This window comes from Candidatus Flexifilum breve, assembly GCF_016713355.1.
The window spans coordinates 979,916-1,037,586 of sequence record NZ_JADJPI010000037.1 but is presented as its reverse complement, the minus strand read 5'-3'; the positions used below and the strand labels follow the sequence as shown (position 1 = coordinate 1,037,586).

General features: G+C 54.6%; 52 protein-coding genes and 2 pseudogenes (1 of these 54 cut by a window edge). 11 read left to right on the top strand and 43 right to left on the bottom strand.

The features are described 5' to 3' along the window. From IPK17_RS35490 to IPK17_RS35455, 8 genes are all read right to left on the bottom strand, one after another. A protein-coding gene (locus tag IPK17_RS35490; RefSeq protein ID WP_343422448.1) for a hypothetical protein crosses the window boundary here: on the bottom strand, nt 1-19 show its beginning. The gene continues 350 nt to the left of window position 1, outside the view; only the first 19 of its 369 coding nucleotides appear in the window; its start codon is at nt 17-19; its stop codon lies off the left edge, out of view. Nucleotides 20-255: 236 nt separating this feature from the next. Then, nucleotides 256-1,449 carry a ParB/RepB/Spo0J family partition protein gene (locus IPK17_RS35485; protein WP_343422447.1) on the bottom strand — a complete coding sequence of 398 codons (1,194 nt, stop codon included), beginning with the start codon at nt 1,447-1,449 and terminating at the stop codon, nt 256-258. Beyond that, complete coding sequence (locus IPK17_RS35480) at nt 1,449-2,273, bottom strand: ParA family protein (RefSeq protein WP_343422446.1); 825 nt, start codon at nt 2,271-2,273, stop codon at nt 1,449-1,451. The genes IPK17_RS35485 and IPK17_RS35480 overlap by 1 nt, the downstream gene beginning before the upstream one ends. 239 nt (nt 2,274-2,512) lie before the next feature. Then, nucleotides 2,513-3,211: a recombinase zinc ribbon domain-containing protein gene (locus IPK17_RS35475; RefSeq protein ID WP_343422445.1), complete on the bottom strand. Its 699-nt coding sequence runs from the start codon at nt 3,209-3,211 to the stop codon at nt 2,513-2,515. Between the two features lie 51 nt (nt 3,212-3,262). Continuing rightward, a complete protein-coding gene (locus IPK17_RS35470) occupies nt 3,263-4,369 on the bottom strand; it encodes an integrase core domain-containing protein (protein ID WP_343422444.1) in 1,107 nt (368 codons plus the stop codon). Nucleotides 4,370-4,605: 236 nt separating this feature from the next. Further along, nucleotides 4,606-5,082: a glycoside hydrolase family 2 protein gene (locus IPK17_RS35465; RefSeq protein WP_343422443.1), complete on the bottom strand. Its 477-nt coding sequence runs from the start codon at nt 5,080-5,082 to the stop codon at nt 4,606-4,608. Further along, the gene (locus IPK17_RS35460; protein WP_343422442.1) at nt 5,075-7,078 is read right to left on the bottom strand and encodes a glycoside hydrolase family 2 protein; all 2,004 of its coding nucleotides are present in this window, start codon (nt 7,076-7,078) and stop codon (nt 5,075-5,077) included. Before IPK17_RS35460 ends, IPK17_RS35465 begins: the two co-directional genes overlap by 8 nt. Before the next feature lie 26 nt (nt 7,079-7,104). Next, nucleotides 7,105-8,160, bottom strand: coding sequence for a LacI family DNA-binding transcriptional regulator (locus IPK17_RS35455; protein ID WP_343422441.1), 1,056 nt, complete (start codon nt 8,158-8,160; stop codon nt 7,105-7,107). Nucleotides 8,161-8,491: 331 nt separating this feature from the next. On the opposite strand from IPK17_RS35455, the gene IPK17_RS35450 reads away from it, so the two are divergent. The 4 genes from IPK17_RS35450 (at nt 8,492) to IPK17_RS35435 (ending at nt 13,218) form a co-directional block, all read left to right on the top strand. Beyond that, entirely contained in the window at nt 8,492-9,808 is a 1,317-nt protein-coding gene (locus IPK17_RS35450) for an extracellular solute-binding protein (protein ID WP_343422440.1), read from the top strand. A 127-nt stretch (nt 9,809-9,935) separates the two neighbouring features. Then, complete coding sequence (locus tag IPK17_RS35445; protein ID WP_343422439.1) at nt 9,936-10,892, top strand: carbohydrate ABC transporter permease; 957 nt, start codon at nt 9,936-9,938, stop codon at nt 10,890-10,892. After that, entirely contained in the window at nt 10,879-11,757 is an 879-nt protein-coding gene (locus IPK17_RS35440; RefSeq protein WP_343422438.1) for a carbohydrate ABC transporter permease, read from the top strand. Before IPK17_RS35445 ends, IPK17_RS35440 begins: the two co-directional genes overlap by 14 nt. A gap of 3 nt (nt 11,758-11,760) precedes the next feature. Then, a complete protein-coding gene (locus IPK17_RS35435; RefSeq protein WP_343422437.1) occupies nt 11,761-13,218 on the top strand; it encodes a glycoside hydrolase 5 family protein in 1,458 nt (485 codons plus the stop codon). A gap of 86 nt (nt 13,219-13,304) precedes the next feature. Here the strand turns inward: IPK17_RS35435 and IPK17_RS35430 are convergent, their stop codons facing one another. The 13 genes and pseudogenes from IPK17_RS35430 to IPK17_RS35365 form a co-directional block, all read right to left on the bottom strand. Continuing rightward, a complete protein-coding gene (locus tag IPK17_RS35430; RefSeq protein ID WP_343422436.1) occupies nt 13,305-14,399 on the bottom strand; it encodes an integrase core domain-containing protein in 1,095 nt (364 codons plus the stop codon). Between the two features lie 39 nt (nt 14,400-14,438). Next, nucleotides 14,439-14,870 (bottom strand): HNH endonuclease, encoded by a 432-nt coding sequence (locus IPK17_RS35425; protein WP_343422435.1) that lies wholly within the window; start codon nt 14,868-14,870, stop codon nt 14,439-14,441. Between the two features lie 201 nt (nt 14,871-15,071). Next, a complete protein-coding gene (locus IPK17_RS35420; protein ID WP_343422434.1) occupies nt 15,072-15,308 on the bottom strand; it encodes a hypothetical protein in 237 nt (78 codons plus the stop codon). Continuing rightward, a complete protein-coding gene (locus IPK17_RS35415) occupies nt 15,308-15,910 on the bottom strand; it encodes a hypothetical protein (protein WP_343422433.1) in 603 nt (200 codons plus the stop codon). The genes IPK17_RS35420 and IPK17_RS35415 overlap by 1 nt, the downstream gene beginning before the upstream one ends. Beyond that, a complete protein-coding gene (locus IPK17_RS35410; protein WP_343422432.1) occupies nt 15,814-16,359 on the bottom strand; it encodes a hypothetical protein in 546 nt (181 codons plus the stop codon). The genes IPK17_RS35415 and IPK17_RS35410 overlap by 97 nt, the downstream gene beginning before the upstream one ends. 66 nt (nt 16,360-16,425) lie before the next feature. Beyond that, the gene (locus IPK17_RS35405; protein ID WP_343422431.1) at nt 16,426-16,605 is read right to left on the bottom strand and encodes a GH32 C-terminal domain-containing protein; all 180 of its coding nucleotides are present in this window, start codon (nt 16,603-16,605) and stop codon (nt 16,426-16,428) included. Further along, nucleotides 16,589-17,905: a glycoside hydrolase family protein gene (locus IPK17_RS35400; protein WP_343422430.1), complete on the bottom strand. Its 1,317-nt coding sequence runs from the start codon at nt 17,903-17,905 to the stop codon at nt 16,589-16,591. The genes IPK17_RS35405 and IPK17_RS35400 overlap by 17 nt, the downstream gene beginning before the upstream one ends. Then, entirely contained in the window at nt 17,902-19,320 is a 1,419-nt protein-coding gene (locus IPK17_RS35395) for a family 43 glycosylhydrolase (RefSeq protein ID WP_343422429.1), read from the bottom strand. The genes IPK17_RS35400 and IPK17_RS35395 overlap by 4 nt, the downstream gene beginning before the upstream one ends. Nucleotides 19,321-19,345: 25 nt before the next feature. Continuing rightward, the gene (locus IPK17_RS35390; protein ID WP_343422428.1) at nt 19,346-20,350 is read right to left on the bottom strand and encodes an ABC transporter ATP-binding protein; all 1,005 of its coding nucleotides are present in this window, start codon (nt 20,348-20,350) and stop codon (nt 19,346-19,348) included. Then, nucleotides 20,347-21,337 (bottom strand): annotated as a pseudogene (locus IPK17_RS35380) (ABC transporter ATP-binding protein). The gene IPK17_RS35390 and the pseudogene IPK17_RS35380 overlap by 4 nt, the downstream one beginning before the upstream one ends. Nucleotides 21,338-21,351: 14 nt before the next feature. Then, the gene (locus tag IPK17_RS35375; RefSeq protein ID WP_343422425.1) at nt 21,352-22,278 is read right to left on the bottom strand and encodes an ABC transporter permease; all 927 of its coding nucleotides are present in this window, start codon (nt 22,276-22,278) and stop codon (nt 21,352-21,354) included. 5 nt (nt 22,279-22,283) lie between these two features. After that, nucleotides 22,284-23,261, bottom strand: coding sequence for an ABC transporter permease (locus tag IPK17_RS35370; RefSeq protein WP_343422424.1), 978 nt, complete (start codon nt 23,259-23,261; stop codon nt 22,284-22,286). A 69-nt stretch (nt 23,262-23,330) separates the two neighbouring features. After that, nucleotides 23,331-24,905, bottom strand: coding sequence for an ABC transporter substrate-binding protein (locus IPK17_RS35365; protein WP_343422423.1), 1,575 nt, complete (start codon nt 24,903-24,905; stop codon nt 23,331-23,333). 899 nt (nt 24,906-25,804) lie between these two features. Here IPK17_RS35365 and IPK17_RS35360 point away from each other — a divergent pair. Further along, complete coding sequence (locus IPK17_RS35360; protein WP_343422422.1) at nt 25,805-26,698, top strand: GTP-binding protein; 894 nt, start codon at nt 25,805-25,807, stop codon at nt 26,696-26,698. Nucleotides 26,699-27,249: 551 nt separating this feature from the next. Here IPK17_RS35360 and IPK17_RS35355 read toward each other — a convergent pair. The 8 genes from IPK17_RS35355 to IPK17_RS35320 all read right to left on the bottom strand — a co-directional run bounded on the left by IPK17_RS35355 (nt 27,250) and on the right by IPK17_RS35320 (nt 38,176). Next, a complete protein-coding gene (locus IPK17_RS35355) occupies nt 27,250-29,484 on the bottom strand; it encodes a family 78 glycoside hydrolase catalytic domain (protein WP_343422421.1) in 2,235 nt (744 codons plus the stop codon). A gap of 149 nt (nt 29,485-29,633) precedes the next feature. Beyond that, entirely contained in the window at nt 29,634-30,242 is a 609-nt protein-coding gene (locus tag IPK17_RS35350; protein WP_343422420.1) for an alpha-L-rhamnosidase N-terminal domain-containing protein, read from the bottom strand. A 47-nt stretch (nt 30,243-30,289) separates the two neighbouring features. Beyond that, entirely contained in the window at nt 30,290-32,716 is a 2,427-nt protein-coding gene (locus IPK17_RS35345; RefSeq protein ID WP_343422419.1) for a hypothetical protein, read from the bottom strand. 252 nt (nt 32,717-32,968) lie between these two features. Continuing rightward, complete coding sequence (locus IPK17_RS35340) at nt 32,969-35,017, bottom strand: GH116 family glycosyl hydrolase (RefSeq protein ID WP_343422418.1); 2,049 nt, start codon at nt 35,015-35,017, stop codon at nt 32,969-32,971. A gap of 19 nt (nt 35,018-35,036) precedes the next feature. After that, nucleotides 35,037-35,591, bottom strand: a complete 555-nt coding sequence (locus tag IPK17_RS35335) for a GH116 family glycosyl-hydrolase (RefSeq protein WP_343422417.1) — start codon at nt 35,589-35,591, stop codon at nt 35,037-35,039. 103 nt (nt 35,592-35,694) lie between these two features. Continuing rightward, nucleotides 35,695-35,997: a hypothetical protein gene (locus IPK17_RS35330; RefSeq protein ID WP_343422416.1), complete on the bottom strand. Its 303-nt coding sequence runs from the start codon at nt 35,995-35,997 to the stop codon at nt 35,695-35,697. Nucleotides 35,998-36,010: 13 nt separating this feature from the next. Beyond that, nucleotides 36,011-36,754 carry a pectate lyase gene (locus IPK17_RS35325; RefSeq protein WP_343422415.1) on the bottom strand — a complete coding sequence of 248 codons (744 nt, stop codon included), beginning with the start codon at nt 36,752-36,754 and terminating at the stop codon, nt 36,011-36,013. Nucleotides 36,755-36,829: 75 nt separating this feature from the next. Next, the gene (locus IPK17_RS35320; protein WP_343422414.1) at nt 36,830-38,176 is read right to left on the bottom strand and encodes a hypothetical protein; all 1,347 of its coding nucleotides are present in this window, start codon (nt 38,174-38,176) and stop codon (nt 36,830-36,832) included. 256 nt (nt 38,177-38,432) lie between these two features. Here IPK17_RS35320 and IPK17_RS35315 point away from each other — a divergent pair, with 256 nt between their 5' ends. The 4 genes and pseudogenes from IPK17_RS35315 to IPK17_RS35300 all read left to right on the top strand — a co-directional run bounded on the left by IPK17_RS35315 (nt 38,433) and on the right by IPK17_RS35300 (nt 42,517). Next, nucleotides 38,433-39,191 carry an ABC transporter substrate-binding protein gene (locus IPK17_RS35315; protein ID WP_343422413.1) on the top strand — a complete coding sequence of 253 codons (759 nt, stop codon included), beginning with the start codon at nt 38,433-38,435 and terminating at the stop codon, nt 39,189-39,191. Next, nucleotides 39,109-40,350 carry an ABC transporter substrate-binding protein gene (locus tag IPK17_RS35310; protein WP_343422412.1) on the top strand — a complete coding sequence of 414 codons (1,242 nt, stop codon included), beginning with the start codon at nt 39,109-39,111 and terminating at the stop codon, nt 40,348-40,350. The genes IPK17_RS35315 and IPK17_RS35310 overlap by 83 nt, the downstream gene beginning before the upstream one ends. A gap of 59 nt (nt 40,351-40,409) precedes the next feature. Further along, nucleotides 40,410-41,402: an ABC transporter permease gene (locus IPK17_RS35305; RefSeq protein WP_343422411.1), complete on the top strand. Its 993-nt coding sequence runs from the start codon at nt 40,410-40,412 to the stop codon at nt 41,400-41,402. Between the two features lies 1 nt (nt 41,403). Then, nucleotides 41,404-42,517 (top strand): annotated as a pseudogene (locus IPK17_RS35300) (ABC transporter permease). A 74-nt stretch (nt 42,518-42,591) separates the two neighbouring features. On the opposite strand, the gene IPK17_RS35295 reads toward IPK17_RS35300, so the two are convergent. From IPK17_RS35295 to IPK17_RS35250, 10 genes are all read right to left on the bottom strand, one after another. Beyond that, nucleotides 42,592-42,954 (bottom strand): hypothetical protein, encoded by a 363-nt coding sequence (locus tag IPK17_RS35295; RefSeq protein WP_343422410.1) that lies wholly within the window; start codon nt 42,952-42,954, stop codon nt 42,592-42,594. A 4-nt stretch (nt 42,955-42,958) separates the two neighbouring features. Beyond that, on the bottom strand, nt 42,959-43,990 hold the full coding sequence (locus IPK17_RS35290; protein WP_343422409.1) for an ABC transporter ATP-binding protein: 1,032 nt from the start codon (nt 43,988-43,990) through the stop codon (nt 42,959-42,961). Continuing rightward, complete coding sequence (locus IPK17_RS35285) at nt 43,983-44,717, bottom strand: ABC transporter ATP-binding protein (protein ID WP_343422602.1); 735 nt, start codon at nt 44,715-44,717, stop codon at nt 43,983-43,985. Before IPK17_RS35285 ends, IPK17_RS35290 begins: the two co-directional genes overlap by 8 nt. Nucleotides 44,718-44,775: 58 nt before the next feature. Then, a complete protein-coding gene (locus tag IPK17_RS35280) occupies nt 44,776-45,003 on the bottom strand; it encodes an ATP-binding cassette domain-containing protein (RefSeq protein ID WP_343422408.1) in 228 nt (75 codons plus the stop codon). Between the two features lie 484 nt (nt 45,004-45,487). Beyond that, nucleotides 45,488-45,709 (bottom strand): hypothetical protein, encoded by a 222-nt coding sequence (locus IPK17_RS35275; protein ID WP_343422407.1) that lies wholly within the window; start codon nt 45,707-45,709, stop codon nt 45,488-45,490. Nucleotides 45,710-45,764: 55 nt separating this feature from the next. Further along, entirely contained in the window at nt 45,765-47,858 is a 2,094-nt protein-coding gene (locus IPK17_RS35270) for a toprim domain-containing protein (RefSeq protein ID WP_343422406.1), read from the bottom strand. Nucleotides 47,859-48,093: 235 nt separating this feature from the next. Next, nucleotides 48,094-48,519: a hypothetical protein gene (locus IPK17_RS35265; RefSeq protein WP_343422405.1), complete on the bottom strand. Its 426-nt coding sequence runs from the start codon at nt 48,517-48,519 to the stop codon at nt 48,094-48,096. A 38-nt stretch (nt 48,520-48,557) separates the two neighbouring features. Next, nucleotides 48,558-49,289, bottom strand: coding sequence for a hypothetical protein (locus tag IPK17_RS35260; protein WP_343422404.1), 732 nt, complete (start codon nt 49,287-49,289; stop codon nt 48,558-48,560). Beyond that, nucleotides 49,289-50,113, bottom strand: a complete 825-nt coding sequence (locus IPK17_RS35255) for a ParA family protein (protein WP_343422403.1) — start codon at nt 50,111-50,113, stop codon at nt 49,289-49,291. Before IPK17_RS35255 ends, IPK17_RS35260 begins: the two co-directional genes overlap by 1 nt. A gap of 165 nt (nt 50,114-50,278) precedes the next feature. After that, nucleotides 50,279-51,103 carry a hypothetical protein gene (locus tag IPK17_RS35250; RefSeq protein WP_343422402.1) on the bottom strand — a complete coding sequence of 275 codons (825 nt, stop codon included), beginning with the start codon at nt 51,101-51,103 and terminating at the stop codon, nt 50,279-50,281. Between the two features lie 112 nt (nt 51,104-51,215). On the opposite strand from IPK17_RS35250, the gene IPK17_RS35245 reads away from it, so the two are divergent. Continuing rightward, on the top strand, nt 51,216-51,929 hold the full coding sequence (locus IPK17_RS35245; protein ID WP_343422401.1) for a TetR/AcrR family transcriptional regulator: 714 nt from the start codon (nt 51,216-51,218) through the stop codon (nt 51,927-51,929). An 11-nt stretch (nt 51,930-51,940) separates the two neighbouring features. Beyond that, nucleotides 51,941-53,506, top strand: a complete 1,566-nt coding sequence (locus IPK17_RS35240; RefSeq protein ID WP_343422400.1) for an alpha-L-arabinofuranosidase family protein — start codon at nt 51,941-51,943, stop codon at nt 53,504-53,506. Here IPK17_RS35240 and IPK17_RS35235 read toward each other — a convergent pair. From IPK17_RS35235 to IPK17_RS35220, 4 genes are all read right to left on the bottom strand, one after another. Beyond that, nucleotides 53,445-54,816 (bottom strand): IS3 family transposase gene (locus IPK17_RS35235; protein ID WP_502749753.1). Its coding sequence is split into 2 segments (ribosomal slippage): nt 53,445-54,473 and nt 54,475-54,816, totalling 1,371 coding nucleotides; the frame shifts between segments, so codons are not numbered across the junction. The genes IPK17_RS35240 and IPK17_RS35235 overlap by 62 nt on opposite strands. Nucleotides 54,817-54,851: 35 nt before the next feature. Further along, complete coding sequence (locus tag IPK17_RS35230; protein ID WP_343422399.1) at nt 54,852-55,142, bottom strand: hypothetical protein; 291 nt, start codon at nt 55,140-55,142, stop codon at nt 54,852-54,854. Nucleotides 55,143-55,506: 364 nt separating this feature from the next. Further along, nucleotides 55,507-56,361, bottom strand: coding sequence for an SMI1/KNR4 family protein (locus IPK17_RS35225; protein WP_343422398.1), 855 nt, complete (start codon nt 56,359-56,361; stop codon nt 55,507-55,509). Nucleotides 56,362-56,748: 387 nt separating this feature from the next. After that, nucleotides 56,749-57,351, bottom strand: coding sequence for a hypothetical protein (locus IPK17_RS35220; RefSeq protein WP_343422397.1), 603 nt, complete (start codon nt 57,349-57,351; stop codon nt 56,749-56,751). Nucleotides 57,352-57,671 lie beyond the last annotated feature (320 nt).

The following is a 57,671-nucleotide window of genomic DNA, read 5'->3' as shown; positions in this document are numbered from 1 at the left end:
GCTCCAGATCAATACTCATGGTTCTCTGTCTCCAGGCAACGTTGAAATGAACTCGTGTCAAAAAACACAGTTGAAAACGGCTCTTCAGTTGCATGCAGGGACAGGCTGTGATACATTGTGAGTGTCTAGGTCACATGTATATCACCGTCTGTCGCCCACATGCTGTCTTGCAGTGGGCCTTTTCTTTTCTAGGGCGGTGCACGACTCAGAATATTCATCATCAATCCTCCAATTTGTTCACCCGGGTGAACGATTTCAATCAGTCGTCAAGTAACGTTCAGCTTCACTGATAAATTTCCGCATCGCCTGAAGCCTGGCTTGTGCAATCGCAGAGTCTTTCTCCTGCTGCATCAAGGCGCGTGCTAATTCTTGTGGCGTGGTCGTGCTGATCGCGTGTGTCACCTTTGCCAACTTCAGAGCCGCAGGTGAGAACTTCTCAAATTCTTCCTGACTTGCGTCTGGCGCTTCACCTTCACAAAGTTCTTTCACCTGCTTGCTGGTTAGGTTGAAATCGATAATCTGCCGGACAATTTCGGCGTGATACTCGCTGGCGACAGGAATTACGTAGCGAAGTTTCTTCTCTTCGATGTCGTGACGGTCAGCCAGTTCAAGTGCTTCATCGGACAGGCGCAGCAACCCTTTGATATAGCTGAACTGTCCGCGCTTGATCCTACCCATCGCGCTCAAGATCATGTCGGTGTACTCACGTTTCGACCGCAGATCGAGATCGAGCGCTTGACGGTAGAAGTCGTTCCCAATTGCATAAGCTGGGATTTGGTACCCATGCACGGTTAGGAGCAGCAGGGCAGCTTGTCGAGCTAAGGCAACTGCGGTTAACCCGGAGCGAGCTGTGTTTTCTTTCGCCTGCCGGAAAACGGATGACTGCCGTTCGGGGATGATTATGCAGGGGATCATGCCATCGCCAGTATAGTTGGGGATGAAATCGCGGAGTAACCATGTCGCCCAATAGCGGCGCTCGCCCGTCTCAATCCGAAACAGCCTCGTTATACCTTGGGAGACATCCACAACGGTGAGCGGATTCACTTGACCGTCGTCGCGGATGGTCACCGCGAGATTGACCAGATCGTGCAACAGTTGTTCTTCGGGCGACAGGTTAACTGCGGTTTCTTCTTCGTGCTCGTCGTCCGCCTTGGGCAGCAGTTCGAGCACACTGTTGAACGGTCGGCCCCGCTGGCGCGCGGCGATCTGCACAATCTGCACCAGTTCGCGCAGTGCCTGCGTTGGCGTGACGTGGTTGTTGTGGAAACGGAGGTGAATAGCCTCTGGCAATACACGCCGCGGTTGCACCGGATCGGGGCGCACCATTTCCAGCAACAAACGCTCGACGCGGATGCTGTTATCTTGAAATGTCGCCTGACCGTCACCCATTAAATCAGTGGTTACCGAGGCCAGCAGTTCATCGATCCGGTTCGTGTTCCCCTTCCCCATCACGCACCCACCTTTGCCATGTAGCGCACCAGCGAACCAACAACTTGAATATAGGCACGACTAGCGGACGAGCGCGGATTGTAGGTGAAGAGACTCTGGTGGTTATGATGAGCATACGAGACCGCCTCGTTGACCGGGATCACGCCGAGCACCAGCTTGCCCAACACGGGATGCGCATTGATCTCGGATAATAAGTGATTGTGTCCGCGCACCCGGGTATCCATCTTGGTGACCAGCAGACCGCTCACGCGCAGGTTGGGATGCCGCCAGGCATCGCGAATGTCGTTGATCTTCTGGATGACACTGGTCAACCCGACCGTTTCCAGATAGCGCGGTTCAACCGGCACAATGGCATCCGTCGCCGCCAGTAAGCCCATCTCAGTTAGCAAGGAGAAGGAAGGGCGAGTGTCGATGACGACCGCCGCATACTGTCCTGCGATCTTGCTCAGCGGATCGGCGAGGCGATACGGCGCGCCAGCCACACCCATCAACCCCCGCTCCGCGCCTTCGAGCATTGGTGACGCCGGTAGCACATGGAGGTCTTCGTCCCACTGGCTCTGCACGATACAGTTCATAAGCGTCTGCGGCGCAGTCTGCCGATCCGCCATCAGGACGGTGTAGAGGCTGTCGTCCGCGCCATAGTCCTTGCGACCGGTCGTAACCAGCGAGGCATGCCCCTGTGAATCGGTATCAATCAGCAGCACGCGGCAGTTGGACGCATTGGCGCGCTTCAGCACCTGGGTAATGCCGAGCGCGATGTTGGTGGCAGATGTGCTTTTACCCACGCCCCTTTTGTGATTGGTGAAAACGAAACTGCGAGTCATGGCCATGTCCTCTCACACCCCAACCATTGGCAATTTCGCTGTCGCGGGCAAGGACCTCGCGGAGCTGTGGTACAGTGGTGTCCGGAAGTCTTGCTGGCACGGGCAGCGAGCTTCAAGATGACTGGGGGAGGACGGTTCCCTCTCCCACTCACCGTTCAAGCCGAATTACTCTAGGGTTGAGAGGCGCACCAGTTGTGCGTGGTATGGAGACTCAATACGTTGGAGGAAAATCGACCGATTTAGGCCGCAAGAAGGTTCGGATAAGTTCCTGTCTTTCCCGCTTCGCGGATCAGATGCCAGAGAACCGGTAAAGGTTCAACGGCGACGATCTCACCATGACGGATATACACCGTCTTCACCAGACGCTGCAAGATGAGTTTCTTCTCTTGCAGCGTTGCTTTTTTCCAGACCGGACGCAAAGTCGTGATCAACTCCGCGACGGTCGTTAGCTCAGACACACTCACGCCGCCAATCCTTGCCATCGCATCCAACTGCGCGCGCAGCTCTGCACGCTGCTCCAAGTATTCTTCCTGTGAAATATCGGCAAGTCTGAACAGTAACGCGAGATTGTCCAACTGCTTTTGGATTTTTGCCCGCTGGCGTTCGGCACTCATGTCAACAGCCACAGGCATGGCAGCGCGTCTATGTAGCCGTGCCCGCATATCATCCGAAAATTCCCAACTGCACAGCCAATCGCCAATCACAGCCTCCAGTTCCTCCGCACTGGCTGACTTGACCACTTCGCGGCACTGATGCCCTTTTTCCCGTGCTGGGTCACGATAAACAGGATTTCCGCGAAGCACATGTCCGTACAGAGCGGTACCACATTCTAGGCAATACAGCAGCCCGCCGAGCGGGTAAATTCGCCGTGCATTGTGTGGCGTCACGTTATGTTTGGCGGCGCGCCGTGCACGTGCGTTCTGGCAATCATCAAACATTGCTTGGCTAATTAGCGGTTCGTGGGCGTGTAGGGTGCGAAAACCGTATCCTCACGGGAAAGCTAGGCGACACGGCGATAATCGTGGATGAGACCATGCAAAATATCGCGCCGTTCGATCTGCCCTTGAGGAGTTTGAAATCGGCAGCGGGATCGGGGTGCGTTGTTCGATCCCCTGATGCGGGCGACCGCAATTGTAATAGTCAAGATACTCCGTAAGGACGTAGTGGAGGTGCCGCTGATCGAGAACAATAAGCCGGTCAAGGCATTCTTCGCGGACAGAACGGATCCAGCGCTCGGCAAATGCGTTGGCTTTCGGTGCGCGTACCGGTGTTTTGATGACCTCGATCGCTTCGGTTTCGAAAATTGCGTTGAAGACGGGCGTGTACTTGCTATCGCGATCGCGGATCAAGTAGCGTGCCGGATAGCCGGACTCCTCAAGCTGCCAGAGAACGTTTCGTGCTTGCTGGTTGACCCACGCGGAGGTCGGGTGTGCCGTAATGCCTGCGAGATGCACGCGCCGCGTTCCGCCATCAATGAAGAAGAACACATAGAGGGTCTGCAAGCGGAGCGTTTCCACGGTGAAGAAATCGCACGCTAGGAGTTGGTGGCGGTAGTGTTTTAGAAATGTCCGCCATGAGGTTGCTCGACGTTGCCGCTCTGGGGCGGGAGGAATGTTGTGCCGACGCAGGATGTCACGGAGGGTCGTTTCGCCGACCGTCACTCCCAGTTTTTTCAACTCTCCATGTAGTTTACCACCACCCCAACCGTTCTCGCGTACGAGGCGCAAGATCAACGCTTCCACCTCGGCATCGGTTCTTGGACGTCCACCTCGATTTCTCGGTGAGGCGTACGTCCATTTCTTTCGCACCAAATCGCGATGCCAGCGCAATACAGTATCTGGTTGGAACAGCAGCAGGAAGTTGCTGAGCCGTTCTTGTACAGGTTGCGCCGCCTGTTTGAGCTGCGCGACGAGGGCAGCGAACAGCAGTTTCTCGAAGCGCGAGAGAGTCGGTGCACGTTTCTGCCGACGGCGAACAACGGCGAGTTGCTGGCGCAGGAATAGGATTTCGAGGTCTTTCTGATCGAGCGGTTGCCGCACAATGCGTACGATATCGAGTAGGAAGGCAAGGAGTTGATAAAGGGAGTGCCAGAACATGAAGAGCAGTGACCAATTCGAGCGATGAAAGGCGATATCTTACCAGAGGAGATCGGTTTTTGGTCGAGCATACATGAGAACGGATAGGGTTTTCGCACCCTACAGGGTGGATAAGCCGACAAATCCATACCGACTACAATAAGTCCCTTTTCTCGGACTTATGACATGAGTCGGAGAATAATTCTCCCAAGACGCTTCTAGGTAACCAGCCCGGATTCGTGTCTTCGTGGTTACTGTCAGTAAGTATCGGCGAGTGAACGCACAATCAACTGTGCGTCTAAAGCCGCAGGCGTGATGGGCCGCGTTGGTGTAAGTTCCACCGTCCGCGTTTCCCCAGCGCGTAGGTGGAAAAAGTTATCCGTGAACTTAACTTGTCCGTCCTGCGCCGCGCACCACACCCACAACGCGGCTTTCTCGGCGCGGACTTGCAGCGTATAGTGCCCATCATCGTTTGCCTCCAGCGTCGTCGATAGCTGCGGGTCGACGAGTTTGAGGTGTTTGGGCCGCGTGAACAGCACGAGATTCTCGGTGACGATCTCCACGCCGACGCGCAATTTGAGCCAAACCAGGGCATCCCGCACGCCGGCCTGAGCCAGTGCTGCGTGTAGATCTAGCGTATGCACCAGCGCGCTGCCCCGGAGCGGCGTCGTCACCACCACCTCGCCGTCTTCGATGAGATTACCGGCCGCCGTAGTCAGGGCCCATTCAACCAACCCGGTGCGCGTATGACCAAGATCGTTGGTGACGTGAATGTCGACTGTCCCCTGCTCGGGATGTTCGACGCCCGAAATGAGGATCGGCGCGTAGAAGCGTTTGGCCAGATAGTGCAGCGCCTTCCAGCGACCGTGATAATCGAGGGAGGCCCAGCTCGGCGCTTCCCAGCAGTCGTTCAACTGCCAATAGAGCGTGCCCATCGTGCGGGGCATATTGCGCCGCCAGTGCTCGATGCCGTACTGCATGCCGATCCTGCAAAATCTGGCTCAGCCACAGCGCTTCCTCGTAGCCGCGCGGCAGACGAAACCAGTCCAGCAGGTACTGCATAATCGTCGTGTTGCCGATGCCGCTGCGCTGGCGGTATTCCATCACGTAGCTGGTGATATTGCGATCTTCCGGGAGCGTGACACCCTGCATCGTCGCCGGTTCAGGGAAGGATTGAAAGCCAAACTCGCTGATGAAGCGATGCTGCGCCGTGCGATACCATTCAAACGGCTGTTTGCCGTGCCACACTTCCCACAAATGCGCGTCGCCATTGGTCGGGTTATTAGTGTTCCGCCGCTCGCCCTGTGAGCTGTGCGGACTCGAGGGCCAGTAAGCCGTTAGCGGGTCGAACTGCTGCACCGCGTGTGGAATGACTTCATCGTACAGGGCGCTGTAGTCCGTCCAGCTCATGGTTTTGTCGGTCCACGTATCGCCCACCAAGCCGGACTCGATCTCGTTATTGCCACACCACAGCGCGAGACAGGCATGATGCCGCAGCCGCCGCACATTCTCCGCCGCTTCGACGCTCACATTCGCGCGAAAATCAGCGTCAAACCCGGGATGCGTCGCGCAGGCGAACATAAAATCCTGCCACACCGCAACCCCGTACTGATCGCACAGCGCGTAGAAATCGTCGGCTTCGTAATAGCCCCCGCCCCACACGCGCAGCATATTCATATTGGCGTCGACCGCGGAGCGAATCAGATCCTTGTAGCGGTCGTAGGTCATGCGCGCCGGGAAGACATCGGCGGGAATCCAGTTCGCGCCTTTGGCAAAGAACGGCACGCCGTTGATCACAAACTGGAACGACTCGCCCCACTCGTCGGCATGACGATCCAGTGTGAGCGTGCGCAAGCCGATACGCTTTTCGCTGGTATCCTGATAGGAGCGGTCAGCACCGAATAAATCGACGGTGACGGTGTACAGGGGCTGTTCGCCCATCCCGTTGATCCACCATAACTGGGGATCAGTGATGGTGAGGCGCGCTGTCGCGGTCTTCCCGCTGATTGGGACCTCACTGCCAGTCAGCGGCTCGTCACCCGTCCCGGACCACACGTTGATCTTCACGAAGTCACCCGGGGAGCAGCCATCTGCCACGGCAGTAATGGCCAGTTCGACCTGTCCATCCGCGTGCGCTTGCTGAATCTGCACATCGGTGAGGCGCGCGGCATAGCCCACCAGCCGAATATCGCGCCAGATCCCACTGGTCACCACGCGCGGTCCCCAATCCCAACCAAAATTGCAGGGTTCTTTGCGCAGCCAGCCGCCACCATGCACTTTGTCCGGCCCGATCCAAGCGGGCAGCGTGCGCTCTTGGTCGCGTTTCCACAGATAGTGCATCGGCGACGCGAAGTGGATGACGAGGGTATTGTCGCCCACCTGCAGCAGAGATTTGACATCGTATTCCCACGTACGGAACATGTTGTCCGCCGTGCCGAGGCACACATCATTCAGTGTGAGCGTCGTCAGCGTGTCAAGCCCGGCACACACCAGGTGTACACACGGCTGATCGAGTAGTTCCGGCGACATGGTGAACGTGCGGCGATACTGCCAATCGGTCTCGCCAATCCACAGCAGTTCGCCTTCGTGATCGCGATACAGCGGATCGGGAATCGCCCCCGCGCGCAGCAGGTCGAGGTGGACGCACCCCGGCACCTGAGCGGGTAACCACTCGCCAGTCCCAACACGGTTCAGTTCCCAAGCGCCATTCAGTGACAGGTGCTGGATCACGATCACTCCATTTCGTTACATCCGGTTCAAGTGCGCCGTTTCGGTGGCGCGACCGACTGCCGCTGGATCAAATCGATGGGCAGCACCGTCACCAGCGGCGGGGTCTCCGGGTTTTCGACCGCGCTCATGATCTGCCGCACGGCCAACGCGCCCATCTGTTCAGGATGCGTCCGCATCGCCGTCACATGCGGGGTGACGAGCGACGCCATATGCGAATCTTCCCCGATGATCGAAACGTCTTCAGGCACACGCAGTCCGGCTTCATTGAGCGCCCGAATTGCCCCCACAGCGACCAAATCACTCGCACAGAACAAAGCTGTGAACGCAATGCCATTGTCGAGCAAATGCTTGCAGGCGGCGTAGCCATCGTTCACATACAGCGCTCCCGCCCCCGTCAGCAGCAGATCCTCAAAGGGTAGCCCCGCGTCCCGCATCGCCTGCGCATAACCGAGCGCGCGACATTCAATCGAGTAGATCGGCGTGCCGCGCGGGCTGCGCACGGTGTTGCCGATGAAGGCGATCCGCTCATGACCGAGATCAAGCAGGTACTTGATGATCTGATACACGCCTTCGTAGTCGTCAGAAATAACCGCGTTGAGCGTGGTCCCACGCACCCGGCTGTCCACCAGCACAAACTGAATGTGCAAGTCCTCTAAGGCAGCCACGATCTCTGGGTCCCCATCACCGACCAGCAGTACCGACCGCAGCCCCATTTCGTTGAGCGCTGTGCGTAAACGGTCCGGGGAGTCGATCAAATCGCCAATCGCCCGGTACAGGATTTTGATCCCGTGGCGAGTCGCTTCCGCCTCCACGCCGCGCAAAATGCGAATCCAGAAATTCTGCTCGCCAGCATCGACCCCGGCGGTCAGCAGAAAGCCCAGTTCGGAAACAGTGCGGTTTTCCGGCTGCGCTTTGCTCCGCGCCGACTTACTAGCGAAGTAGCCCAGCTCAGTCGCCGCCTTCAGCACACGCTGCCGGTTCTCTTCGGTGACAGCCGGATGATTATTCAAGACACGCGACACCGTACCATGCGATACGTTGGCGGCGCGGGCAATGTCGCGCACGGTGACAGAGGAACCCATAAGTAACTCCTAAAATGAGCACATTCCCTCGACTCTGGACCGATGAGCGCTGAGAACGTTCCTGCACACCAGAGTCGAAATAATAAGTATAGCCAAACCCCGACACCTCACCACCTAGCCTAGCACCAATGGACACAGATGGACAAAAATCATACATCATCCATCACATTTGTCCATTTCTATGTAATCAGAACTGCTTGGTTTCGGCTGCCTTCATTCATTTTCAGCTTTTTCGAGTCTATTGACAGCCAAAATGAATCGTCGTAGATTCAGTCTAATGGATATTTTAGATTTGTCCATTAGACAAATTCCATTTTTCGAGGAGACTCTTATGCAGATCAGTAAACTCCGTTCCCTGTTCATCGTCACCCTGCTCGTTGGTCTGATGCTCGTGCTGGGTGGCACGCTGGTCAGTGCGCAGGCTGCCGTGCAGATTTGGGTTCCGTGGGGTGGGGCCGATGGCGACTACTACGCCGCCGCCGCCGCCGAGTACAGTGCCGCCACTGGCGTTCCGATTGAAGTGACTGTCGTCAGCGGTGCAGGCATCGCAGGCGAAAGCGCGGGCCGGTTGGCGACCGCCGTCAACAGCGGCGAAGCACCGGACGCCGTGATTTACTGGGGTGCGGGCGATATCCCCGGGCTCGTCACCGCGGGCACGATCCAGCCCCTCGCGCAGGAACAGTTGGACGCCGTCGGCATCACCCCCGATATCTTCCTGTCCGAAAACGTGTGGGCCGCTGGTCAGTATGATGGTCAGGTCTACGCCCTGCCCCAGTTGATGTATAACCGTGTTTTCTACTGGAACAAGGATCTTTTCGCCGCCGCTGGACTCGACCCCGAAGTGCCGCCGACGACGCTCGAAGAACTCGACGCGATGGCGCAGCAGTTGACCACGTTTGCCGCCGATGGCAGCATCGACGTGCTCGGCTTCCTGCCGTGGGCAGGTCAGGGCTACCCGGATGTGTGGACGGCGATTTTCGGCGGTTCATTCTGGGATGCCGACGCGCAGGCGATCAACCTCCAGAACCCAGCGCTCACCTCGGTCGTGCAGTGGTATGCCTCGTACGTTGAACAGTACGGCGCGGACGCGCTCACGAATTGGTCGGGCACGGTCGGTGAACTCGGCCAGTCGTCGGGCGGTGAACCTTTCGTCCTCGGCAAGCTGGCGATGGAAATCAACGGCAACTGGCACATCAATTTCGTGCGTCAGTTCAACCCGGAGCTCAACTTCGGCGTCGCGCCCATCCCACAGGCCCCCGGTGGCCAACCCAACGCGACGATGGTCGGCGCGAACATCTGGCTGTTCCCCTATGGCGCGGCGCAGGTTGACGAAGCCCTCAAGTTCATCGCGTGGCTGTATGAGCCGGAACGCGCCGCTGCCAACGCCGACGCGCTCGCGAACATCTCGCACATTGCGGCGGGTGCGGCTGCCCAGACGCTCAACGATGACACCTTCTTCGCCATTTCGATTGACCTCGCGTCCAGCCCCGCGGCTGTGTTCGCCCCGATTTTCCCGAATGGCAACCTGGTCGGCAACGCGCTCAACCCGCAGATCGACCTCGTCAAGCTCGGGCAGGCGACGCCGGAAGATGCGCTGGCTCAAGCGCAAGCCGATCTCGAATTCGCCATTCTGCAAGGTGGCGGCTGATCGGCCTTTAGCAGTGAACAAACAGCTCTAGCGACCGCCTCATCTCGGGTTCCCGCCCGGGTGAGGCGGTTTCATCCACAGAGATGCGTTTATTTCTGAAATAGCTTGTGAACAGGAAGTAATAGAGATGGTTCATGCGACGACTGGTCAGGCTTCACCGGCGCGGTTCTCCCTCCGCTTACTGCCGGAAAACCCCGTAGCGCGGCGGCGGTTGTTCATCGGTCTGGCGTTCATCACGCCGTGGCTGATCGGGTTTCTGGTCTTCATTCTGTACCCCTTCCTCGCCTCGATCTATTTCTCGATGACAGCCTATCATCTGCGGCCCAACGAAGTTCCCGAATGGGTCGGTCTGCAGAACTATCAACTGCTGTTCTCCATGGATCGCAAATTCCCGATCGCCATCATGAACACGGTGATCTACACGCTCATGGCCGCGCCAATCGGCATGATCCTCGCGCTCGGCCTCGCCCTGCTCTACCATCAAAATGTGTTTGGCCGTTCGTTGATGCGCGCGCTGATCTACGTGCCATTGATTGTGCCACCGGTCGCCAGCAGCATCCTCTGGATGTGGATTTTCAACCCGCAGATCGGTCTGCTCAACAGCCTGCTCGCCGTCATAGGCATTCAAGGGCCGGCGTGGCTCAATGATCCAGACTGGGTGAAAGCGGCACTGGTCATCATGGCCCAGTGGGGTGTCGGCGGTAACGTGATTCTGCTGCTGGCCGCGCTTGCCGACGTGCCGCGTCAGCTCTACGAGGCCGCTGAAATCGATGGCGCCGGGACATGGAGTAAATTCCGCAACGTCACGATCCCCATGATCTCGCCAACCCTGCTGTTCATCGGCATCATGAACGTGATCTACAGTCTCCAGTATTTCACCGAAGCCTATATCGTCTCAGGCGGGTCAGGTGGCCCGGCCAACGCCACGCTGTTCTACTCGCTCTACCTGTTCCAGCAAGCGTTTGTGAGCTTCAACATGGGTTACGCCTCGGCGATGGCGTGGATTCTGTTCATCGTGTCGCTGATCGTCACCGTCATCATCTTCCGGGTATCCTCGAATCGAGTGACTTATGACCGCGTCTAATGCCGCGCTCAATGCGCCTCTGAATTTCAGATCGGTTACCACGCGGAAAACCATCACCAAAGGCTGGTGGTTTCTCCTCGCGTGCGTGGTGACCGCCGCGTTTTCGCTGCCGCTCTACTGGTTGGTGATCACGGCGCTCAAGAGCGACGTTGAGGTCTTCCGCAACCCGCCAACGTGGTTCCCCTCGGTCGTCATGTGGCAGAACTTCCCCGACGCCGTTGCGGAAATCCCGTTCGTCAAGTACGTCACCAATTCGATGATTTACGCCACCCTCTCGTGTTTGGGCGCGGCCTTCTCTTCAACGCTCGTCGCGTATGGCTTCTCGAAGGTGCAGTGGCGCGGGCGCAACCTGGTCTTTGGGCTGGTGCTGGCGACGATGTTCCTGCCGGGGCAAGTGACCATGATCCCGACCTATATGGTTTGGCGCACGCTCAACCTGACCGGGACGATGTGGCCGCTCATCATTCCGAGTTTTCTGGGCAACGCCTATTACATCTTCCTCATGCGCCAGTTCATGCGCACCGTACCGGACGAACTGATCGACGCTGCCCGCATCGATGGATGCAGCGAGTTCGGCGTGCTACGGCGCATCATGCTGCCGCTCATCCGCCCCGCATTGGTGTTCGTCGTGCTCCAGCAGTTCCTCGGCGCATGGAAAGATTTCTTCGGCCCGCTGATCTACTTGCAGCGACAGGATCAGTTCACACTCTCGCTCGGTTTGCAGCAATTCCAGAGCGCCCACAACACGGATTACGCCCTGTTGATGGCCTGTTCGGCACTGTTCACGATTCCGCTGCTCGTGCTGTTCTTCTTTGGCCAGCGCTACTTCATCGAAGGCGTGACGCTGACGGGCTTGAAGGGGTAAGTCATGGCCGTTCAGCGCGCACCTGTGATCATCAAACCAAACGAACCCACCTTCGTCACCGCCCGCGACGGCAAACTGTGGCTGGAGGGCAGCGAGTATCGCTTTCTCGGTTTCGCCCTGCCCAACCTGCACCAGAACGAGAATCAGGTGCATCCCGACTATTCCAACCGTTTTCCGGACGAGTTCGAGATCCGCGACCTGCTGCTTTCGCTCGCGCAGATGGGCTGCCGCGTCGCGCGCATCTTCTGTCTGTCGCTCCACGCCGACATCGACGGCGACCTGCCGGTCTACGTGAACGCGGTCGGACAGTACAACGAAGACGCGTTCCGCACACTCGACAAAGTCTTTCAACTGGCCAACGAATACGGCATTCGCCTGATCTTCCCGTTTATCGACTCGCACAGCTTCCCCGGCTGGCGCGGCGTCGACGAATGGGCGGGCTGGAAAGGTCGAACTGGCGCTGAGTTCTGGACCGATCCGCTGTTCAAATCGGAATACCAAGCCCTACTCTACGACGTATTGCATCGGCGCAATGTCTATACCGGCACGCTCTACAAAGATGAACCCGCCGTCCTCGCATGGCAGTTGGGCAACGAGCTTGATAGTTGGGCGCAGGATCGCGGCTTGGATACGCAGGCATGGCTGCCCACGCTCACGACTTGGTCGATTGAGATGGCGCGCTTTCTCAAGAGCATCGACGCGAATCATCTGGTGATGGAAGCGGGCGGCAACCGCGACGCTTTCCTCACCGAACCCGCCATCGACGTGCTCAGCGATCACTATTACGAGTATTGGAGCCGAGTTTTTGGTCGTCCGTATGACTTGCGCGAGCAAAATCAGCGGGCATTGGCCCAAATCGCAGGGCGCAAACCCCTAATCGCCGATGAGTTCGGCATGGGCGAATACGCCAACCTCACCAATCTAATCGAGTCGATACTTGAGAACGGCACTTCGGGGGCGCTGCTGTGGAGTCTGCGCGGACATCGCCGTGATGGTGGCTTCTACTATCACAATGAGAACGGCAGCCACTATAACTCGTACCACTGGCCGGGCTTTCCCCTCGGCAACAGCTACGACGAATCCCCACTGCTCCAGCTCATGCGCCAACAGGCGTTTGCCATCCGCGGGCTGCCAGAGCCACCCGTCGAGCCACCCACTGAAGCCCCTATGTGGACAGCGCCCGCTACTCCGGACGGGTTAAACTGGCGGGGCGTCACCGGAGCGAGCCACTATCGCATTGAACGGGCGGAACAACCTGCTGGCGATTGGCTCGTTGTCGGCGAACAAGTGGTCGACGTAGTCATTCAGGACGTGCAGCCCTACGAAGCGTCGGGCGACGCTGTGCCGCCCGTGCTGTTTCGCGATCGAACAGCACTGCCCGGGATCAGCTATGCCTATCGCATCCGTGCCGAAAACGCCGCCGGCGTCGGCCCGTGGTCGTTCAACTGGTACGTAGGCTAGTGAGTGATTTATGGCGCGTGACCTGCCCTTAGGCCGCATCCCGTTCGGCGCGTGTATGGTGCGAAAACCACATCCGCACGGGAAAACTAGGCGACGCGGCGATAATCGTGGATGAGACCGTGCAAAATATCGCGCCGTTCGATCTGTCCCCGAGGGTTTGAAATCGGCAGCGGGATCGGGGTGCGTTGTTCGATCCCCTGATGCGGGCGGGCACAATTGTAATAGTCAAGATACCCGGTAAGGACGTAGTGGAGGTGCCGCTGATCAAGGATGATGAGCCGGTCAAGGCATTCTTCGCGGACAGAGCGGATCCAACGCTCGGCAAACGCGTTGGCTTTCGGGGCACGTACCGGTGTTTTGATGACGTCGATCCCTTCGGTTTCGAAGATGGCGTTGAAGCCGTGCACATACTTGCTATCACGATCGCGGATCAAGTAGCGTGCCGGATAACCTGACTCCTCAAGCTGCCAGAGAAAATTTCGTGCTTGCTGATTGACCCAAGCGGAGGTCGGGTGTGCCGTGATGCCTGCGAGCTGCACGCGGCGGGTTCCGACTTCCATGAAGAAGAACACGTAGAGGGTCTGCAAGCGGAGCGTTTCAACGGTGAAGAAATCGCACGCGAGGAGTTGGTGACGATAGTGTTTTAGAAATGTACGCCATGAGGTGGCTCGACGTTGCCGTTCTGGGGCGGGAGGAATGCCGTGCCGCCGTAGGATATCACGAAGGGTCGTTTCGCCAATGGTCACCCCCAGCTTTTTCAACTCTCCGTGCAATTTGCCGCCACCCCAACCGTTCTCGCGTGCGAGGCGCAAGATCAACCCTTCCACCTCCGCATCGGTTCTGGGGCGTCCTCCTCGGTTTCTCGCGGAGGAATACGTCCATTTCTTGCGCACGAGGTCACGGTGCCACCGCATCAGGGTGTCTGGTTGGAACAGCAGCAGGAAAGTACTCAGTTGCTCGCGAACGGGCTGCCCCGTCTGTTTGAGACGGGTAACGAGGGTGGCGAACAAGAACTTTTCGACAGGCGAGAGCGACGGTCCCCGTTTCTGACGACGGCGAACAACGGCAAGCTGTTGGCGCAGGAACAGGATTTCGAGATCTTTCTGATCGAGTGGTTGCCGAACAACATGCAGAACGTCGAGCAGAAAGGCTGTGAGCTGGTGAAGCGAATACCAAAACATGGAGTGCGATGACCAAGTTGAGAGATTGGAACGGCTATTTTAACAAACGAAATCCCTTCTTGGTCGAGAGCAGCTGAGACTGAATAGGGTTTTCGCACCATACAGTATGGTCTGGCCGTCGGTCTCAATTCGTGCATGCCACTTGTCATGCTGGTAGGTCACGCCTTTGAAACCGGTCGAATTGTTCTTGAATACGCCCCGATTCCACGAGTTCTGCTGTGGGGTGAGCAGGCGCAAGTTGGCCCGCGTATTGTTCAGCTTGTCCCGGTCAATGTGATCGACTACCAGCGGACGCGTGGGCAGCATGATGTCGCAATGCATAGAAATCAAGAGCTCTTTGCCGGAAACCGTGAAACTGCGTACGGCGTAGCCTTTGGAGCTGAGCCGCCAGCGCCAGAGGTTGAGCCACACAAAGTCGGCATCATCGACCAACGCAAATTGGCCTTTGGTCAGGGGAATAGATTGGGTCATGGGGATTGTTCCTTGAGGGAATTGAGACTTAAATTGCGGAGAACTAAAGGGGATTGAAATACCACGACTACAGAAGTCTGCAATCGGAGTTTCGTTCAGGACTATTCTAGCAGTGGATTAAATGTAAGTCGCCTAGTTCAGGGACTAATTTCTCGAACGAGCTTGCCTATCGTTCGAGAATCTGTTCAAGATGTCGACACCTCACTTGGTGATGATACTCGTAAGCATGTCATACCACTTTTGCAGGTTATGTCGCTGCACAAGTTCCTCTGTCCGTTGAAGATGAAATGAGGCCATGTTGGTATCGCCAAGGCGTTCGTAGAAACGAGATTGGCACAGACGAGCACGAACTTCATGAGAAACAATACCGAGATCGATGGTGCGGATCAGTCCGTCGGAGATTTGCGACTTTACCTCGGATGTCGGGCCATCAATCATTAGCAGCGCATATCCCCAAGGCTCTGCGAGGAAGTGCTGCTAAATGGCACGCCGAATTGTGCCAACCAGCGATCCAAGAAACGCCCCGCCTGAGCAAAATGCTCAGCAGCTTTGGCATAATCCTTGTGACCGACTAGTTCTGCATAGCCCAAGGCTTCTTGTCGTGTCCCCTCAATCCATTCAATGTCGGCAGTCACAGACTCGCACTCTTGGAGAAATCCTGTAATCGTCTCCTGATCTTGCGATGATCCAGAATGACAGGCAATCATTGCCTGAATCGCTCGAATCATGACACTGGCATCCCGAATGCCGATTGCGGATTGGCGTTCGTCACTGGGGGTCGCAGTGTCAAGAATCGTCAGCGCCTGTTTGGTATATTGCAGAGCGCGTTCAATATTGCCAGAGACCATACTGGGGATGGCACACCCATCCCCCATATAGAGAGCTTCCTCAACTGCTCCCAGATAGCCGTCATAGATACCAGTCTGTTGACTGCTGAGACTAGTCAACCGGATCTTGTAGAAACCGTCGATATACCATCCATGCATGGAATAGCGGATGAGTTCCGAAATGCAGGGGATGTCCGCCTTATCAATGCCCATCTCAAAATACGCTCTACAATCATGCTAGATCGACTGAGGAGACGGCGACGCTGATCGACATTGATGCTGGTATCAAAGGCTATCTTCAGCGGACCTGAATAGATATGCCAGTTCGTCCCACGATCCAGCACATAGTTTTCTAGCTGGGCTACGAGGTCTTCAGCAGCAGCTTTGACCTCATGGACGCCGCGTGACAGACGGTCGATGAAAAGAAGCTCGGGCACGCGGTATGGTGCAATTCGTTCACAAGTTGCGACAATTGCAGCAGCAGTCTTGGGCGCAATCTGCGTATGTTTTCCCCTGCGCCAATTACGAGTAGTGCTTTCCGACACGTCGAATCGTTGTGCCATTACCCGATCCGTTTGCAGCAAGCTTGCGCCTGCCTTCAGGTCCTGCGTGTCATAGAGCACCGCCGCTAAAGTGTCGTAGAAACGCCGCGCAAGAGCCATCTTACCACCCTAACTGCTCAAGAAATCCATTTGCTGTCATCATAGCACCCCGTGCAGATGACCAATTCATGCCAATTCATTCATACTTAGCAGATGAAAGACGCGCAGCTCCTCGAAATCAACATCACCGCCAGTTGCCACGAGACGTAATGCGGTCGTATCCAGTTCCCGAGGCAACCGTGCTGCTAACGCATAGCGGTCGTTGACGAACATTTCGACCATATCCTTTTCAATCAGGATGCGCATCTGAATACGGCCTGGTTCCACCGAAACTGGCAGATTCGCATACTGAATGGGAGCAGTCCACAGGGTGCCAATCGAAAGTAGCTGATCGTGCAGATCGATACCTGGCTTCGTAGTGGTCGTTCAAGCGTAAGGCAACAATCCTTGTATCGGTAGAGGGGGTAAAAACAATATCAACATCGACTCGCGCGTCTAAGTCCCCCAGATCAAGCAGGCCATCTCCATCCGACGCACGATAATGGAATCCATCCTCTACTGACCAGCTTCCACTGATAGCGGTCACATGAGTCGTGGCACTGTCAAACAACAGACTACCGCGCACGGCTGCCGCAAACGCGGGTTCAAGCCGCACGCCTAGTTCCCCATTCGGCAATGGGTAGATCTCACGCGGAAATGCGAGATGACCACCCCACGTATAATGACCGTGGGTTTGCTCGGTCGTCAATGGAATCCAGCCGAACAAGAGCCAGCGTTCACCATCAAATCCAACATTCGCCGCCTGCAAATGCTGACCGTCAAGGCTGTCTGTGAGCGCAGCCGTCCAAGGCCCACTCGGAGCGTCACTCATCCAATAGGAAGGTTTACCAACCTCCGTACCCGTGTGGATGCTGGCAAGGAGATACCATTTTTCGTCTATACTGAAAATCTGCGGCACTTCCGGCTCACGCATATTCCCCGTAAAAAACAGATCCCCGCGTCCCTCCCAATGCTCTAGATCAGGCGAAGAGGCGTAACCCACTGCACCATTTGTGGCATCATCATAACCTTTGACTTTGCAGGTCATGACACACCAGTATTGACCCTCCACTTCGTTCCAAAATACGTAGGGATCGCGCTGCTGTGAGTAGCGCGCATACTGAGCGAGGACACGGAAGGAATTCGGCGCAAAACGCCAATCCATCAGGTTGTCGCTCACATGACTGTGCATATTGTTCGCCGTCCAACCGTGATAGGTACGAAAAACTTGATTAATGTCGTCGCGAAATACACCCAAAACAAAATAGGGCGCAATTTCAGGCGACTCGTCAGTAGGTGGTTCGTGGGTGATGGGAACTTGCTGCCAGTGAATCAGATCGGTCGATGTCATCAGCTTGGAATAGAAGCCGGGCGCAAGGTAATACATGTTCCACGTCCCGTCAAAGAAGAATGGGTGAACATCGCCAACGATATGATCTGGATGTATGTAGTGCAGCATCTCTCCATTCCTTAATTGCGTCCCAAGCGGTCTGACAAGTTCTGGCATCATTGAAACCACAGCGCCTACTCCCAGCAGCTTGAGGGCTGCTCTTCGGCTGAGCTTCATTCCGGTACGCCTTTGAGTTCCGTTCGGCTGAATGATGCCGCCCCTTCAGCCACAAAGACCCCAAAATCGCCAGTCCGATGCTCATAACCACGTACGCTCAGAGCGATCTCGTCGTTCACGTAAGCGACAATCACTGTCCCTTCAACAAACATACGCAACTGCACAGGCTTCGCACTGTCGAGCAGCAACGGTCGCTCGATAATCGGCGGCTCATCTCCCGGACGAGGTGAGCGTTCAAACAGAACGCATTGACGCCCCGGTTCGAGGCGCAGCATGTAGTAGTGATCGATTGACTCATCTGAGCGCAGCAAAAGTCCACAGCCGCGCGTATTGTCTGAGAACCGGATGGTTGTTTCGATCAAGCACGAGCCAGGCATGTGTCCCATTCGACACCAAGCAAAGCTGTCGGTTGCTTCGGCGGACGCGTCACCATTATGAAGCGTCCACTCGCCTACTTCTGGCTGAGGGTTGATGGCAATCGTTCGGTTGAAATGCCCGAATAACTCGACTGGAGGACAGACGGTAAGCACGCCATCAGACTGCTGCTGAAGCTCGTGCACCACTAGGTTGCCACCCCAGTTCCAACTCCCCGTATCTTCCTCGTTCGTCCGTGAAGGAATCCACCCGAAGGCAAACCGGCGCATCCCATCTGATGCCGTTTTAGCGGCGTAGAACGCGCGTCCATCGAAGCTATCATTCGTCGGCGCTGTCCACGGCCCTTCCAACGACGTAGACATACGATAGTGCGTGATCATCCGCTCGGAGAAAGTCGAATAGACGAGATACCAGTAATCGCCCATACGGAAGAGATCAGGGCATTCATGCGTGAAATAGAGCCCCGGCTCCCAGAAAGGATCTCGAATTTCCCAATGTATCAGGTCTTTCGAGGCACACAAGACCGTGATCCCACGTCGATTATTCGCGCCGTGTTTGACGCGCGCCGCCAACAGCATCCAATGTTCCTGAGTATCCTCGTTCCAGAAGATAAACGGATCACGCCAGTCATGCAGCTCGTAGCGGTCGGTATCCGCATAGAGAATTGGATTAGCGGGGTCTTTTTCCCAGTGAATCAGGTCTCGACTGGTCGCATGCATGACCGCCTGTTCCGGCTTACCTGCTTTACGAAAATGCGGGTTATGCCCGGTGTAGAAGATGTGAAATAGCCCCTGATGCTCGTAAACACAACCGGTAAAAATGTATAAGTCCTGTTCCAGCTCCGTGCCGCGCGGGATCGCTTCGCCGTGGTCGGTGAAGTGAATGAAATCACGCGTTGACAGGTGAAACCATGGCGTTCCCTCGCCGTGATTCGCTTTGTCACGGTAATCCTTCAGGTAGAACAGGTGATATTCTCCATTCCAATAAAACGGAATGAAGTCTCCCGTCCATCCATCGGTAGGCTTATAGTAGACTGGCATGAATGATTCAACCTTTCCAGTGGGTTCAGCTCGCTGTCGCGCGCTGACCTTCAGGTGTATATAAGTGACAGCGGACAGAATGAGTTGTATCTAGAGTTTGGCTTGTCGGAACAATGCGGCGGCACATGTCCATCACATGTGGGCAGCGATTGGCAAACGGGCAACCAACTCCAACATTCGCTGAGCTAGAGAGTTCGCCTTTGATCGCTGTCGTCGTCGTTTTCAATCCACGTGCCGGATCGGGAACGGCAGAGAGTAGAAGCTGCGTATATGGGTGCTTCGGATTCCGGATCAACTCCTCACTATCAGCCTTCTCCACAATGTATCCTGCATACATCACGACGATTTCTTGGGCAAAGTAACGCGCACTAGCGATATCATGGGTGACGTACAGTACCGCCATGTTGTATTCGGAGCGCAGTTCGTCTAGCAAATTGAGAATGCCGATGCGAATAGACACGTCAAGCATCGACACTGGCTCATCTGCAAGCATGACCTCTGGCTCAACGGCCAGCGCACGAGCGATGGCCACACGCTGGCGCTGGCCACCACTCAATTGATGCGGATATTTCGCGGCGAATTCAGCGGGCGGATTCAGCTTCACTCGGTTGAGCAGTTCGAGCACTTTCTCGTTGAGCTGACGCCGTCCCCGCGCTAGACCATAGATCTTGAGCGGACGGAGCAAATGATGATCGACTCGATGTACAGGATTTAACGAGCTGAACGGATCTTGGAAAATCATCTGTACACGCTTGCGGTAGCGGAGAAGCGCCGATCTGCCCCGCTCATTACGAATACTTTCACCTTTAAACAAGATATCGCCGCCGGAGGGGTCGTGCAGTCTAGCAAGCATGCGCACGATAGTGCTTTTGCCACTACCGCTCTCTCCGACGAGCGCCGTCACGCGACCGCGATAGAGCTGAAGGTCAACGTTTTCGACAGCTCGTACATGCATTTGCGCGAAAGCACTTCCGGAGACAAATACTTTGCTCACGCCACGCAGTTCGAGAATAGGCGTTTCAACGTTCATAAGGCACGCTTTTCTGGGACTAAATGGCACGCTGCACGTTGCGCGTCAGTCACAACCTTAAGCTGTGGACGCACCTGTTCGCACAAGCCAATTTGGGCTAGGTCGCAGCGTGGGTGAAACCGGCATCCGCTAGGCGGCATGACGAGATCGGGAGGAGAGCCGGAAATACCGAGTAAGGGTGAGCGTTCGCCGTACAGAGTTGGGAATGAGCGCATCAATCGCACGGTGTACGGATGTTGAGGAACTTCAAAAATGTGCCGCGATGCGCCAATCTCGACAATTTCACCCGCATACATAACGGCGATTCGGTCAGAGAATTCCCACCAAGAGGGACAAGTCATGGGTGATGAAAAGCACAGAAAAGCCGAACTGCTCGCGTAAATGCTGGATCTCTTCGATAATCTGCCGCTGCACAACTACATCGAGCGCCGTCGTCGGCTCATCCATGATGATGAGTTTTGGGTTGAGCGCAAGCGCAATGGCGATAATTGCGCGTTGCCGCATACCACCGCTCAGTTGATGGGAATAGCTGTCTACCCGCTTGGGGTCAAGTCCGACAGTTTCCAAGAGTTCCATCGCGCGATTGCGAGCTAGGGTTCTCTTGGTCGGACGGTGCGCCTGAATGGCATCGACGATTTGATTGCCGATGGTCATAACCGGATTGAGCGCGTTCATAGCGCTCTGCGAGACAAACGATATTTGTTCCCAGCGCAATGCCTGAAGCGCATAATCGTTGAGGTTGACGACATCACGACCCTCAAACAATATTTGTCCTCCGGTGATATAAGCTGGCGGCTTCAGCAGGCGGATCAGCGCATGAGCTACGGTCGATTTACCGCACCCCGATTCCCCTGCCAGCCCAAGCACTTCACCTGCGCGAATGTCGAAGGAAACACCATCTACAGCCTTTACAACACCGCGACGCGTGCGATATTCAACATGAAGATCGCGCACCGAGAGCAAACTTTCACCCGTAGATGTAGAGATACTTGAACCGACCACTAGCGTTCCTCCTGATCGACGCGCAAGCGCGGATTCGTAATCTCGTCCATCGCGTAGTTCAGCATGGCGAGCGCGAACGCGACCAGGGCGATACATAGACCTGCCGGGACGAATGTCCACCACGCGCCTGTCAACAGACCGCTATTGTTTCCCGCCCAGTACAGAATCGTTCCCCAACTGACCGAGCTGATGTTACCTAATCCAAGAAACTCCAACCCAGCCTGCGCGGCAATTCCGTACGTGATCGACCCGAATAACGCGCCCGCGACGATTGAAGCCATATTGGGGAGGATTTCGACGAACATAACCCGTAGATGGCTATCCCCACTAACGATACACGCAAGCACAAAGTCTTTTTCGCGCACAGACAGCGTTTGTGCGCGGATCACTCGCGCCGTCCACGCCCAACCGGTGAAGGCGAGCGCAAAGATAATCGTCACTTCACCGGGAGGTAGAAAGGCGGCCAGCGCCACCAGTAGCGGCAGCCCCGGTATGATGAGAAACACATTGATCAGCATGGACAGCAAGGTATCAACCCTACCACCGAAATAGCCCGCGGAGATGCCGACAACCGTGGCAAAGAATGAGGTTACCAGTCCAGCCGCGATGCCGACCATCAGGGACCGGCGTGCGCCGTGGACGAGCTGGGTAAAAACATCTTGACCCTGACCTGTTGTGCCCAGTAGATGCTCTGTCGACGGCGCTTGATGCGGCAGCCCAACGAAGTCCAGCGGGCGTCCGGGCGCGATCTGTGGGGCGAAGATCGCCATGAGCCCAAAGACGCTAAGAATAATTAGGCTGATAGCGACCTTGCGATTACGGAGTAGATGCGGCATACGCCGCCGTCTTGACGTTCGTGTTGTGTCGTTTTGGGGCACATTGACCGCGTTTTCCGCCTGTGGAACATGGGGGTCACGAATGCTCATTGCATTTACCTCACCCGAATCCGCGGGTCAAGCCACAGGTAGGCAATGTCTACGATGAAATTGGCAATGAGCACCGCCATCGTAGTCATCAACAGCAGGCCCTGCAGTAGCGGGTAATCGAGATTCTGTACTGCGCTCAGTAGCAGGAAGCCCAAACCCGGATACGAGAACACAATTTCGGTCAAGAGTGCGCCGCTGAGGATGAAACCGATAGAAATACCCAAAGAAGTGACGGCGGGCAGCAATGCATTGCGCGCGGCATAGTTGAACATAATGCGCCGCTGACGCAGCCCTTTCGCTTCAGCGTAAATAACGTAGTCTTCAGACAGCGTCGATACCATGGCGTTACGCATACCAAGCGCCCATCCGCCCACCGAGACGAGCACGATTGTCCCGGCAGGAAGGATCAAATGTCGTATGACACTACCAACGAAGGTCAGATTGAAACCCGGTGAGAGATTATTGGCATAGGCATGTCGCAGTGGGAAGAGATTCAGTTGGAAGCCAAGCACATACAGCGCCACCATCGCCAACCAGAAATAGGGAAACGCACCCACAAAGATCAGCAGCGGCGGCATGACGGAGTCGATCAATCCACCGCGTCGCCACGTCCCGATGATGCCGAGCACATTCCCAACGATAAAACTGATCACCAGCGCTACTGCACCGAGCAGAATTGTCCAGAACAGTCCCATACCGATGACATCCGTCACAGGGCTTGGAAAACGACTAATCGACTTCCCTAAGTCACCTTGCAGAATGTGTCCCAGATATTCAAGATACTGGTTGAAAATGGGTGCATCGCTAAAGCCGAACACGCGCCGCATCGCATCGATTTCCTCCGGGCGAAGCTGGGTCGAGATGCGAGCCATCAAGCGCGCAGCCGGGTCACCGGGCATCAGACGAGGCAAGAAAAAATTGATCGTAATCGATACCCAGATGGCGACAGCATAGAAGCCAACTCGCCTAAGAATAAAACTCATCCCTTGCCTCCAAATCCCGATTTAAGTGCGGTCTCCGCCGGGAGCACGCTCCCGGCGGAGCAGATGATTTTACTGCGAATCGACGGGACGGACGGTCGTCATGACCATGACAGCCGTATTCGCTCGACTGGCAAGGGTTGCATACGGATTGTCTGCACTGGGGAAATCGGTGTAGCGTAGGGTGCTGAATTCACCCCATTCCGGCGATCCGAACAGAGGGGCAACAGGCACGACATCAACGTAAATCTGTTCAATCTGCTGCATGATGTCCATCTGTTCCTTCGGATCAGACGTTGCCGTGAACTGATTGAGCAGATCCGTGGCCTCTTCACTACAACCACGGTGATAATTCTCATTCGTGATTTCGCCAATTGGCATGGTGTGATCGCACGAGAGGACACTGCGATAGTAGTTGTACGGTGTCGGACCAAAGCCACTCCACGAGTGAGCCATCTGGAAATCGCCGCGCTGCTTGCGTTCGATCACCAAACCCCAATCCTGGCCGTTAACGCGCACATCCATCCCGATATCACGTAGGTTCTGCGCAATGACCTGTGACGACGAAACCCAGTCGGTCGATGCGCTACCGACGATGATCTCGAACGACATCGGCGTGCCATCCTCCATCACACGAATACCATCGCTGCCCATCGCGTACCCCGCCTCATCCAGCAGCTGATTCGCTAGTTCAACGTTACGCGTTGTCCACGTATTGGCGGCGACAAAGTCCGCATCTTTCCAGATCGAGAATGCATCGCTCAAACCCGTCCCATCGATGGGCGTGGTGTAGCCCTGCATCGCAATACTGACAACCTGATTCCGATCAATGGCGAGGCTGACTGCGCGACGGACGACAGGATCATCAAAGGGCTTAACTTCGTTGTTCATCAGAAGTTGAGCGGTGAAGGTGGTTGCCGGGAACCAGTAGTTGTAGTGTTCGGGATCACGGTCAATGTAAGTCGTCTGAATTTGCGGGATGAAGATGTCCGCCCAATCGACTTCGCCATTGATGGTAGCCAGAGTCACCTGATCATTGGTTGGGAACGCAGGCCAGCGCAGACCATCGATATAGGGCTTCTCTTCCTGCCAGTAATTCAGGTTGCGGTGCAGTTCATAGACCTGATCTTGGAATACAGCCACTTCAGTAAACGGACCAGTGCCGACTGGTTCTTCGTTCGTCCAATTGGCGGGATCTTCGACGTCCGTCCAGATATGCTCAGGAACAATCACCTGCTGACCAACTTCGTAGATTGCTGGCGAGAAGGGTTCACTCAACTGGAAAACGGCGGTCGTCGCATCAAGCGCTTCCACGCTCGTCAGATAGGGATAGACGCCTTCTCCGAACATTTCGCGTTGTAGAGCAAAAGTGAATGCAACGTCTGCCGCGCTGAATGGTTCACCATCCGACCACACTACGCCTTCGCGTACGTCAAAGGTCAAGGTCAGCCCATCGTCGCTCCATTCGTAACCTGTCGCGAGCCACGGCACAATATCGCCATTGATTGGATTCCAGATGATGAGTCGTTCATAGATGGCTGTTGTCGTGCCATTGAGCGCGTTCGGGGAGAAGGGGTTGAAATTTCGCGTGTACGTCGTGTTACCTTCACGCCCGATAGTCAGAATGTTGAGGTCATCCTGCGCCAATACAGATAGTCCGGACAAACCGACAAGAAGCAGGAGGAGCACGAAAAGGTACAAGCGACGAAATTGTTTACTGTGCAAATTCATTGTCTCTATCTCCATGTATATTTTGGTTCAAACGACGCTATAGGGTATTGTTTGCACCTACGTTGCGCACTCGGCATCTGCTCCCATGTTGGCCTGTACAACACGTAAGCGTTATGTCGATACGCTCCAAAACTCAGGATAATCGAAACTGCTGGGGGGGTAGTACAGTGGGGTAACTGTCCGTTTGGATTGCGAGATGCGGGAGTTGGTCGCAACCAATCAGACAGACTTAAAAAAATCAGAAGCTTGAAATATCGCATGTTCAACTGTAATGGCCGTGAGCCGATTTTTTTGCCGTAGAAAGAGGGGCACTCCAAGACTTGCCTCACAGCCTCACGGGCTGTACCCGGCTGGAATTCTGTGATCCGCCATGCGGGTTCTATAGCTGTCTTCCCCGCTCACGGGAAAAAGGGCTTTCTGACACTCTCAGAAAGCCCTTTTTTCTCTCAGCCGATGTTCGAATCCTGTCTTCCTCTTTGGTCAAAAGGTCTATTTTGGTGTAGTAATGAAGACACTACCACAATAGGATGAGCAGGATTCGCACGTGTGTGAGAAGATTGGAGTTCATCTCTCCTCGCAAACACTAGACGTAAGATTGCGAGCAGATAACTTAAGAGAAACCTGAGCATAAGGTTCCCAGAAACGAGAGGTTGAGCAGTTTATTCGAGTGAACGAGAACATATCAATAGAGCGTGTCGAATTTTTCAATACTAGGGAATGAGCATGAAGCCCAACAGGCGTAAAGCGGATCCTTAATACTACGCATATCTAAACATGAAACTAGTCAGTACATTTATCGAGGCAAGGGTGATCTAATGGCACCAAACCGACTAATGATTGTTGGGGGGTTCCTAGGTTCAGGCAAAACGACACTGCTGACGCAGGCCGCAAAACGATTCGTTAAGCAAGGTTACCGCGTAGGACTTGTGACGAATGATCAGGGGTCAAATCTAGTTGATACGGCGCTCCTAAACAAGCAGGGGTTTCCAGTAGCCGAGGTTGCAGGAAGCTGTTTTTGTTGTGCCTTTAACGACTTACTACAAGCCCTAACGCAACTGCAGAATAAGGTTCAGCCAGACATCATACTAGCGGAGCCTGTTGGAAGTTGTACCGATCTCCTGTCTACCGTGATTCGCCCACTGGAACAACTTTTCCCGGGGCAATTTGAAGTGGCGCCGCTAAGTGTTGTCATCGATGCCAGTCGGGATGTGAGAACTTTTTCCCCGAACGTCGCCTATTTGTACGAATGCCAACTCACCGAAGCCGAAGTCATCTTACTCAACAAAGCGGATCTTGTTGAGCCGGATTCTTTGCTGGAACGCAAGGCTGCTCTTCAAGCACAGTTTCCCCGCAGTCAGGTTTTCACCATCTCGGCGCACTCGGGTTTCGGTATCGATGACTGGATGGGTTTCATGACTGGGAGAACGAGCGCCAGTCTGATGGATATGGAAGTCGATTACGCCCGCTATGCCGATGCCGAAGCTGAATTAGCTTGGCTGAATATGCAGGGAGCTGTGCGCGCATCGGTGCCTTTTTCGGCTCAAGAATGGGCGATGGATTTATTTGCATCGTTGAAGGATAGTCTGCAACCATCATCCATTGCCCACATCAAAGCGCAGATCGTGACTCCAGTAGCAACCTATAAGGTGAGCCTTACCCAGAATGAGAGTGAATTGACGTGGGACCTGACTCGTTCGATTTCCCGTTGAACAGCTTGATTTCATACTAAATGCGCGCGTGAACACTGATCCGGCAACGCTCCATCACGCCGCGCTGCGTAGTATTGAAGTTTCCAGACCCGATCCGCTGTCCCGTTACTATCTCACCCACTTTGAGTGTTTTCGTCCACTGCCCCCGAAGCCAACCTATCGCATTCGCACGGGAGAAAAGTCGTAGATCGCCAAGAGAGCGGCACGCTGCCCATACATTTATGTGAATGCGGGGAATGAGGACTAGATTGAGCCAGAAATTGTAGGTCGCCGCATCGGTGCAGCGATGATGGGTTGACGTGCGTCAGCTTAACCGCAGGATTGAACCAAGCAGTAGCGCGGAAGTCGATCGAACGCTAATTGGTGAAACATGGCGCGTGGTTGAACTGAATCACTTTGGAGTCGAGAAGCGTACCAACGACCTTCGTTATCGTCGGCAGGTTCGTATTCCGCATAAGGTTCAGGCGCGAGTGATACGATCCTGTTGCCGTTGGTTCTTTCGATCATCCGGTTCCCGTGATCGTGGGTTGCTTTAAGTAGTTTGTCAGGCACTAGCCTAACTCGACCTCACAACCCTCTGGAACATTGTAAGTAAGCCTCAGTTGGTCTCCGTCCATGTGCCACGCTACGCTGACGAGTCCGTACGGGGTGGGTACAGTGCCGGATGCCCACTGTAGATTCCAAGTTTTCGGTGCGATACGTATGCGGCGATAGCCGGGTGCGGTCGGTGTTACACCTAATACCTGGGTCGAAAGAAAATAGGCTGGAGCGGCTGACCATCCGTGACACAGACTGCGACTCCAATGGCCACTGCTGACATCGCCCGGAAACGTCTCCCAGAACGTAGTGGCGCCCTTTTCAAGCATGCGATTCCACTGTTCCCGCAGTATTGGAAACGCGTCTTCGGGTCTAGCTTGTTCAAAGAGTGACTGAAGCGTGAAAAATAGGAACCAGGGACTGCCCACAGGCACAACCTCGTCGGGACTTCCGAAACGCGCGTGCCACGGACTGCGGCCCACAAACTGACCGTTTTTGGCTGCCAGCACGAATCTCATGACCGCCGGATAGCGTTCTAGAGACACAGCACCACATAACAATGCCAATGTGTTGGTTGGTTCACTGATCCGCTGTTTGGCACGGAAGTCTGCGAAACTGATGACGGGCAAGCCTTGAAGTTCGTTGCGTTGCTTGTACTGGATATACGCCCATTCATCGCGAACCGTGTCTACGTAACCCTGATACTGCTCCGACCAACCTAAGCGGTTAACAGCGTCACGCAAGCGTTGTGCAAGCCGGCGATGGTGTGACGCTGGTTCTGGTAGATCAAGAATATCTGCCATATTGGCGGCATAGTCGAGGGACTGAGCCATCAACACTGCATTGCTGATCACCTCACCATGACTTTCGTGGTCTTGTGCTGCCCAGTCCACCAAGTTCCAGACGTCTGGCACATCAAACAAGCCACGCTCATTGACGAAGCCCTCACAGCGGCGTAGGCATTCACTGATGTCCCGATAATAGTCTTTCAGTGCGGTTCGATCACCAACATTCTGATATTGTTCCCAAGCCATCCAGATCCAAAGAAACGTCCACATCGGAACTTCGTTGAACCACCCACTTACCACATGTGAGGCGGTCAGATGCGGGCGCATCGTCAGTAGATGCGGCGGTATCACTCTGCTCATTTCGGCAGACAGGGATTGACCAGTCAAGCGTATACACCGGTCGGTGAGATCGTATGCGCCAAACGCGACAGCATTCACAAGCGCACTGTTGCGTGCGTCACCCACCCAGAACACCTGCTCATATGCTGGGCAGTCGACATAGGTGTCAAGCATACACAATTGCACCGTATAGGCGGCGACGTTCCAGATTTTCGTGAGGGTTTCGTCGGAGCAGGTGAAACTCCCTTGGGCTTCGACCGGATAAGTCGATACCAGCGTGCTCACGTAGCGAATATACAGTGGGCGTGTCAGGTTGCGCAGCGTAATCGAAACAAAGCGGTATCCACGCCGCTGGTGGGAAGTGAAGGTTTGCCGGCCCTCACGGCATATATAACGGAAGCTGTTGCGCAGATTCTGAGTCCAGAAAATGCCCGAAGCATCTATTCCTTCGAAGAGGTTTACGTCGAGAGTCGCTCCCGCAGGCGCATTCACTTCAAACTCAACAAAACCGATTACTTCACGACCGAAATCTAGCACCAGGTGGACGTCACCATCCGACTGCGGATTAATAGTTGTCCAGTCACTATTGTCATGCAGCAGAGCCGCGGGTTTAACGCTTGGCGCAGGACGAGCCCCGGGCAAACGTTCACGCGGTGTCGGTGTGTCGATGTCGGCGGAGCAAAAGCCGCCGTCAATGGCATAGAATCTCTGCGAGATAGTTAAAGAGGCGATATCGGGCTGGTGGGCGCTGGCGGGGATGCCAATAAAGGAATCACCCTTCGGAAGGTCATCCAGTGAAGCGACGAACCAACGTTCTTCGACCTCACCAAGCGTCTCGTTTAATGGGGCGATCAGGACCCAAGCCGCATCCCTAACAAACCTTTCAGCCGAGAAGTGCAGTGGCTCATCACACTCAAAGAAGAACGACGGCCACTCGGTATCGCGAGTCATCACGAGATTTGCGCCCGGCTGCAGTGAAAACTCAACGGGCTTTCCGGTCACATCAAGCATCGTGATCCGATCTGCTCGCCGGTCGTTGATGCGCAGCGCCAGCGCTTCATAGTTCGGAAAGCTGTGTACCCGCACTTGGCAAGCACCTGGCGCAAACACCTCGGTAAACAATATCGAGCCTCGCTCACCCGGTGGCGCGCTGCGCAAACCCGTCCGCATATTGCCGTTCAGGGTGCGTAAATCCAAGGTCCACGTGGTACCCACTCGTGGACGTGCGAGTTCAACGGCTTTGACTTGTATGGGGGCGAGCTTATTCTCGCTCAGAAACGGGATTGAGCGCCGCTCAAGCTGAACCCAGGGTTCGCAACCCACCGGGCCGATCTGATTGCATTGAGCCAGTTCGAGGCATCGTATGATCGAGCATCCCAACCGGACAATTCAAGCTGCGCGTCATACTGTTCTTCAAAATCGAGTTGAATGGCGATGCGCGGGGCTCGCGGGTTAAAGGCGAGGCAGGGGGCGGTCTTCCACTGCGCATTCGAAGGACAACGGCTCACATTGCCGTGTGCATCTTCGAGCACAATTTCGCACAGGTATCCCGCTCGACCGCGAATGTACATCATCGTATGGTCACCCAGATAGTTGGCAAGGACTGCCAAGTTGTTGGTTTCACCGGGTATCAGCGTGGGTGTCAGATCATAAACATCGTAGCTGTATGAAAATGGAAAACTTCGAGCGGGTCCACGCCCCATGAAATGCCCGTTGACCGTGCATTCATACCGTGAGTCAGCAGTAATGAGCAGGGTCGCCTTCTTTATGTCATGTGCAACAGAGAAATCGCGGCGGAAGTACCGCCATGCATTCTGTGAAACCGCATCATCCTGTCCCCAGATCCAGCGGGCGGCGGGTGAAAAATCAAGCGAGTCCATTTTCCTCAGTCCTTTACTCACGGGGACAGGCGCCGCCGAGAAAAAGATCAACGCGCAGTCACTACTTCAGCGATGGCGATCATCAGCCATGGTAAGACGACCTGTTTTCGTCGATCAATCGCTGATGGGCGAGATAATCTAGGCATTGTCAACAGATACCGTATCCCTATGAACGTTAAGCAGACAGGTAAGCTGTTGATTGGCAGAGAAACACTTCCCTGCGCTGTGTCATTGATGATGATTTCATACCACCCATCGGCTAGTCCAACTACCCGAAGCTGCACAGAGAACGTTTCCGAGTAGGCCATCGGCAGGTTGTTGAGGGAATTCGCAAGGCTGATTCGAATTGTGCCGTCGGAGATCGAAGTACCACTGAGCACCACCCCATCGACACCGACCGCAAGGTTCTTCTCTGCGTCCAAGTACACGCCACCCAACTGGCGCATGACATCAGCCGCACCACAGAGTCCCGCGACCTCGCCCCAACTCGCGTCGGTGCGCATGGTCGATTGCGGGAAGCCTTCATGATCGATATTTTCCGGTCCGAGACCCAACGGGAAATTGGGAAAGGCGTAGATGTCGTTTTCGATGTGGCGCGAATGATTAATGAGCGTTAATCCTGCGCGTGCCGAAGCAACGCCGCGTTCGATCAAGTCCTGCCGTCCCAACGCCATGCCATAATAAATCAGAATGTCCGCAAATTCGCCCTGACGCGCATCCAACCAGGCCGCGTCGCCATTATCGGTATTCCAGCCCCCAAACGCGTAAGCCGTGACGATATAGTGCGGCTGCCAGACCGCCTGAAAAAATAGAGCGTAGTCCAGCACTTGCTCACCTAACTTGAGGTAGCTTTGGTCGGCGGTTGCGCGGTACAAAGCGGCAAAGCCTTCCGCGGACCAGATCATCGCCAGTGATCCGCGTGGTTCCTGCTGCTGATAGGCGTCATGGAAATCCATCGCTTTGGAACCGCACGAGAAGTAGCACTCGGTATCGAGCCAACGTTGTCGTGGCAAAAGCTCCTGAGCGATGAAACTGGCAAGGCGTTTAGCTGCGTTGAGATAGGTCTCTTCACGCGTTACCTGATAGAGTTCAGCCAAGAACCAAACATGAACGCCGCTCTCGCCATTAAAACGTAAGTGCGCATTTGGCCGTAAGCTCGGGCTGAACCATGCGGGTAAACAGCCGTTTTCGTCAAGGTGGGTCACAATAAAGTCCGCGTACCGCCGGACGTAGGGTAGAATGCGCGGATCAGCTTCGCAGAGGCGCATGTAGCGCAGGAGGTGCGCGGCGGTCTTGCTCATCGAGGCCGTGTGATAGCTCTCACTGTAATCGTTGAAGTAGCGTTCACACAGCAACCCGGTGCGCTGTGGATCAAGAGCCAGAGGGGGCTCCCAATGGTTGTTTTGCCACCGCTGGTCTTGAAAACGATAAATAGTCGGGAACAAACCCTCGTGCTGCGGGGCAGCCAGCGCTAAGTTAAGCCCGCAACGCGCTTTATCAAGTAGGTCCTCATCGTGGAGTCGCTGACGCCACCAGTACAAAGCGACGGCATCACGAACATTATTCCAGAACATCGTATTACCGATGAGATCATACCACTGTGGGGCATTGTTTCGGTAACCACCGACGCGAACGCCGTCCAACTCCCATTCGAGCCATGAAGGCAAGTCGGGATAACCGGCGGGTGCCTGATGCGCTGCCATTCGCTCACCGGCTTCAAGCACAACATCCGAACCAAGATAGGCAAAACTCGCTGGGTAGCAGATCTTTGCATAATCGTTGAAGGGCATCGCTTGAGGACGTGGTTGGCGAAAATAGCGACCGCCGTAGCGCTCCCATAAATAACGCGTAATGCGTTGGTAACCCCGATAGCGTGGAGCCTCTGCGCTGATAAACAAGTCAAACGCATAACGCACCGTATCTGTTGCGAGTGTCCGCACCATCGAGCCATCACTCGGATGCCGCCAGTGCATGTGATGGGTGGCGATGCTGTCGATAATCCCGTAAGCCGCAAGCGGCTGTGATGTCAGACCAGAGTGCATCAGTAGATCGAGCGCCACTGGCATCGTCACTTGATTACGATCGTACGGGACAGAAAATGCATTGCCAGTAGCCACCTGCCGTGCTTCGAGCGCAATTACGGCATATTGGTTGATAAAATCCAGATCGGGTACCAGAGCCATAAAACAGGCTTGGTGTTGCAGGATGACCGCCGGGGATTCAAATACACGATCCCCGATCACATCATCATCCGCGAATTTGAGTGACGGAGAATGGATGAACTCCGGTTCAGCCGCGACTGCAAAGACAAACGGCGATAGGATGTACTCTAAGCGAGGTGGCGAACCAGCGAGTGTGACCGACACTTCGACATGAACGTGATCACTGTCCCTACGCAACGTCAGCGTTTCACGAATCAGATGACCGTTAGTCTCACCAAATAGGACAACTGACGCATAGTCGTTTTCCTGCACGATCTGATGAACCGTGTTCAAGCCCTCAGATGTCAGCAGACGGTGCTCGGGGGCAAGGCGAGTGTCATAGAGGGGCTAGCTTCGGCAAGCCGCGCCACAGGCGGTCGAAATGAAGCCGCGATCAACACCCAACCGTTGCCATCAAAAGCAAAGAAGGCTCGATCCACACCCGTGGGAGTGATGCTACAGCGTATCTTGATCCGCTGGTTCGCGATTTCTACGACCGCGCCATCCTGAAAGACCTCGAGCGCATTACTCATGAAGTTCGCTGTCAGTGGCAAGGGTGACGGTCAAGCGCGTGCCAGCGGCCAGATGAAGCGTGTGACCGAATACGATCCCGTTGTTCGCGCGCCGAAAATCGACAATCTGCCGGTCAAGCTCAACCCGCTGAACCTCGTCCCTCACCTGCAATGCCGTTAAAGACAACTCTCCGTAGAGGACATGGATTTCCCTCGTGGTTGGGGTTTGAACATACTTTCCCCAGCCGCTGTCGAGTGACCAGAAGAATTCACAGTCGCCCGCCTGAATAGGCGCAAAACTGATTTTCCCCTTCACCATGTCAAACTGAAAACCGGAGAACGTATTGAGCAACGCATAACTTGCTAGAGCCCGAGCGTAGTTACTACCACACTCAATCTCGTTCCACGGATTGCGCTTTCGACCGTCAAACCGTGCGCGGATGGCCTCAATGCAGATCATGCCCTCGTCGACCAGTCCCGCTTGAATCATATGAATTGCGACAGCGTACTCAAACCCGGTCATTGTTTCCTGAGAATAAGGCAGTGGGATCATCGGTTTCCGGCGACCTTCGGGCCAAGCACAGATCACGGTGCCAGCTTCGTCGTTGATAGTGTACAACCGCCACGGGTTGTATTCGTCCTTCATCGACTTTTTGAAGTTGTAGCGATAGGTTGCGGCCAGGGTTTTTCTGACCTGCTCACCATCGAAAATTTCACCCAGGCCGTATAGATTGGCGTGCCATTGAGCGAGCACCATATCGATCTCACACCCGTCGCCAATCTGATATTTGATTTCTCCGTGCTCCTCACTCCAATAGGTATGGGACGCGTAATCCCCTTCTCGGTCAAATGACTTCAGCAAGGCATAATCGTGGAGATCAACGCTCTGCACATAGAATTCGCCGTTAAACAGATTCTTGTCAACCCAAGCCTTACCCCGGTTGAAAATAGCGAGGAGTTGTTCGCTGAATTCGGCTTCACCCAAGAACGCTGCCATTTCCGCACCTGCCTTGAGCGCACCGAGATAGTGTCCGGTTAACCAGGCATTGGCCCCAAATAGCTCCATGTCGAGGGTGTGATGCTGACGTCCCCAGAGAACCCCCGTCTGGTCCGGGTCCCACCGATCCGGATTCTCTGGACTCCAAGCGTATTCGATGGTCTTCTTCACTGTCGACCAGATGCTTTTCAGCCAATCAGTATCACCGCTGATCTTCCAGTCACGGTACGTTTTCAGGACATCCCCGAACTGACCATCCGCACAGGGACGGAAATCGCTGTAACGCAGACCAAGCGGAAGCTGAATTCGGAAATGGCTGCCGCCCGCCGGATCAACGTTATAGCGGTAATTGGCTGTTCGCATCCCGCGTTCAAGTTTGGGAAAGAGGAAAGCGAGAGCCTGTGCGTAATTCCAAACATGGGTACACGACCCTTCGCAACAACCGGCGGATTCCCCCACGCCCTCCCAGCCGTAAAACGTGCCGTCTTCGAGGCGCAGCACGGTCGGGCTTTTGAGCACAGACATCGTTGATGCCACGGCCTCAAGCGCGACCGGCGGCATGTGGCTGGCAAAGAGAGCGTCTTTGAACAACTGCGTGGCTTCGTGCAGACGATCCCACTCCCCCAGCGCATAGCGAGCACTAGCGACCGAATCGTTCCAGAGCACGGCATAGTAATTCTTCCAAGCATTCTTGAGTCCGGCGGTTTGTGCTCGGCTGTCCGCTTCAGAATTCCAGTAGTTCCGATTGTTGGGGAAGTTCCACGTGATCACATAGCGGATACTGCGCGTTTCGCCCGGTTGCAAAGACATGTGTGCCGCAATGTGTCCAGTATCGCGGTCATGCCAGCCGCTTGATTTGAATCCCTGCTCTCTTGGATAATGCCGATTGACCAGCGCACCGGGCTTTAAGAGGTCGCGCCAGTAAATCTCGAGGGCGTCGTTCCAAGTGCCGCGATACCAATATTCTTGGTAACTGCATGTTTCGGCATCGGTTGCGATGGTCAGGTCACCGTATTCGAAGGCATCAAGCGCAACTTGGTTGCTTCTCATGGTCAGCATGTGCATGCCGCTACTCTGAGTGAGTTCATTGTAGCCACCATTGATGCCAAATGGATTGCCCAGTGCGCCGATAACCGTAGGTCAGGACTTCATTTGAGGTGTTCATCACCTCGATTTCAAAGAACGCAGCCGGGATACCAGAGTCCTTATCGTTGGTCGGAATAAACGGGTTGAACGCCTTCAAGCGTACCCGTCCGGGAAAGTTCGGTTCTGAAAAGCCGATTTCCCCAAAAGGGTACTCCCCGATAAATTCATGCTGGCTAAAATGCGGCATTCCCGCCATCGTCTCGCGCAGCGGTCCCCAGCCAAAACCCTCAAAGAACCACTTGCGTCCGAAGACTCCCGTATACGAACCATTGAGTTCGCCATTCAAGACGCGCGCGTCAATGACCTTGCCATCGCGCTCAGCCCGGACGGCGAAATGTGAGAACCCATTCACACTGCCTTTGTTCGGTTTGTTGAAAATCTCCCAGTCGATCAACCGGCCATTACCGGCCAAGCCGATACAGCCGGTCCCAATGCCACCAAGCGGGAATGAAATCTCAGCCGTAGTCTCATCGGTATAGCGCGTGACAGTCATCGTCTATCTCATCCTTGCCGAAGATCAATAATAATCTCGCGTGTTTCCGACGGTTCCAGTTGGAGTTCAAACCGAACTTTGCCGGAATGACTGACCGTATTGGTTAGAGCTGCGCCGTCAAGTGTGATCTGACAGTCCGAGCGACTGTCAAAACCACTGGAACAGTCCGTCGACGATTAAGCCGCTCTTTAACCGCAAAGCGCATCTGGGCGGGATCGGCCACGAAATTGAGGATTTCGCAGCCATCAAGTCCAAACGCTTGACCATACTGCTGGTTGGCGTAGACGCCTCCATAGGTTTGTTCGATGATTCCGGCTGCGACAACCGGGGCGAGGAACCAGTGGAAATTGACCCAATTGCCATCCCAATAAAGGTCATCCCCGCCGTGGGCCATGTTTTCCCACATGACGCCGTACTCATCAACGGTCAGAGCGGGTTTCCATCCTGCGCATGTAGTTATAGGTGATATTGTTTTCGGGGATGTACAGCAAAACGAAGCACGAGCGTTGCGCAGCAATGGCACGCTCAAAATATTCCGGGTTTCCGGTGACGGAATAGTAATTAAGCAGTGTCAGCGCAAAGAGGCCGGTTCGAAGGTCGGACCACTCGCCATCGGTGTTTTGTGAGCAAAAGCCTCCGAACGTGGGTACCGTGAGAAAGCTGGCATTCCAGACTTGCTGGTAGAGACAAAGCTGATCAAGTGCCGAGAGACCTGCTTCGAGAAATCGTCGCTCCCCCGTTGCCTGATACAGGCTGTAAAAACCATCCGCAGCCCATTGAATGCAGAGGGTATTGGCTGGATACATGCCCGTATGTGGATCTTTTTCGCCCAATCGTTTGCCGTCCCACAACGTCGCGCAGGAAAAATAGGTTTCGTAGTCTTCCCATTTGCCCGTCGTGAGCGTCTCCGCAATAATGAATTCCGCCGCTTTAACGGCGGCTGCCAAAAAGCGCTGATCGCCAGTTAGCTGGTAAAGCTCCGCTAGAAAATGGACAGATGCGGAAGTCTCTGCGCTATCTTTGAGAATATCGGATGGTTCCAGCGTGCCCGTACGCACCCACGCGGGAATTGCCCCCGAAGCCCGCTGATGTTCCAGAAGAAACACGGCGTAGCTGGTACAGTAGTCGATGATTTCGGGAGTTTTTCGATATTCTCGTACCACCGAAGCAGCCAAGTTCCGGTATAGGATGCGTCGGTAGTGTGGTAATAATCTTCATGCCCATCCGGGCGGCGCGCATCACTGTATTCCCACCGCCCGATGTCGTAATCGAGATGAGAGAACGAATTCCAACGCGCTTTCTCGCCGGGAACAAAGACCGTCGGGAAAAGGCCCTTTCTTTGAGGCGCAGCCAGCGCGAATTTTCTGGCCAGACTGGCTTTTTCGACTAAATGCGGCGTGTTCCACTTGGTACCGTAATAATGGTAGGCGAACGCAGAGCGAATATTCGAGTCCCAGACTGTATTGCGCAAAAACATCCCATGCCAGCCTTTGAACCAGCCATGATACAGCGGGGAAATTGACACGCTCCCCTTTCGTAGTGACCACCCGGAGAGCCGCGCCGCACGTTTCACCGTTAAGCGTGAGTTTCTGCCAGATAGTATCTTCATGGCGGTTCGCCCATCCAAACATATAGCGGATGTAATCCTCAAAGGGGATCACCTGTGGCCATTGAGACTCCATATACGGCCGAGCAAAGGTCTCCCAGAGGAAGTTAAGCGCAGTTCGGCGTCCCGTCATCGGCTCAGCTTGCGCACTTAGGTACAGATAATACCCGAACCGGAGACAGGTGTTTTCGAGAAGGTACGACCGGCTGGTCGAGCTGCGGAAACCTCCGTCGGAAGGGATCGGAACCCCCTCGCCGAGCATATGGCTAAAATAAACATGGCGATCAGGAACCCAGTCTTTAAAGCCATAAGCAAAAGTGGGCGTTGGAAGGAGGCGGCCATGGACTTCAAAATCTACGGCGGTTCGGAAGACGCGGTTTCGGCTGAGGATCTCTACGTCCGGAACCATAATGGCAAGGTCGTTCTCCTTCTGGAGAATGACCGCAGGTGAGCGAAAGCTGTGATCCCCGATGACATGCTCGTCGAGCGGTCGCTGATGCGGTACCCAGATAATATCAAGATCGTTAGCGGGTACCGTTGCACCACCCGGCAAATAGATCAACGGCGCACTCAGGTATTCCACCAGAGATTTTTCGTGAATATCATCTTCGATGAGGCAGTGAAAGTGATTCTTTCCAGCTTCGAGGGTGATGTAGAGAGCAATATGGTGTTGTTCGATCTGAGCGGTTAGTTTAAGCGTTATCTTGGTGGGATGTTCGCGCGCTACTTGAACATCGGTAAACTGCGCAGCCTGTTCTCCATCTCGTTCACGGCCAATTACCAGATCGCGAAACATGCTTGCGTCGTCGATCCGCTCAGTGCTTCTTTCAGCCGCGCAGATCAGTCGCCATCCTTCCGCTGTACGCGCGCAATACTCCTGCGTATACGCACCATTTACGCGCAGCAGTCTCAACTTTACGATGCCATTATGCAGCACAAATCCAGCATCTATCGGCTCAAAAACAAGCTTATTTTCCATAATAATACCCGATTCAGTTTAATAAATGTGCGATATCGCCATGTGTAGTTTGACATAATTCCAAACTACTTGACGCAAAATTTATGGAATGGTATTGTTGAAAAATCAATAATTTGAACTTAACGTGACCTGTGTGATTTGTCAAGAATCACACTTGCAATACTTTATCAATGAGTATTGAGGCAAGGAGGTAAATCGCGCTTTTCTCGTTGTTGGAGATTTTGACTAGTCTCTTAAATGCATTTGAGGAAATACTATGAATAAACATAAGTTCATTGTTCTCGTTGTGCTTGCCATCCTCACCCTCAGTTTTACCAGCTTTAGCTATGCCCAGGAAACAACTTACAACGAAGCTCCGATTCTCGCGGAACGGGTTGCGGCTGGCGAGCTCCCGCCCGTTGCGGAGCGTCTGCCGGTCAATCCCGATGTTGTAACGCCGATTGATCAGGTCGGGACGTACGGCGGCACACTCCAGCTGCTGGCCGATGTTCCAACGTCGTGGGGCGATGCGTCTAATATTATCCGCGCATTCTTGATTGAACGGGATCATGCTACCGGTGATCAACTCCTTCCCGGTCTGGCAGAGAGTTGGGCCTTGTCGGACGATGGTATGGAATTCAGTCTGACACTGCGTGAAGGTCTGAAATGGTCAGATGGTGCACCGTTCACCACCGATGATCTGGTGTTCATGTGGGAAGATATCTACATGAATGCGGAAGTCACGCCCGGCGGACCGCCGCCCTTCTTTCAACCCGGCGGTGAGCCAATGCAGGTCGAAAAAGTCGACGACCTCACGATCATCTACCGTTTTAGCGTCCCCTATTACGTAGCCCCCTATTACTTTACGCACTGGGGGGACTGGTACGGGAGCCAGCAATGCTGCTTCCAAGCCAAGCACGTGCTGTCTAGGTACCACATCGCCTACAATCCGGATGCAGATGCGCTGGCTCAGGAAGCTGGCTTTGAACACTCGTATGAACTCCTGCAAACCAAGCTGGTGTCGAACGGCGCATGATCCAGAAGTGCCCGGCATGGGACCATGGGTTCCGGCAGAGGTAACCACCGACGGCATTCGACTGGAGCGGAATCCCTACTACTACCGTGTGGACTCCGAAGGTAACCAGCTTCCCTATATCGATACGGTGCGGGCAACCTACCGCGCCAGCAATGAAGAGCGCGTACTGTCGATCATTGCCGGTGACGTGGATTTCCGCGTAAGCGCGTTGTCACCAGCGGACTATCCCGTGCTTCAAGAGAACGAAGCGGTCGGCAACTACACCGCCTATCTGCTGAACCCGGAAATGCCGGCAGCCATCGACATTCACATCAATCTCACCTACACGCCGCACGACGCTGAAGATCCCGTTCTGGCTGATCTGTTCCGGGAGGCGAGCTTCCGTCAGGCATTGTCACTGGCACTCAACCGTGACGAGATCAACGAACTGGTCTTCTTGGGCACAGCCGAACCTGTACAACTCACTGTGAACCGGGATTCGAGCGTTTACAGAGAAGAATGGGCGCAGGCTTACGCTCAGTATGATCCCGACGCCGCCAATGCGCTGTTGGACGAACTCGGGCTAGTGCGCGGGGCGGACGGAATCCGCACTCGTCCAGATGGTTCACCGCTGGAACTGGTCTTCCAGGTCCCGCAGCAGCTTGCACCCAACGTTCAAGCCAGTGAACTGATTGCCCGCTACTGGCAGGATGTCGGACTTGATATCAATCTGCAAATTCAGGATATCGGGCTCGTCGTCAACCAGCTCGTCGACGCCTCGTACCAGATCACCTCGTTCCTTTACGAATTGGGTGGCGACCTCAATCTGGCCATGAACGGCAGCGACGTGTGGAACAACTTCGCCAGCGTGCGCCGCTGGCAAGAGTGGAATAACTCCGGTGGTACGGCAGGTGTCGAGCCACCTGAAGAGTGGAAGCAGATGTTTGAATTGCAGAACCATCGAGCCAATGTGCCCATGGAACAGGTGCTCGAAGAAGCCACCACGCTGCTCGAATATCAGGCTGAAAACATCGTGACCATTGGCGTCGTTGGCTATGCTCTCGCACCTGCCATCATCAAAAATGGTCTGATGAATACCGATCCGTCCTTCGGCGACATCTGGATTTGGGATCGAATCGGTGGGCATCGCGCCTACCAATGGTTCTGGCAGGAGTCGTAGACTCGAGGCTGCGGTACTGGGGTGTGTTAAGCACACCTCAGTACCCTGCATAATTCACCATGTTGTCTTATATTGCCCGCAGACTGTTGTACATGGCGATCACGCTGGTACTCCTGTCATTTACCACATTCGCCATAATCCAGCTTCCCAAAGGGGATTATCTGGACACGGTTATCGCCAGCCTGGCTCTGAATAATAATCAACTCACGACCGCGGAAATTGAAGGACTGCGAGAACGTTATGGATTAGATCAGACGTTCATTGAACAGTATGTGAAATGGATCCGTAATTTCATACAAGGTGATCTTGGCATGTCGTTTCAGTGGCGGCAGCCGGTACTCCCGCTTATCCTCGAACGTCTCCCAGCCACCATTATCATTTCGCTTGCGACTCTGGCGGTAACCTATACCGTCGGGATACTGATTGGCATTTACTCAGCGACCCATCAATATTCGGTCGGGGATTATGTCGTCAGCGTCATCGGGTTCATTGGACTCGCGACGCCCAACTTTTTGCTGGCATTGATTCTTCTCTATCTGGGTTTTACGGTATTCAACGTCAACCTGCTCGGGCTATTCTCGCGGGAGTACGTCGACGCGCCTTGGGGCATTCCGAAACTCCTTGATCTGCTCGCCCACCTGCCCATCCCGATCTTCGTCATTGGCAGTGCAGGAGCGGCGGGATTAATCCGCGTTATGCGCGCCATGCTGCTCGACGAACTGCGCAAACAGTATGTAATCACCGCTCGTTCGAAGGGACTCAGCGAAAGCCGGCTCATCTTCAAATACCCGGTACGTGTCGCGCTAAACCCGGTCATTAGTGGCTTGGGCGGCGTATTCGTCTACATTGTTTCTGGCGAAACTATTACAAGCATCGTTCTTGGTCTGCCGACGACGGGTTCGCTGCTCTATGGAGCGCTGCTGAACCAAGATATGTTCCTCGCTGGCAGCATTGTGATGGTACTGAGTGCGCTCACAGTGATGGGCACGTTGGCCTCCGACATGCTGCTCGTCATTGCCGATCCGCGCATCCGTTACGAGGGAAAGACTTGACATGGAAACGACCCCGCAATTGAGCAAGGCGGCTGAACGGTATTATGCCGCTAACCAATGGCAACTCATGTGGCGTAAGCTCAAACGGCATCGACTAGCAGTTGTGTCGGCTTGCTTTCTGGGTATGTTTTACTTTGTCGCCTTCTTTGCCGAGTTTTTTACCACCCAAGATATCCAAGCCTACAGCTCCGCCCACGCCTTTGCGCCACCGCAAAGGATTCACTTTATCGACGCACAGGGCGTGTTTCACCTGCGTCCGTTTGTATATGATCTAATTACCGAGCGTGACCCGGAAACGCTCCGAAAAACCTTTGTAGAAGATACAGAGACCCCGCACCCAATCTATTTTTTCACGCACGGCGAGCCTTATATGCTCTTGGGAATCATCCCCACTGATTTGCATCTTTTTGGCACTCAAGAAGGTCCGTTTTATATCTTTGGCGCTGACCGACTCGGGCGTGACTTATTTTCGCGCATTGTGATGGCATCGCGCATCAGCCTGACCATCGGCCTCGTCGGTGTCAGCATGAGCTTTGTGCTCGGCACCATCATTGGCGGCATTTCTGGCTATTTCGGGGTGCCATCGACACACTTATACAGAGAGTCATTGAGTTTCTCTCTGCCCTGCCCACGATCCCGCTGTGGATGGCGTTGAGCGCGGCTGTACCACTCACATGGGACCCGCTTGCTGTCTATTTCGCCGTCACGGTTGTCCTTTCGATTATCGGGTGGACAGGACTCGCGCGCATCGTGCGGGGGAAGATCATCAGTCTGCGTGAAGAAGACTATGTGGTGGCTGCCCGCATCTCGAATGCACAGGAGTCGAGGATTCTTATGCGCCATCTCATCCCCAATTTTGCCAGCTACCTGATTGTCTCCGTCACACTAGCGATTCCGGGGATGATCCTTGGCGAGACGGCCCTCAGTTTCCTCGGGCTGGGCTTACGGCCGCCAGTCGTGAGTTGGGGGGTGCTCTTGCAGGACGCGATGAACTCGCAATCGCTGGCACTCTACCCCTGGCTGCTCATTCCCGGGCTCTTTGTCATTTCTTTGTCCTGTGCTTTAACCTGTTTGGCGACGGGCTCCGTGATGCCGCTGACCCGTACAAACAATGAGTATGCATCCAGCGATCGACTTGCTGCTCAAATGAGCAGCAGTTGATTACTTGGCCAGAATCCAAGTCTCCATATCAAGGTTGCGGTTGCATTGCCTTCGAGATCAGGAGTTCCAAAGGTTTTTCCTTCCAGCCTTCGCGTTCTGCACGAAGTTCCGTGAGCAAGAGGGTCCGCGAAGTCCCATCCTCAAACAGGGGACACGCTTCAAAGTAGGTAATGAGCTTGTCCATCTGACTCAGAAGCTGAGGCTTATCGGGCGCTTTAGTTGGACGCATCCATGTATTCGGCGCTTGATGATGTTCCAGAATATACTCAGCCGCGCGAAAATGATTGGTAACCAACCTGCTGGTTAGCCGTTCCGCAAACTGCGTAGTGAATTTGATGATCAGGGCAGCGCCCACGACAAATAAAGCCAACAGCAGTAGTATCGGCAGCATGATTTCACTCTGCCCCCTTGAGCGCCAGTTCATCAGCGAAGTGACAGGCTACGAAATGCCCGGGCGTTACTTCTTGCCAAGCCGGTGCTTCTCGGCGGCACAGGTCTCGCGCATATTTACACCGAGGATGAAAATAACATCCGGACGGCGGGCTAGCGGGATCTGCGATTTCGCCTGTCAAGATGATCCGATCCGATTTCTTTTGCGAATCGGTTTTCGGCACCGCTGATAACAAAGCCTCGGTGTAGGGATGCTTCGGCGCTAGAAACAGGTCTTCTGTTTCGGCCAACTCCACCAGCTTTCCCACGTACATCACGCCGACCCGGTCCGAAATGTGTTCGACGACGGACAAATCATGGGCGATGAACAGGTAGGTCAGATGAAATTGTTCCTGAAGATCCTGAAGCAGATTAAGGATTTGAGCCTGAATGGAAACGTCAAGGGCAGAGACAGCCTCGTCACACACAATAAGACGCGGATTAGGTGCCAGAGAGCGGGCAATCCCAATGCGCTGGCGCTGACCGCCGGAGAAGGCATGAGGATAACGTTTCATGTGCTGGATATTGAGTCCAACGACGCGCATTAGTTCCCGGACTTTTTCATTGAGTTCCTCACCTTCTGCAAGTCCGTTATTTTGCAGCGGTTCGGCAATGATGTCGCGCACGGTCATACGGGGATTAAGTGACGCATACGGATCTTGAAAAATCATATGGATATGTCGGCGGACACCACGTAGTTCGTTCTCACTGAGTTTTGCCAGATCAACGATGTGTTCATCAGGCAGCTTAAGCAAGATTTCACCGGCATCGGAATGCAGCGCGCGCACGATACACCGCCCCAGCGTGGTCTTGCCGCAGCCCGACTCCCCAACGAGCCCCAGCGTTTCACCTTCACGAATGTAGAAGCTCACATCATCGACTGCTTTGACATGCCCTACCAGTCTTCGGAGAAAACCTTTTTCGATTGGGAAATACTTTTTTAGACTTTTGACTTCCAGTAATTTTGTTCGAGTATTCAAATCGATTAATTCAGACATGAACCGCCTCCTGCTCCTGAGAATGCAAAAAGCAGCGGACGTAGTGGTCATTTCCCATATCGACCAAGGACGGGACTGCCAAGTTGCAGCGACCAGCAATTGCCTCGTTACACCGTGAATAAAAGCCACATTCGAAGGGGGGATCGAGCGGAAAAGGTACATTACCCTTGATCGCATCGAGGCGGGTATGCGCTTTGCGCCCCACCTGCGGGATTGATTTCAACAAGCGATTGGTATAGGGATGCAGGGGATTCTTGAACAAGTCTACAGTTTTGGCACGTTCAACAACTCGACCGAGGTACATTACGTTTACTTCATCCGCAACTTCGGCAATTACGCCCAAGTTATGCGTAATGTACACAATCGCCATGCCGAATTGCTCCTGTAACTCCCGCATCAATTCCAGTATCTGAGCTTGAACCGTTACATCAAGGGCAGTCGTCGGTTCATCAGCAATCAGCAGACGGGGATGGCAGGAGAGCGCCATCGCTATCATCGCTCTCTGGCGCATGCCCCCGGAAAGCTGGTGGGGGTACTCGCGAAAACGCTGTGAGGGGTTGGAGATGCCGACCTGATCAATCATGTCGAGCACGATCTCCTTCGCCTCGCGTTTGTTCGTGGTCGTGTGAAGCAAAACGACTTCCATAATTTGCTCGCCGACGGTGTGGACAGGGGAGAAACTAGTCATCGGCTCCTGGAAGACCATCGAAATTTCCTTGCCGCGTATTGACCGGATATCTGCCCCATTGGCATCCAGCTTTGTCAGATCAATTGGCGGTTGCCCTTTACGATAGAGGCCTGATCTGGCCGCCTCCGATCCTGCCCGAGGCGGAACACCGCAGAATTGATTGAGCAGTTACGCTTTTTCCACAACCACTCTCGCCGATGATGCCAACTGTCGTCTTTTCACGGATCGTGAGGTCAACACCGTCAACCGCTTTAAGTAATCCCTCGTCAAGCTGGAAGTAGGTTTGCAGACCATTGACCTCAAGTACACGGTTGTCTTCCACCATGTGTTTTGTTCTCCAGATATTTGGCTGTGTATCCTCTTGATCTACCTCGCGACAAATCCCGGACAAATTATTGATGTGTCGAGTCGTGGTACTATCACTTAATAGTATCTTTACAACGAGTACGTATCTGAATTTATCCTAAGCGAGACTCGGTGTCAAACATTCTTACTGCAGGGAGCGAAAGATCACTGATGAACTGTAGTGCGGTGGTTTTTCTGGAAGGAACTAGACCTAAGAGCATGACTCGTCCTTGGTAGTGGAAATCTCCTAGTAGCAGAAAAATGTAGTTCGTGGGAGAAATCTGGTTATGTCACAGCGACAGTGATCATGGAACCCGGATAGGATCAGCATGATTCGCACTAGTGGAAACAGTAGATTGGAGTACGTCCAACCTCCGAAAACCGTTCACACCGTTCACGGATCCTGAGGGAAGAAGTGAAGGGTGTGAAGGGTATGAACGGTTTCTTCGCTTCCTTATATAGCACTACACTGGTAGAACATCGTAACGCCGCATCATGTCGAGAACTTCTTCTGGCTGGATCGCATAGGTGATCCCATCGTTCGCTCGTTTGCGTCGCCCCTCATCTGCCAAGTGCAGTCGCTTGATGATATGGCCGATCCACTGACCATCCCCCATCCGATCCGACGTTTGACCAAGCAACCGGGCGACCCGTTCGCGCAAGTCATTGGCTTTAATCCACGTCAATTGGGTACGTCCGCGGGTCAAAAGTTCGAGCGCTTGCAGTACCGCTTCTTCGCGATCACTGAGTGCCTTGCCTTCGCTTCAGTGCCAGCGTGTAGAGTTGATGCCGCAGCCCGGCTCCGTCGAAGTTGGGCGGAAAGGACGGCATTTTCTTGTCTGTCCGGCGCATCGGGATCGCAATGCAGCGTGAAGCGAGAATGTCCTCCAACCCAGCAATGGCCGCCAGAATTTCGGGCGAGTACACGTCGAACGCTTGTGGTTTCATCTCCTCACCAATGAGGCGAATCGCCGGCATGCCCTGCTTGTAGCCGCTGTTGAGCAGCTGGCGGATCTGCTGCATGCCGGGGTCTTTCGGATTGTGATACCGCTCCGCTTCATCAATCCCAACCGTACAGCTCGTATAGTGGATCAGCCGGAACATCGAAGGGCCGGTTGGATCGGAGGTCGTCACCATGTTGAAGGCGAGCGGCTGGAGCACGCGCATCACGGTGGACTTACCGCTGTTCTTGGGTCCGTTCAACGCGAGATAGGGATAGGCGGGAAACATCGTGTAGAAGTACGTCCCAATCGTCCAGAGGGTCAGAATCGCACTTTCGACCGGGGAACGGAAATCGACGTAGCGAGTGAAAAGATCATGCACATCGCGAAAGACCTGACCGGCATCAACGGTCTCCCCGTTGAGAAACTTTTGGATATCGCTAAACCGCCAACGCATCAGGAACTCTGAGCCTTCTGGCATGACGCGCAGCGCGACCTCGTGCCCATCCAGCTTGATGATCTGCGCATCGCTCAGCCTCACCAGTTCACGGGAGGATGTCACCAGATACGGCTGCGTGTTGAGTTTCTTGTCCTTCGTACGCTCGACCACCGAGATGGTCACAATGGCGACATCCCGCTGAAAGCCGAGTGCAGGTGAGAGCAGCGGAATATCGTCGCCGAGAATCTGCGGCATCTCGTCATCTTCCTCATCATCCTGCTGCTTGCGTGCGGCCCGCAACAGATCGTTGAAGGCGCGACCTTTCACGCCCTGTTTCGCCAGAGCAGCGCGGAACTCGCTCAACTCCATTTCATCCAGATCAACGGCATGGATGAATAACGTCCGGATCGCATCTTTCTTTTCCAGACCATCGAGCAAAGCGACCCGCTCGATCTCGGTTTGCAGCCACGTCTTGGCTTTGTTGAGCACCGCCTGCACCTCCTCTTGATTGCCACCCTGGATCAACCAGTCGTTGGTGTCCTTTACACCAGTGGGCAGTCGCGGAATCAGCGCGATCTTGCCTAGCTGCTGCGCCAGCTCCTGATTCTTCTGATTAGCATCCGGCGTGTTATCGAGCGCGACGAAGACGCGGCGATGTTTGCGTAGTGCAGTCAACAGATCGTCTGAGACGTGCATCCCCGCCACCGCCAGCGCCGGATAACCCCACTCGCTAAACGTGATGGCATCCGCTTGCCCTTCGACTAACACGAGCTGGTCCATGTCTAGCGTGTATAGGTGATTGCCATACGGACGGCGCTCGCCGATCAGCTCCCGCGGCGGGTTGTAGTGCTGTTTCCCGCTGATGGACCGTCCGCTCAGATACCCCAAACGCCCCCGTTCCAGATGGACGTAGACCAGCATCCCAGCAGGAAACTTGGCGATCACACTGCGCCACTTGTCGGGCAGGTTCAGGTCAGCGAGCAGCCTCCGTTTGTCCGACGGCATGAAGCCGAGCCGCGCATTCCGCACGGTCGCGACCTGCCAACTGCGCGTCTTCGTCACATAGTCGAGGGCGGTCGGTGTGTTCAGCAGCGTCTCGTGCAACCGTTGCACGAGCTGCCGTTCCGCCCAACTCGCTGACTGACGAAAGTCGCCACTCTCCTCGATGCGGATTCCAGCCCGCTGGGCCAGATGGCGCACTGTTTCCATAAACATGGCCGCGTCGCGGTTATTCCAGTGGTTGTCATAGCCCAAGTGATGGCGTCCCACGAAATCGAACACGTCCCCATGCTCGCTGCGCGAGTTCCAAAAGTACAAACCAGTCTGCGGGGTGACCACGAGGCTGTCGTGTTCCACGCCGACCAACCGGGTTCCCTGACGCTTGAGCGCGAACTTCTCACCAATCAGTTGTTCGATGGGATTAGCGGAGCGAATCTGTTCCAGATCAATACTCATGGTTCTCTGTCTCCAGGCAAAGTTGAAGTGAACTCGTGTCAAAAAACACAGTTGAAAAGGGCTCTTCAGTTGCACAGGGGGACAGGCTGTGATACAGTGTGAGTGTCTAGGTCACACGTATATCACAGTCTGTCGCCCACGCGCCGTCTCGCAGTGGGCTTTTTCTTTTCTAGGGCGGTGCGCGACTCATAAAATTCATCAGCAATCTCCGAAAATGTTTGCACGTGCAAACATTTCATTCAGCCTCGAAGTAGTGTTCTGCTTCAATTAGAAGACGTTTGAGTGCTTGTAACCGTGCTTTTGCAATCCCGGGATCGCCTTCCTGACGGATCAGAGCACGTGCCAAATCTTGAGGTGTGGTTGCACTGATCGTCTGTGTGATTTTCGCCATCTTGACGGCGGACGGGGGCAATTTCTCTAGCGGGTCGACTTCATCGTCTGAAGTCATATCGCCCTCGCACAGCTCTTTCACCTGTTTGCTGCTCAGATTGAAGTCGATGATCCTGACGAACAATCTCCCGTGGTATTCCGGCGCAACCGGCACAACATGCCGAAGTTTGCCTTCCTCAACGCTGTGACGATCTGCCAGTTCGAGTGCTTCATCCGACAGACGCAACAAGGATTTGATTAAGCTAAACTGCGCCTTGTTGATCCCTCCCATCGCACTCAAAATCGCGTCGGTGAACTCGCGTTTACTCTTCAGATCGAGAGTGGTGCCTGACGATAGAAGTCATTCCCCACCGCGTAGGCCGGGATTTCGTATCCATGCACGGTCAGGAGCAGGAGCGCCGCTTGTCGTGCCAGTGCCACTGCCGTCAAACCTGAACGTGCTGTGTTCTCTTTCGCCTGCCGGAAGACGGATGACTGCCGTTCGGGAATGATGATGCAGGGAATCATGCCATCGCCGGTGTAGTTGGAGATAAAGTCGCGGAGTAACCATGTTGCCCAGTAGCGGCGTTCGCCCGTCTCGATGCGAAACAGACGCGTAACTCCCTGCGAGACATCAACGACTGTAAGCGGGTTGACCTGACCATCATCGCGGATGGTCACGGCCAGATTGACCAAATCGTGCAGCAGTTGTTCTTCGGGCGACAGATTAACCGCGGTTTCCTCTTCGTGTTCATCGTCAGCTTTTGGCAGCAGTTCGAGCACGCTGTTGAACGGTCGGCCCCGCTGCCTTGCCGCGATCTGCACGATCTGCACCAACTCGCGCAGCGCCTGCGTCGGCGTGACATGGTTGTTGTGGAAACGCAGATGGATGGGTTCTGGCAGAACACGACGCGGTTGCACCGGATCCGGTCGTACCATCTCCAGCAGTAGGCGCTCGACACGGATGCTGTTGTCCTGCAATGTCGCCTGACCATCCCCCATCAAGTCGGTGGTTACCGAGGCCAGCAGCTCATCGATCCGGTTAGTATTCCCCTTCGCCATCACGCACCCACCTTGGTCATGTACCGCACCAGAGAACCGACGACCTGAATGTAAGCTTTGCTCGCTGAGGAACGAGGATTGTAGGTGAAGAGACTCTGGTGGTTATGATGAGCGTACGAGACCGCTTCGTTCACCGGGATCACGCCGAGCACTAGCTTGCCGAGCACGGGATGCGCGTTGATCTCCGATAGCAAGTGATTGTGACCGCGCACACGAGTATCCATTTTCGTGACGAGCAGACCGTTCACCCGCAAGGTGGGATGCCGCCACCCGTCGCGGATGTCGTTGATCTTCTGAATGACGCTGGTCAGACCGACCGTTTCCAGATAGCGCGGTTCGACCGGCACAATCGCGTCCGTCGCCGCCAGCAACCCCATTTCCGTCAGCAGTGAAAAGGATGGGCGGGTGTCGATGACGACCGCGGCATACTGTCCAGCAATCTTGCTCAACGGATCGGCAAGGCGGTACGGCGCGCCGGCCACACCCATTAGCTCCCGCTCTGCACCTTCGAGCATCGGCGAGGCGGGGAGGACATGCAGGTCCTCATCCCACTGACTTTGGACGATGCAGTTCATGAGCGTCTGCGGTGCACTTTGGCGATCCGCCATCAGGACGGTGTACAGGCTGTCGTCCGCGCCGTAGTCTTTGCGACCGGTCGTAACCAGCGATGCATGCCCCTGTGAATCGGTATCAATCAGCAGCACGCGGCAGTTGCCCGCGTTGGCGCGCTTCAGCACCTGCGTGATGCCGAGTGCGATGTTGGTGGCAGACGTGCTTTTGCCGACGCCACCCTTGTGATTGGTGAATACGAAACTGCGAGTCATTCCCTGTCCTCTCTACACCCTGCAAATCGTCAAATTCGCTGTGGCGAGCAAAGACCTCGCGGAGCTGTGGTACAGTGGTGTCCGGAAGTCTTGCTGGCACGGGCAGCGAGCTTCAAGGTGACTGGGGGAGGAGGCTTCCCTCTCCCACTCACCGCTCAAGCCGAGTTACTCTAGGGTTGAGAGGCGCACGAGTTGTGCGTGGTATGGAGACTCGATACGTTGGAGGAAAATCGACCGATTTAGGCCGCTAGAAGGTTCGGATAAGTTCCTGTCTTTCCCGCACGATTGGAGCTGATTCGAACATGCTCCAGAAGAACCGACGGTAGTGATACCGTCGGTTTTCTTTTCCGCTTTTCCCCGCTTGCTTTGCTTCTTGACCGTCCGTATTTCTTGGGTCAGATCGCGCAGATAAGCAAACGGTGTTCTCAATTCCAGTGATACATTTCCGGCATCATTCACAACGACCCGACTTACGACTTGGCGCAAGAGTTCTTTCTGATCCTTACGCTCCAAGCCATTATACAGCGTTCCAATCCGAGCGATAATTTGCAGCGCCATTTCCAAGTTGTCAATGTGCACCTGCTGACTAACCGTTAGGGTTTCAAGGGTGCGCCGCACCTGATTGCGCCGGTCTTGCCACTCGGCCCACAACGTATCCCAAATCTCTTCACTGATCTTGCCCGCTGCATAGAGACGCGCAGTCCGGTTCTCCTCTTCGTCCGTCGCTTTCAAGACCGCTTCGAGGCGGGCACGTTCATCAGGGCGTGCGCCACCGATCTTCGTATTCAAATCAGAAGTGTATGCAGCCCGAATCAATGGTAACAAATCGGGATCAACCTGAATACGCTGCAACTCTTTGCTGACACGCTTGTCGATTTCGGAACACAGAAAACTCACGCCACCGGCTGCTGCGACTCGATGCGAACGCCAGTGAACCTGAAGGGCTGAAATCCGCCGCAGCCACTGCGACGGCGGGAAACTGGTTATCATGAGTGAGTTTCCTTGCTTACCGCCCAGCCATCTCCTAACCCATTGACAATCCTATGTGACTTGAAGTAACATTTGATTGAAACCGTGTTACGTCAAGTCACATGGAGATTCAATGAAACCATCCAAAACCGAACTTAGTCGGCAAACGGGCAAACATCAACTCGAAGAACAACGCGAACGGATTCTGGCGGCTGCCGAACAGCTCTTTCTCCAGCAGGGGATCGACAAGGTACGGATGATCGACATTGCTGCGGAAGCGGGCATCACGAAGATGACCCTCTATCGCTACTTTCCGGATATCGATGCGATTGCGTTTGAAATTCATGGACGGATGACGGAGCGGGTCACTTCTACAATTATTGTCAATGTGATTGAGCCAACTCTATCTTTGGAGTCTGCCCGAGCTCTGACCCGGAAAATGATTCAGAACTTCGATAAGCTCCGTGATGCGTATCGCTACATCGGTATGTTTGACAGCCTCTATCTCGATAACTTCACCGATAACAGTCGGTTACCGCAGACACGAGACAAACTTAGACGCGTCCTGCCCGGCGAGTACTATGGGATCGATGAGCGCATCAACGATCATCCAGAGGGTGCCCGCTTCAATGTGATTGTCAGTGTCGTCACATGGTTCTTGCAGAAGACTGCCATGCGCGGTGAACTGACCTGGCACAGCGAGATCGTCCCACTGTCCACCTATCTACAGGTCTTCGAAGACATGATCATGGTGTATGTGGAGCACTGTCTCAAGGAGACGGTCGACCCGAAACCCACTGATCAGCAGTACCTAGAATTCCCGGTTCGCTCTGAGAAAAAAGATTAAGGCTAACCCTCATGGATCACTCGCTTTCCCTGCAAATTGCCGCCGACCAACCGCTGCACCCCGTCAGTCCGATGCTGTTTGGCATCTTTTTGGAAGACATCAACTTCTCGTGTGATGGCGGTCTGAACGCTAACCTGGTCAACAATGCCAGCTTCGACGGGGTTTACCTGAGCAAGAAGGGGTACAACTCGCTGATCTCGTTCCTCCTCAAACCCGATCCGCAGCCAGTCGTCGATCGACTCCGCTATTGGACGCTCAGCGGCGGACAATTGGCAAGTCGTCATGATGATCCAGTGGCCGAGAACAGTTGGTATGCGCGTATTCAGCTCGAGGGACAAGCTCGCCTCGAAAACCTAGGCTTTAACGGCGGCAAACGGCACGCTCAGGCGTGCGCAATGTCCATTCAAGCGGGGCAAGACTATGCCTTCGCCGCCTATGCACGCAGCCGCGGCTATTCGGGCAGCATCACCGTCAGCGTAACCGATGCTTCAGGCACGGCGTTGACAACCCTGGGCCAGTTTGCACCCACCGATAATTGGCAGCACTTCAATCTGACGATTTCTGGGAAACAAACCCGCTATGGCAAGCTCGTATTGAGCTTCGACGGGCATGGAGCGGTCGATCTCGACGGCCTCAGTCTCATGACCACGGATACATGGGGCAAGGACAATCCCAAATGGAGTCAAGGCAAGCTGCGCCGCGATCTGGTTGAAGCGCTTCGTGACTTGAAGCCACGCTTTCTGCGCTTCCCCGGCGGCTGTATTGTCGAGGGCAATGGTCCGGGGAATGAATATAACTGGAAAGATACAGTTGGCCCCCTCATCAACCGCAAAGGTAAGTACAACCTGTGGGGTGCTGGCGTGCCGGATGGCGGCTACTATCAGTCGTATCACGTGGGATTCTACGAGTACTTCCTGCTCTGCGAAGATCTAGGCATGGAACCGCTGCCCACGATTTTCGCCGGTCTTAACTGCCAGTACCGCAGCCACCATCATCTGGAAACCAGCAGCCCCGAATTTCAGGAGCAGGTCGTGCAAAGCGCGCTGGATCTCATCGAGTATGCCAATGGCGATCCGAGCAGTAATCCCTGGGCCGCATTGCGCGCGGCAGCCGGACATCCCGAACCGTTTGGGCTGAAATACATCGGCATCGGCAATGAAAATCATGGCGAAGACTATCTGGAAAAGTTCGACGTGGTGAAACGGGCAATTGATGCCCGCTACCCGGGAATCACTTGTGTGCTCTCAGGCGGCGCTTTCCCACAGGGGAAAGGGATCGAGGCTTCCTGGGCGAAAGCCTATGCAGACTATCCCGACGTGCGTGTCGATGAACACTGTTACAATCGCCCCGCGTGGTTCATTCAGGGTTATCACCGATATGACAACTATCCTCGGGACGGCGCCAAAGTCTATATGGGGGAGTATGCCGCGAATATGCCGTGTACGTCGTCGAAACCTTTGGGACACAAGCGGTATTTTGCTAAGAGACACTATTCCCCAATTCTATCCCATCATTTCAAGCAGACGCGTGAGACAGCAGGTGCTGTGCCCGTCGTAGTGCCAGTGTCCGCTGCTTGACCATGGCACGAGCGTCCAAGATCTGGGCTGCCCGTCCGAAAAACACGTCCGCCGGGGTGAGATTCCCCAACGCCTCATGATAGCGCTGTCGGTTGTAGTGCTCGACAAAGGTGGCAATCGACTGCTCGAGCTGCCAGGGGAAATAGTGATGCTCCAGACAGATCACGTTTTTAATCGAGCGATGATAACGCTCGATTTTGCCTTGGGTTTGCGGATGGTAAGGCGCGCCGTGGATGTGCTGGATCTGATACGGGACTAAATACTCCGCCAGATCCGCTGAGATGTAGGCGGAACCGTTGTCGCTGAGCAGACGGGGACGATGCTTAACGGCTACCTGCGTAACCCCGGTGGCGGCCAGAGCTAGGTCGAGCGTGTCCTGCACGTCGGTGTGGCTCATGCCAGTGGTCAGCTTCCAGGCGATGATGTAGCGGGAAAAGTCATCCAGCACGGTCGAGAGGTAGTAATAACCCCAGCCAACCACCTTGAACTGACTGAAATCCGTTTGCCACAGCTCGTTGACCCGCTTCGTGGGCTGCTGGAATTGGTCCGCTGCTTTGACCAAGACAAAGGCCGGGCTGGTGATGAGGTCAAAGGCTTTGAGAATACGATAGACACTCGACTCGGAGATGAAGTAGCCTTGGGTGTCGATGATATGCCAAGCCAGCTCTCGTGGCGACAACGCGGGCTGCTCCAGCGCGATTTGCACCACCTGCTCACGCACGGCTTCCGGGATGCGGTTCCAGAACTGACGCGGTTGGCTCGCATGATCCGCTAGTCCGTCCATCCCGTCGCACTGGTAGTGGGCATACCAGCGGTAAAAGGTGCTGCGCGGCAGTCCAATTTCGGCCAGCGTCTGTTTCACCGGCAGCGCCGACTCCTCGACCAGGCGGATGATCTCATACTTCTCGCTGGCTGAAGTTCGGGTTAGTCGTCCCATGCGCTCGTCTCCCTGTCCGTCGCGCTTTTTTCAGCACTCGGTTCTTCAGCAGCAGTTCCGCCACCACCTGCTTGAGCTGCTCGTTCTCATGGCGCAACCCCGCCACTTCACTACTGGTCGCTTCGCGTTTGGTGTCGCCCGTCAGTCGCGCTTTGCCGGCTTCCAGAAATTCCTTGCTCCATTTGTAGTACATATTCGGGTTAATCCCTTCGCGACGGCACAACTCGGCGATGCTCTCCTCGCCGCGCAGCCCCTCCAGCACGATGCGGATCTTCTCCTCTGCGCTGTACTTCTTGCGCGTCTGGCGACGAATATCCCGCACCACTTGCTCGGCAGATACCTTCTCTTCTTTTGCCATCTGACTTGCCTCCATTCACTGATCTCAGATGGGGAAAGTATCTCCTAACTTTACCGCCTTCCGTGTCTCACAGGCTTTGAACCCGTACAAGCTATCGAATCGGCACCGGACTGGCCAATCAAGAGTTGCTTGACCGGCGCAAGCAACATGTGGATTGAATTGCTCCGAATTCGGGCGAGAAATGCAGGTTTCGACGTGTGAACGCTCAACCTTCGCACCGACTGCGGGAGCAATTCAACCACGTGCAGTCCGTTTTCGTCGCGCTCGCGCAGCGTCGCGTTGGCGATTTCCGGGTAGCTGGTGTTGAGCAGGTCGCGCACCTCATTGCTCAAGTCGGACATGGCGCTCCTCAATGGGCAGATCATTTTCGACTCAGCGCGTGCCATTCTATGTTCCTCTCAGGAATCAAGCAGACGTCGACCTCCCGAGTCGACAGCTGTATTGCAGTTCATGAATTGAGCTAAGGCCTTTATTCGGCTGAAAGCTGGGCGGATCGTTCGTAACCCAAGTAGATTGAAAACCCTCGTTGCAGAGAGGGCTTAAAATGAAGGTTTGTCGCAGGTGTCAGTTAGTCAGATCTACGTTCAACACTCATAATGCGCTGCAGAATTAATTGATCTAGCTCCGCTTCGGACGTGTACCAGTGACTCCAAAAATACAAGTCCGCCATAGAATAGGGGTAACGAAGGTGTTTGGAGCCGGCTTCTAGCCGTATGTCACCGGGGAACTGAACTTATTCCACACATTCAGCCCAAACTGCCGGAGTTTCTCTGCACACTGTTCCGTAAACATGTCCAACCGCGCTGTGAGCTGGGTGATTGTCGACTGTGCATGGCTTGCCGGGAGTGACTGGAGACGCTCGATGAGGAAATCCATCCTGACATAGCGTGACAGGGCGGCTATTTCTTCCGCGTCATTCAGAAGCCATAACGCCAGGTACATTTCATAACGATGAGTGCGGTTGTCGGGTCGGAAGGTCTCGTGAACTGACGTAATTAGGCGGCGTGCGGCGGCAAGATCGTGTGGGGTACGCTCGGGCTGCAAAAATTGTGACGGGACACCGTGAATATTCATTCGGTCGAAATGGACATCGTGTTGATCTGCTGCTTCCGGGTCATTTGTGTCGTACAAACCCTCCTGCGGGTAGGTAAAGCCATCGTGGTAGTATTTCTGAAGTGCCTTCATAAATGTGTCAACATCGCGAAACTTGATTGTGGGTAAGTCCTCATGATCCACATAAACGACATAGCCCATCAACGCCTCATCACAGCGCACACAGTAATGATTCGAGTCGTCGTTTGCCGTCAGAGGGAAATAGCGTTTATCCCACTCAGAAACGCGCAGGAACTCCGTTACTGCTTCTACAGTCATAAGTCTGGGTTGCGGATAGCCTTCTCGAGCATTGAATGTCAGACCATTGGTGGTGGTGTAAAGGGCACGCACTTGTTCAGGCAAAGGATAACCCAGCGCACGCTCTAAGGCTTTCAGTTCGACCGCGTTCGCAGGCGAGTGCAACGATGTCTTCAGATGAGCCGCCAATTGGATTACACTCTGCATCATACAATCTGCCCTTATTGAATATGAACCTGACAATGATTATAGAGCTTTCGTTTATGGGAATGTGATGACACTGTCAACTATGCTGTGATTCCACAACGAAACAGCGATGATGAGTTTTATTTTCCCAATGTGACCTTGAAAAAGCGGTGAGTTCTCACATAAGCCCACAATCGGCTTGGATTCAGCGCGTGCTATTACAACACGTTTCCTGGAATCAAAAAACCGTCCTTGCAGACGGCCTTTGTGGTTCGATGAGAGAACATGGTGCCTGTGGAGCGTGAGCTATGCCTCTGGTCGTCAGACAATTCGGCATTGGCCATTGGGGCGGCACAATAGCCGAGTTCAATCCTCCACCACAGGTCGGACTAACCGATGAACCTCATCGTGCTAGGGTTGTATCAGGGACCCATCCACCCATCCCCACCACCATTCGCGCAGTGTTCTGAGGTTTTCGGCTCGAATGTCTAAGCCATCCGCGCAGAAAATGGGCAGCTCTGGTTTGCCGAAATCGACTACAGTCACGATATTGCAGCCCCAGTTGCAATACCAAATGAGTGTCTCAAGGCCCAGTGCGTTCCAATGCTGAAGGTGTCGCTTGTCCTGCTCAAGTAACCGCGCATCACCAGCGCCCGCCCGTTCGGACATTGCAATCGATTCACTTAGATGAGCTTTGATGTCTTGAGCGGTGTGCAGCACATGGTCAACAAAGGAGCGATCCTCAGTTAGATAGCTGCTTGTGAGTCCTGTAATGCCGTGAGCAGGGCCAAACCCACCATCGCCGACCTGAAGGAAGATTTCGCGGATCAAAGGTGGTAAGGGGCTCCCAATCTGGGTTTCCACCCTGTGAATGTCCGCCAGCGATGCCGGAGACGCTGGCTGTTGATGGCAGTTATCAAGCGTGGCCTGAATTGAATTCAGGAGAACCTTGGACTTGATCTGGTAGATAAGCTCTTGGTCTTCAGCCGTCAGAGGCTGGAACACATAATTCATCAGATACTCCATAAAAGCCGCTCTCTGAAATTAGTTTATTACAATTCGAAAACAAGCCGGTATCCGAGTTCATCGCGAGCTTCGGATGGCAAGGCGATCGTCAGCGGTACCAACCCGCTTGTGATTAATTAACCGGGTTCAAGAGCTGATATCGAGGTCAAAGTCAGTCGACAATAAATACACTCTCATCGCACGTCTTTCGCCCCAGGATTGCTCACAGAGGCTTATTACGGCTTATTGTTAAACACGTTGAATCTTCCTTTGACCGACCCTGCCTGTAAGATACAATCTTGATCGGAATGAGCAGTAGATGATGAACT

Excerpts from the sequence above, each read along its gene's own strand:
- IPK17_RS35485 (WP_343422447.1), bottom strand. The coding sequence starts at position 1,449 with ATGGGGAAGGGGAACACGAACCGGATCGATGAACTGCTGGCCTCGGTA.
- IPK17_RS35480 (WP_343422446.1), bottom strand. The coding sequence starts at position 2,273 with ATGACTCGCAGTTTCGTTTTCACCAATCACAAAAGGGGCGTGGGTAAA.
- IPK17_RS35475 (WP_343422445.1), bottom strand. The coding sequence starts at position 3,211 with ATGTTTGATGATTGCCAGAACGCACGTGCACGGCGCGCCGCCAAACAT.
- IPK17_RS35470 (WP_343422444.1), bottom strand. The coding sequence starts at position 4,369 with ATGTTCTGGCACTCCCTTTATCAACTCCTTGCCTTCCTACTCGATATC.
- IPK17_RS35455 (WP_343422441.1), bottom strand. The coding sequence starts at position 8,160 with ATGGGTTCCTCTGTCACCGTGCGCGACATTGCCCGCGCCGCCAACGTA.
- IPK17_RS35450 (WP_343422440.1), top strand. The coding sequence starts at position 8,492 with ATGCAGATCAGTAAACTCCGTTCCCTGTTCATCGTCACCCTGCTCGTT.
- IPK17_RS35445 (WP_343422439.1), top strand. The coding sequence starts at position 9,936 with ATGGTTCATGCGACGACTGGTCAGGCTTCACCGGCGCGGTTCTCCCTC.
- IPK17_RS35440 (WP_343422438.1), top strand. The coding sequence starts at position 10,879 with ATGACCGCGTCTAATGCCGCGCTCAATGCGCCTCTGAATTTCAGATCG.
- IPK17_RS35435 (WP_343422437.1), top strand. The coding sequence starts at position 11,761 with ATGGCCGTTCAGCGCGCACCTGTGATCATCAAACCAAACGAACCCACC.
- IPK17_RS35430 (WP_343422436.1), bottom strand. The coding sequence starts at position 14,399 with ATGTTTTGGTATTCGCTTCACCAGCTCACAGCCTTTCTGCTCGACGTT.
- IPK17_RS35425 (WP_343422435.1), bottom strand. The coding sequence starts at position 14,870 with ATGACCCAATCTATTCCCCTGACCAAAGGCCAATTTGCGTTGGTCGAT.
- IPK17_RS35420 (WP_343422434.1), bottom strand. The coding sequence starts at position 15,308 with ATGATTGATGGCCCGACATCCGAGGTAAAGTCGCAAATCTCCGACGGA.
- IPK17_RS35415 (WP_343422433.1), bottom strand. The coding sequence starts at position 15,910 with ATGGGCATTGATAAGGCGGACATCCCCTGCATTTCGGAACTCATCCGC.
- IPK17_RS35410 (WP_343422432.1), bottom strand. The coding sequence starts at position 16,359 with ATGGCTCTTGCGCGGCGTTTCTACGACACTTTAGCGGCGGTGCTCTAT.
- IPK17_RS35405 (WP_343422431.1), bottom strand. The coding sequence starts at position 16,605 with ATGCGCATCCTGATTGAAAAGGATATGGTCGAAATGTTCGTCAACGAC.
- IPK17_RS35400 (WP_343422430.1), bottom strand. The coding sequence starts at position 17,905 with ATGAAGCTCAGCCGAAGAGCAGCCCTCAAGCTGCTGGGAGTAGGCGCT.
- IPK17_RS35395 (WP_343422429.1), bottom strand. The coding sequence starts at position 19,320 with ATGCCAGTCTACTATAAGCCTACCGATGGATGGACGGGAGACTTCATT.
- IPK17_RS35390 (WP_343422428.1), bottom strand. The coding sequence starts at position 20,350 with ATGAACGTTGAAACGCCTATTCTCGAACTGCGTGGCGTGAGCAAAGTA.
- IPK17_RS35375 (WP_343422425.1), bottom strand. The coding sequence starts at position 22,278 with ATGAGCATTCGTGACCCCCATGTTCCACAGGCGGAAAACGCGGTCAAT.
- IPK17_RS35370 (WP_343422424.1), bottom strand. The coding sequence starts at position 23,261 with ATGAGTTTTATTCTTAGGCGAGTTGGCTTCTATGCTGTCGCCATCTGG.
- IPK17_RS35360 (WP_343422422.1), top strand. The coding sequence starts at position 25,805 with ATGGCACCAAACCGACTAATGATTGTTGGGGGGTTCCTAGGTTCAGGC.
- IPK17_RS35350 (WP_343422420.1), bottom strand. The coding sequence starts at position 30,242 with ATGGACTCGCTTGATTTTTCACCCGCCGCCCGCTGGATCTGGGGACAG.
- IPK17_RS35340 (WP_343422418.1), bottom strand. The coding sequence starts at position 35,017 with ATGCACATGCTGACCATGAGAAGCAACCAAGTTGCGCTTGATGCCTTC.
- IPK17_RS35335 (WP_343422417.1), bottom strand. The coding sequence starts at position 35,591 with ATGACTGTCACGCGCTATACCGATGAGACTACGGCTGAGATTTCATTC.
- IPK17_RS35330 (WP_343422416.1), bottom strand. The coding sequence starts at position 35,997 with ATGTGGGAAAACATGGCCCACGGCGGGGATGACCTTTATTGGGATGGC.
- IPK17_RS35320 (WP_343422414.1), bottom strand. The coding sequence starts at position 38,176 with ATGGAAAATAAGCTTGTTTTTGAGCCGATAGATGCTGGATTTGTGCTG.
- IPK17_RS35315 (WP_343422413.1), top strand. The coding sequence starts at position 38,433 with ATGAATAAACATAAGTTCATTGTTCTCGTTGTGCTTGCCATCCTCACC.
- IPK17_RS35310 (WP_343422412.1), top strand. The coding sequence starts at position 39,109 with ATGCAGATGCGCTGGCTCAGGAAGCTGGCTTTGAACACTCGTATGAAC.
- IPK17_RS35305 (WP_343422411.1), top strand. The coding sequence starts at position 40,410 with ATGTTGTCTTATATTGCCCGCAGACTGTTGTACATGGCGATCACGCTG.
- IPK17_RS35295 (WP_343422410.1), bottom strand. The coding sequence starts at position 42,954 with ATGCTGCCGATACTACTGCTGTTGGCTTTATTTGTCGTGGGCGCTGCC.
- IPK17_RS35290 (WP_343422409.1), bottom strand. The coding sequence starts at position 43,990 with ATGTCTGAATTAATCGATTTGAATACTCGAACAAAATTACTGGAAGTC.
- IPK17_RS35280 (WP_343422408.1), bottom strand. The coding sequence starts at position 45,003 with ATGGTGGAAGACAACCGTGTACTTGAGGTCAATGGTCTGCAAACCTAC.
- IPK17_RS35270 (WP_343422406.1), bottom strand. The coding sequence starts at position 47,858 with ATGAGTATTGATCTGGAACAGATTCGCTCCGCTAATCCCATCGAACAA.
- IPK17_RS35265 (WP_343422405.1), bottom strand. The coding sequence starts at position 48,519 with ATGGGAGGGATCAACAAGGCGCAGTTTAGCTTAATCAAATCCTTGTTG.
- IPK17_RS35260 (WP_343422404.1), bottom strand. The coding sequence starts at position 49,289 with ATGGCGAAGGGGAATACTAACCGGATCGATGAGCTGCTGGCCTCGGTA.
- IPK17_RS35255 (WP_343422403.1), bottom strand. The coding sequence starts at position 50,113 with ATGACTCGCAGTTTCGTATTCACCAATCACAAGGGTGGCGTCGGCAAA.
- IPK17_RS35250 (WP_343422402.1), bottom strand. The coding sequence starts at position 51,103 with ATGATAACCAGTTTCCCGCCGTCGCAGTGGCTGCGGCGGATTTCAGCC.
- IPK17_RS35245 (WP_343422401.1), top strand. The coding sequence starts at position 51,216 with ATGAAACCATCCAAAACCGAACTTAGTCGGCAAACGGGCAAACATCAA.
- IPK17_RS35240 (WP_343422400.1), top strand. The coding sequence starts at position 51,941 with ATGGATCACTCGCTTTCCCTGCAAATTGCCGCCGACCAACCGCTGCAC.
- IPK17_RS35230 (WP_343422399.1), bottom strand. The coding sequence starts at position 55,142 with ATGTCCGACTTGAGCAATGAGGTGCGCGACCTGCTCAACACCAGCTAC.
- IPK17_RS35225 (WP_343422398.1), bottom strand. The coding sequence starts at position 56,361 with ATGATGCAGAGTGTAATCCAATTGGCGGCTCATCTGAAGACATCGTTG.
- IPK17_RS35220 (WP_343422397.1), bottom strand. The coding sequence starts at position 57,351 with ATGAATTATGTGTTCCAGCCTCTGACGGCTGAAGACCAAGAGCTTATC.